We start from the raw sequence: 47310 nt of genomic DNA, 5'->3' as shown, positions 1-47310 counted from the left end.
TCCGTCAGGTCACTCGGATAGCGACGGCCGTCGTCCTTGTAGAGATCGCGATCCGCCTGCGTCCACATCGGCTCCTCCTGCCAACGACAACGCGCGACTGGCTCAATCAGTCAAACAGGCTCTGAGAGGGGCTCACTCGTCTTCGGGGCGTTCCGGCAGCGGCGTGCTGCGAGGCCTCACCCGCGCTCCAGCGGCCTCATCACCGCGTAGAGCGCGCTCTTTACCTCGAAGCCGATGCCGGGCACGTCCGGCATCGCGACCCGGCTGTCCCGCACCGGCACCGCATCGGCGAAGCCGCCGAAGGGGGCGAAGACGTCCGGGTAGCTCTCGTTGCCGCCGAGACCCAGGCCCACCGCGATGTTGAGGGCAAACTGGTGGCCGCCATGGGGCACGCAGCGGCGCGGCGACCAGCCATGGGCGCGCAAGACCTCGAGGGTGCGCAGGTACTCGACCAGCCCGTAGGACAGGGCGGGGTCGAACTGGAGGATGTCCCGGTCCGGCCTTAAGCCGCCGTGGCGGATCAGGTTGCGGGCGTCCTGATGCGAGAACAGGTTCTCGCCGGTGGCGAGCACGCCGTCATAGGTCGTGGCGAGCGCCGCATGCGCCAGGTAGTCGAGGGGATCGACCGGCTCCTCGTACCAGCGCAGGCCGAACGGGGCGACCGCCCGGCCGAAGCGGATCGCCTCCTCCAGGGTGAAGCGGCCGTTGACGTCGACGCAGAGCCGGCCGCCGTCGCCGCCCAGCACCCCCAGCACCGCCTCGATCCGCGCCACGTCCTCCGCGAGCGGCACCAGCCCGACCTTCATCTTCACGGTGCTGTAGCCGCGGTCGAGGTAGGAGCGCATCTCGTCCTTGAGCGCGTCGAGGCCCTTGCCCGGATAATAGTAGCCGCCGGCGGCATAGACCCAGGCGGTCGGGTCGGCCTCCCCGCCGCGGTAGCGGTCGGCGAGGAGCCGCCAGAGCGGCACGCCCTTGGCCTTCGCGAGCGCGTCCCAGAGCGCCATGTCGAGGACGCCGACCGCCACCGAGCGTTCGCCGTGGCCGCCGGGCTTCTCGTTGCGCATCATCGCCGCCCAGGCCCGGTGGGGGTCGATCAGGCCGTCCTCGCCCTGGAGATCGTCCGGGGCGGCGGCGAGCAGGCGCGGGATGAAGCGCTCGCGCAACAGCCCTTGCGGCGCGTAGCGGCCGTTCGAGTTGAAGCCGAAACCGACGACCGGGCGGCCGTCGACCACCTGATCGGTCACCACCGCGACCACGCTCGCCGTCATGGTCGAGAAGTCGATCCAGGCGTTGGCGATGTCCGACTTGATCGGCGCGACGATGTCGCGGATGGCGGTGATGCGCATGGAAGGATCCTGGCGAGTGCGATCGCCTCGTCTCGTAGGGGCCGGGGCCGGCGCTGACAAATGCGACGTGCGCGCGAGGTGTCGGCGCCGGGATCCCGGTGCCCCGGTCTCAGCGGGCGGTGCCGTTCTTCTGCGAGCCGGGGCCGGTGCCAGGGGCGCCGCTGCCCGTCGGGCCGTCGCGCTGCACGGTGGGGCCCGCGCCCATGTTGCCGCCGCTCGATCCCTGCGAGCCCGTCGAGCCCATGCTGCCGGGGTTGTTGCCGCCGATGCCGGTGCCTGGAGGCTGGCTCGACATGCCGGAGCCGGTATTGCCGCTCGACGGCGCGGCGACGCCCGAGCCGTTGTTGATGCCCTGGGCGGCGGCGAAGGTCGCAGTGCCGGCAACGAGCGCGAGGGCGAGGAGGGAGGTGCGGATCGGCATGGGGCGCGTCATGGGTCTGTCCGGTCGGGAATCGGACCGGGGCAACGGCAGGACCGGACCGGCGTTCCCCTCGGGCCGCTGCGGCGCGTGCGCGCGACCGTGGCGGACCGGCCGCGGACCCACGGGCGAAACCGGCCGGCGGATGAAATCCTTGGCAATCCGTCTCCTCGGCATGCAGATTGGGCGATCTGTCGTCCCGCCGGCGTCGTCCGGCTGTCATGGGACGGCGGTTATCGCCACCCGCCAGAAGGTGGCGCGGATCTTGATAGGGAGCGCGCGGGGTCCGGTCCCGGCCCGTCCTCGTGCGAAGGAGTCGTCATGCAGGTGTTCCTGGCCGCCCTCGGGCTCATCGTCGTCCTGGTCGCCGTCGGCGTGTTCGGTCACCACCCCGACCAGCGCGACCTGCCCGACACGCACCGGCGCAGCTGAGGGATCGAGGGCCGGTTTCCGGAGCGGCGCAACGGCCGCTCCCCTGCCGCGTTGGACCCTGCGCACGGCCCCGCCTCGGGCCGCGACGCTCATCCTCCTGCGACAGGAGCCCAGCATGCCCGCATCGCGTTCGCTCACCCGCGCGCTCCTCCTCGGTGCGCTCGTTTCAGCCGGCGGCCTCGCCTCGATCCGGGCCCACGCCCAGCCTCTGCCCGACCAGACCGGGACCGGCGGCGGGCCGCGCTCCACCATCACGGCGCCGAACACCAGCTCGGTCGGCCAAGTCATGCCGCGTCCGGGCCAGCCCGACGCGCGAATCGAGCGCCGCATCGACGACCGTACGCGCATGGAGCGCACCGACGACCGGATCGACAGCGGCATCTGCGTCGGTTGCGGGCGCTGAAGGATCCTCAGCCCAGCATTTCCGCCAGCCGCGCCCGGGCGCGGTTGATCCGGCTCTTGACGGTGCCGACCCGGCACTCCATCGCCATCGCGATATCCTCGTAGGAGAGGTCGTGGACGGCCGAGAGCAGCAGCGCCTCACGCTGATCCGGCACCAGGCGATCGAGGGCGGATTGCACGTCGCGCAGGTCGAGATTGCCGTCCTGGGCCGGCAGGGAGACGAGGCTCGCGGCGAACAGCCCGTCGGGGTCGCCGACCTCGCGCGCCCGCTTCTGGTACTCGGAATAGAAGCAGTTGCGCAGGATGGTGTAGAGCCAGGCCGAGAGATGCGTGCCGGGCGTGAACCGGTCCTGCGCCGCCAAGGCCTTCAGCAGGGTCTCCTGCACCAGGTCGTCGGCGCGGGCGTGGTTGTTGCACAGGGTCAGGGCCCGGCGCCGCAGCCGCGGCACCTCCGCGATGAGGCCATGGCGGAACGCTTCCGCGGGGGCGGCGTCGAGGCCGGCGAGCGCCGCGACGAGGCGGGCGACGAGATCCTCCAGCCGCCCGCAGGGCGGCGACGCCGCATCGTCGTAGGCGGCGCGCAGGCTCGCGCCGAGATGGGCCTGGATGCCGGCGGGCAGGGCCGGGGCTGAGGCCCGCTCCGGATCGTCCGCCTCCGGGTCTTTCATGATCAGCGACGGCATCGCGCGGTCTCCGGTGACCGGCGCTTAAGGCACGTCGCGGCGTACCATGACAATGATCCGGTCGTACTAGTTCTTATGAGGCCCTGGACCTGCCCGTGTCGCGATCCAGTCCTCGCCCGTCCGGTCCCGGCTCGTCCGGCTCTCGCCCGCCCAGGCCCCGCACCAGCGGCAGGGCTGCCGCGCAGGCCGCCGCCATCACCCAGAACGCCCCCGCACCGAGGCGATCGTAGAGCGGGCCCGCCGCGAGCGTCGCGAGCGTGGTGGCGAGCCCCAGGCCGAGGGTGCCGTAGAGGGTCTGGGCTGTCGCCGCGAGGCCGGGCGGCACCGTCCGCGCGAGGATCCGCATCGCCGCGAGATGCAGGAGTGCGAAGGTCAGCCCGTGCAGGGCCTGGATGGCGACGAGGGCCGGCAGGGCGACGGTGAGCGCCGCCGCCGACCAGCGCAGGATGCCGGCGCCCGCCGCCAGCGCCAGGGCGCCGCCGGGGCCGATTCGGGCGAGGAGCGGCGGACCGAGGACGAGGAAGACCAGCACCTCCGCCGCCACCGCCTCGGCCCAGAGCAGGCTCACGGTCATGGCGCCCAAGCCCGCCCCGCGCCAGCGGATCACCGCGAAGGCGTCGTGGACGGCGTGGCTGCCGATCACCAGGGCGGCGACCGCAACGAGGCGCAGGAACGGGCGCGAGCGCAGCAGCATCCCGGCCCCGGCGGTGGCCGGCGTCCCGGCATCGCCCGTCGTGGCCGTCGGCAGCCGCAGGCTCGCCCCCGCCAGCGCCGCGAAGGCGAGGGCGCCGGCCACCGGCAGGGCCGAGAGCCCGAGGAGGGCCACGGCCTGCCCGGCCGCCAGGGTGCCGGCGATGAAGGCCGCCGAGCCGGCGCCGCGCACGGTGCCGTAGGCGAAGCGGCAGGCCGCCGCGGCCGGCAGCGCCAGGGCATCGGCGAGCGGCGCCAGCGGGGCTGTGGCGGCGGCATGGGCGAGGCCCGCCAGCAGCAGCCCGGCGAAGCCGTGGCCGGCGAGATAGAGAAGGGCGCTCGAGGCCGAGAGGGCAGCGAAGACCGCGAGCACGCCCCGGCCGGCGGCGAGCCGGTCGGCGATCAGGCCCGCGAACGGACCGGCGGCGAGGCGGATGCCGGTGCCGGCGGCGAGCACCAGCCCGACCTCGGTCGGCGAGAGCCCGCGCTGGTTGAGCAGCGCGGGCAGGAACGGCGTGGTCAGGCCGTAGCCGGCATAGAGCGCGGCATAGACGAGGAGGAAGCGCGGCAGCGCGGCGGGCATGCCGCGCGCCTCGGGCGTACTGTCCTCGGGCGCGTCAGAGCAGGCCGGCCCCGTGCGGGTGGTCCCGCGGCGGCTCGACCGTGACGACGGCCCCGAGAGCCAGGATGAGGGCGCCGGCGGCGCAGAAGGCGAGGGAGAGGGCTGCGATGATCATGGGCGGGATCTTCGCGATTCCGTGCTTAACGCGAGCTTGCCGAACGGGGTGAAGAAGGGGAAAACCCCGGCATCCACAACGTGCAGGCCGGCCGGTGCGGACGCGCCGCCACGGTCACGCAAACGCCATCATCGGGACAACGGCCGTCGCCGTGGCGAGGGCCGTCATCAGGAGAGGAACGCCCGTGGAGTACCGCACGCTCGGCCGATCCGGCCTTAAGGTCTCACAACTCTGCCTCGGCACCATGATGTTCGGCGGGCCGACCCCCGACGACGAGGCCGCGCGCATCGTGGCCGATGCCCGCGATCGGGGCATCAACTTCATCGACACCGCGAACGCCTATACCGAGGGGCGCTCGGAGGAGGTGGTGGGCCGGGCCATCGCCCGCGACCGCGACGCCTGGGTGCTCGCCACCAAGGTGGCGAACGCGATGGGCCCTGGCCCGAACGACCGCGGCCTGTCGCGCGCCCACATCGTCCAGGCCTGCGAGGCCAGCCTGCGGCGGCTGAACACCGACCGGATCGACCTGTACTACCTCCATAAGGAGGACCACGAGACCCCGCTCTCCGAGACCGTGCGGGCGATGGCCGACCTGATCCGGGCCGGCAAGGTGCGGTATTTCGGGGTCTCGAACCACCGCGCCTGGCGGGTCGCCGAGATCTGCCGCCTCTGCGACGAGCACGGCATCGACCGGCCGGCGGCGAGCCAGCCCTATTACAACGCCCTCAACCGGATGCCGGAGGTCGAGCACCTGCCGGCCTGCGCCCATTACGGCCTGGGCGTCGTGCCCTACTCGCCGCTGGCCCGCGGGGTGCTGACCGCCAAGTACCGCCCCGGCGAGGCCCCGCCCGAGGGCACCCGCGCCGGGCGCGGCGACACCCGCATGATGCAGACCGAGTGGCGGCCCGAGAGCCTGCGCATCGCCGAGGCGTTCAAGCGCCATGCTGAGGCGAAGGGCGCCTCGGTGATCGACTTCGCGGTGGCCTGGGTGCTCAACAACCGCGCCGTGACGGCGGTGATCGCCGGCCCCCGCACCTTCGCGCAGTGGCAGGCTTACGCCGGGGCGCTGGCCTACCGCTTCACCCCCGAGGACGAGGCCCTGGTCGACGGCCTGGTGCCGGCGGGCCATCCCTCGACGCCGGGCTATACCGACCCGGCCTATCCGCTCGAGGGACGAACCACCTGGACGGCGGCCCGCGACTGAGCCACGCTCTCCGGCGTCAGGCTAACGGCGTTATCGATGTGGATGACGCCGGTCGGATGGCGATTTCCTCTTGGAACGCGCCGCGCACGGCTTAGTTGTTGACGCTATGTGCCCAGGCATGTCCACTGTTCGACCCTGGGAGACGGGTTGCAGACCGGAGGAGACCGATGGCGACCAAGACCACCAAGAAGGCCGAGACGAAAGCCGAGCCCGACGCCGCCCCCAAGGACGCTCCGAAGGCCAAGGCCGCCCCGAAGGCGGCGGCCAAGGACGACGGCAAGGATGAGGGCAAGGACGCCGCCAAGGGCAAGAAGGTCGCGGCGCCGAAATCCGGCGACAAGCCGAACGCCCTGCAGAAGCCGCTGCAGCCGACGCCCGAGCTCGGTGCCATCGTGGGCGACAAGCCGATCCCGCGCGGCGAGGTGGTGAGCAAGGTGTGGGACTACATCCGCAAGCACTCGCTCCAGAATCCCGAGAACAAGCGCGAGATCCTGGCCGACGAGAACCTCAAGAAGGTCTTCGGCAAGGACAAGGCGACGATGTTCGAGATGAACAAGTACCTCGCCCAGCACCTGAAGTAGGGCGACCTTCCGAAGTCGGGCGATCTGCCTCCTCCCGTCCGGATGGCCGCGCGATGCGGCCATCCGTCCCCCTGCGCGTCCGGCAGACGGGCGGGGCGCAGCCTTGGGCGACGACGCACCCGCGCGGGCGGGGCCGGCCCGCCGCCTCATCCTCGCCGCACGCATGACCCGGGGCCCTCGTGGCCGACCGGATGACCGCCGATGACCCAGCCCCGCGACCCGGACGCGGCCGGCCGCCGACGGGCGCTTGCGGCGATGCTGTTCCTTATCGTCCTGGTGGTCGGCGGCGTCTGGCTTGCCAACACCTTGCGCCGCGAGGCGGCCCGCGAGGATTGCCTGGCGAGCGGCCGGCGGGACTGCGCGGTCATACGGCCGGAGCCGTAGAGCGGCGTTAGAAGCGGAGCGTTCGCGCGAGGCGCGGACCCCGGCGGTACGAGGCGCCTGGCATCTCCGCTGTCCCCGACTTGCCGCGAACCGCCTTCCGCTGACGCTCCAGGCGCGCGGGCCCGTGCCGAGCCCTGACGGGGTTGGGGCGTCCTTGACTTGCAGCGGCGGGGCGGCGCCTGCCGATCGACCCCGTGCTCCGCCTCGCGGGTCGGGTCGCCTCGACCGAGATCCTGTCCCGATCCAGGATCCCGCTCCGGCCGAGACCTGTCAGCGCGGGACCCGCAGCCCGCTCGCCACGGAGCCGGCCAGGGCCAGGCCGCTCGCCAGCCACAGCACGGTCGTGGTCCCGTGCGCGTGCAGGGCGCCGAAGATCACCGCCACCACGGCGGCGCCGAGGGACTGGCCGAGGAGCCGGGCCGTCGATTGCATGCCGCTGGCGCCGCCGCTGCGCTCCCGCGGGGCGCTGGTGATGATCATCTTGTTGTTGGGCGACTGGAACAGCCCGAAGCCGAGGCCGCACAGGGTCAGCCGCCAGGCGATGGCCAGCGGCGAGGGGTCCGCCGGCAGGGACGCCATCAGGGCGAGGCCGGCCGACAGCGCGACGAGGCCGATGCCGCCGAGCAGCCCCGGGGGGTAGCGGTCGGCCATCCGCCCGGCGAAGGGCGCGATCACCGCGATGGCGATCGGCCAGGGCGTCATCAAGAGGCCGGTCTGGGTGCTCGTGAGGTGCAGCACGTCCTGGAAGTAGAACGGCAGCGCCACGTAGGCCATCATCTGGGCCGAGAACGAGCAGACCGAGCTCACCATCGACAGCGCGAAGACCCGGATGCGCAGGAGGTCGATCGGCAGGAGCGGGGCCGGGAGGCGGACCTGCATCCACACGAAGGCGGTGCCGACGAGCCCGGCCGCCGCCAGCAGGGCCATCGCCGTGCCCCGCCGCTCCGGCTCGCCGAGCCCGTCGACGCCGGTGATGAGCAGGCAGAACACCAGGGCGTTGAGGAGCGCGCTTAGACCGTCGAACCGGGCGCCGCTGCGATGGGTGACCGGCAGCGTCCGGGTCGCGAGGGTCAGCGCCACCAGGCCGAGCGGCACGTTGACGAGGAACAGCCACGGCCAGCTCGCCACCGACAGGACCGCCGCCGCGACGCTCGGTCCCGCCGCCGAGGCGATCGCCACGATCAGCGCCATCGTGCCGACGCCGCGCCCGATCATCCGGTGCGGGTAGATGAAGCGTACCAGCGCGATGTTGACGCTCATGATCCCGGCCGCGCCGAGCCCCTGGACGATGCGGGCCGCGACCAGCACCGGCAGGGAGCCGGCGAATGCGCAGGCGAGCGATGCGGCGGTGAACAGGGCGAGCCCGGTGCAGTAGACCCGCTTGTAGCCGAGAATGTCGCCGAGGGACGACAGCGGCAGCAGCGCGGCGGTGACCGCGAGCTGGTAGCCGTTGGTGACGAAGATCGCGGCGCCGGGGCTGACCTCGAGATCCTTGGCCATCACCGGCAGGGCGACGTTGACGATGGCGCCGTCGAGCACCGCCATCGACATGGCGATGCCGACCGCCAGCATCGCCCACAGCCTCTCCCGGCCCGGCAGGCCGTCGGCCACCTCCGCCGCCACCGGCCCCGCCGCTCCCGTCATCGCTTTTCACGCTCCTCGTCGTCGGAGCCGTAGCCCAAAGCCGCGCTCGCCACACCTGCCGCCGGCCTCATCCCGGCCCTGCGCGGGAGGCGGAGATGAGGCGGTGTTCCGGTCGCAGGCAGGCGTGTTGACAGGCGCGGCGAGAGGCGTAAGGAGCCCGCCGTGGCCCGGGGCGCAGCCTGCGCCCCGCCACGCTCATCCAGGATCCGTCAACCCCATGCCGAGCGACAGTCACAGTCGATCGCCTGCGCCGTTCGCGCCGGCCGCTTCTCGCAGGGACGCCTGACGGCGCACCCTCGGGGCCGGCCGCGCGGACGGCCCCCCCCGAGAGGTGCCCCATGACCTTCACCGTCCTGCCCTTCGCGCCGAAGGGCGCGGCCGTTCGCCCCGCCGCTTGCCCGAAGCCCGTCCTGCGCGCCACCTGGTCGCTCGACCCGGAGACCGGCCGGCCGGTCTGCCATTGGAGCGCGGGGGAGACCGACGCTCCAACCCGTTGCCCGATCCCGCGCCGGCAGGCCGCGTGAGCCGCCCCGAGCCCTCCCCCTTCTGCGGGGAGGGGGCTCGCACGGGCGCCGTAGGTCGTTCGCAAACGAAGAAAGGGCGCGGCTCGCGCCGCGCCCCCTGTCCCGCTATCGCTCAGGCTCAGAACCGGTAGGTGAAGGTCCCCTTCACCGCGTGGTCCTCGGCCCGCGAGCCCATCTGGCCGGTATACGACACGCCCAGCGTCGCCGCCGCCGACACCCGCAGGTCGATGCCCGCCGAGGCGATCAGCGCGTCCCGGGTGATCGGGATCCCCGCCGTCACGAAGCTCGGCCCCGTGCCGAAGGCCAGCAGCGCCGTCGGGATCACGTCCCCGAACGCCCGCCGGTAGCCCACCAGCCCGTGCAGCGACACCGGCGCGCCGACACCCAGATCGAGTTCGGTCTGGCCGCGGACACCCGCCGTCAGCGTCGGGATCTCGGACAGCCGCGAGGCGCCGCTCAGCGCAGCCACACCGCCCGTCTCGGCGAACCGGTGACGGTCGATGCCGATATAGGCCCCGCCGACGAACGGCTCGATGGACGCGGTGGCGACCGGCGCGGCCTTGCCGAGCACGCCCGCCCCCAGCGCGATCCGGTAGCCGATCTCGCCGAAGCCCTGCACCGTCGAGCCGCCGTAGCGCGCGCTCTCCGTCTCGGAGACCCCGGGGAAGATCACGCTGCGGCGCAGGCGCAGGCTGTTGTCGGCGTAAACCGCACCCAGCCGCAGGGCGAACGGGCCGGCCTCGGTGCCGCCATAGACGCCGCCGAACCCGCTCTCGATCGTGCCGCTCGCGGTCTGGCCCGGCGCGTCGAGGTTGGTGCGGGTGTAGCCGCCGGCGACGCCGACCTTGAACCCGCTCTCCAGCCGGACATCGGCGCCGAGCACGAAGCCGGCGGTGTCGCGGTTGAGGGTGACGGCGTTGCCGTCGCTGCGGGCCTGGCCGAAGCTGCCGAAGCCCTGGCCCCACAGGCCGAACACCCGCGGGTCGAGCACCCGCACCGGCACCGGGGCGACCGGGGCGGCCCGGCCGGGCAGGTCGGCGGTGTAGGTGGCGGGCAGTTTGCCGTAGTCGCGGGTGGCGTCGCCGGACCAGCGCAGGCGGTCGAGGATCGCCTCGCGCACGAAGAAGGCGGTCTCGTAGGCCGCCGAGACCGAGCTGGCGTGGATGTCGCCGGTGAGCGCCTGGAAGGCGGTGACGGCCTCCGGCGTGGTCAGCCCCACCGTGCGGTCGTAGATGCGGGCGCCGGCGCTGGCGCCCTGGACGGCGTTCGCCACGGCGCCCTGGTTGCGGGTCTGGGCGATGGTGGCGAAGGCGACGTCGTTGCGGGTGAGCGTGAGGTCGACCTGCGTCGGCTGATAGCGCAGCGTCGGGGTGAGGAAGGCGAGGTTCGAGGAGACGCCCCCGAAGGTGCCGGAGACGCCGTTATTTGCCGACAGGATGGTGTAGCCGGTGCGCGGGCTGTAGGTGCCGTTTTGCGCCAGCACCTGGACGGTGCCGCCCTGGAGGGTGGCGGAGCCGGTGGCGGCGAGGCGGTCGGACTGGCCGGCCGCGTTGGCCTCGACCTGGAAGGTCGAGCCGGCCGCGAAGGTGGTGTTGCCGGCGACCGTGAGGGTGCCGATCGAGTTGCCGGGAGCCACCGTGGCGCCGCCTTGCGCCACCACGCCGCCGACGGTGCCGGTACCGCCGAGGCGGGCGCCCTGGCCGACCGTGACGACCGAGCCGGCGAGGGAGCCGTCGACCGCAAGGCCGCCGCCGAGCACCGCGGTGGCACCGGTGAAGCTGCTCTGGCCGGTCAGCGTCAGGGTGCCGGCGTTGAGCTTGGTCAGGCGGCCGTTGCCCGCGATGGCGTTGGCCAGGCCGGCGTCGCTCGCCTGGTCGAGGACCAGGCTGGCATCGGTGCGGATCGCCCCGGAGCCGAAGGCCCCGGCGTGGCCCACCAGGGTGCCGCCCGAGACCGTGGTGCCGCCGGCATAGGTGTTGGCGCCGGTGAGCACCAGGGTGCCGGTGCCGGCCTTGGTGAGCGAGCCGGACCCGGCGATGTCGTTGCGCCAGGTGTCGAAGGCCGAGTACCCGCCCTGCGCGGCGTCCATCGTCACGGTGACGTTGCGGTTGAACGCGCCGTAGCCGTCATTCGCCGCGTAGAGGTTGAGCCGGCCCCAGCCGTCATAGGTGTTGCCGCTCAGGACCGGGTAGCCAGAGGGCAGGCCGGTGCTCGCCAGCACCTCGGTCCGCTGTGCGTCGGTGAGGTAGGGGAAGCGGGTGAGCAGCAGCACCTGCGCCTGGAGCGGCACGTCGGCGGCGGTCATCGGCGCCACGGTGCCGCTCGGCTGGAAGCCGTAGGTCAGGCGGGCGGTCCAGTCCGCCTTGTTCTGGGCGGCGTTGCCGAAGGAATCGGTCGTACCGGAGGCCGCGTTGAGGCAGGCGGTGACGCTCGACGCGCCGCAGGCCGACGCGAGATACGCCTGCGTCTGCCGGTAGGCCTGGTAGACCCCGTAGGCGGTCGCGTTCGCCGGGTTGGTCCAGTCGACCCGGTTGCCGCTCGCATCGTAGAGGGCGCCGTAGAGGTTTGTGGCGACGATCGCCGTCGATTCCATCCGGCCGCCCATCACGTCGAAGGGCGAGTGCATGCCGGCCAGGATGCGGTTGTTGCCGAGCTCCGAGGCGCGGGTCAGGAGCTGTTGCGCCCGCTGCGGCACCAGGAAGGCGGTGGCGAGCGCCTGCAGGTAGCCCGAATTGGTGTGGCCGCTCGGATAGGCGCCGTCGGCGTAGGGGTTGGTGCTGTTGATGACCGGCCGCAGCTGCGTCGGCACTGCGACGTCGGTCGAGATCCGGTAGGGCCGCGCCGAGGTGCCGATGCCCGGCACATAATCGCCGACCGAGAAGGTCGCCGGGGTGAATGTGCTGCCGGAGAAGGTGCCGACGTTGGGCACGGTGATCGGCCGGCCGCCATTGGCGTCGATCATCGCTTGGGTCACGGTGAAGCCGCGCACCCATCTGTCCGTCGTGCCGTAGACCGCCGGCACGGTGAAGTTCGACAGGTAGGTCGGCACCACCAGGCCCGCGGTGTCGCGGGTCGAGAGGCCGGCCTTGTTGCTGACCGCGTTATAGTTGCCGAAGCGGGCATCGAGCGGGTTGATGGCCGGGTTGTCGCCCTGGTAGCGCGCGAAGATGCGCTTGGCCGGCTCGGTCGACGAGTTGTTGCGGGCGATGGTGTTGATGAAGTCGACCGCGCCGGCGAGCGGCGTCGCCGTGCCGTTGCCGAAGGTCGTCGTGCCGGCGCTGGCGTCGTTGCCGGTGCGGATGTTGGCCGCGTAGTCGGCCAGCGTCGTGGTGACGTAGGTCGTCGGGGTCAGGCTCGTCGGGGCCGTGCCGGTGAACGAGGCGCCGGCCCCCGTGAGATAGGCCGAGGTCAGGGGTCCGAGGCCGTTGAGGATGCTGTAGGCCTGGCCGGTGCGGTCGTCATGGATCGCCGCCAGGGTCTGCGCGTCGGTCCGCGCCTGCGTCATGGTGATGACGGTCTGGTAATTCCGGGTCAGTGCCGCCGGGTCGCCGGTGAGGAGCCCGGCATAGGAATCGAGCACGCGGTTCATCACCGTGCCCGGATCGACCGAGGTGCTGTTGGCAAAGCCCACCGGCGGCGAGGTCGGCACGCCCTGCGCCCAGGCTGCCTGAACCGCGGCCTCGGCCGGAAAGAGACACGTCGCTGCGAGCAGCGCGACGTTGAGTTTCGATGACATGGCCCCTCACAGAATTCTTCGTCTGTTCGGGGGGCGCCTAGCTTGGCCGTATGACGTGCCGATGACGTTGGGTGAGCGGGGCCATCGGAGAAGCGATGCCGCCCGGGATCGGACCGATCCCGGGCGGCATGAGGTGCGGTCGCGACGGGGTCGGGCCCTACGCGGCCCGGACGGTGGCGAGGAAGCGGTGGACCTCGGCGCCGAGATGCTCGGACTGGCGCGACAGCTCGGAGGAGGCCGTGAGCACGTGGCCGGCCGAGGCGCCGGATTGCTCGGCGGCACTCGCCACCGCGGCGACGCTTTGGGTGACCTCGCCGGTACCGGCGGCGGCCTGCGTGATGTTGCGGACGATCTCCTGGGTCGCCGCGCCCTGCTGCTCGACCGCCGCGGCGATCGAGGTCGCCACACCGGAGATCTCCTCGATCCGGGCGGTGATCTTGCCGATCGCGCCGGCCGCCTGACCCGTGGAGGCCTGGATCGCCGCGATCTGGCTCGTGATCTCCTCGGTGGCGCGGGCCGTCTGGCCGGCCAGTTCCTTGACCTCGGCGGCGACCACCGCGAAGCCGCGCCCGGCGGCGCCGGCGCGGGCGGCCTCGATGGTGGCGTTGAGCGCCAGGAGGTTGGTCTGGCTGGCGATCGACGAGATCAGCCCGACCACGTCGCCGATGCGGGCAGTGGCCTCGGTCAGCGCCCGGACCTGATGGGCGGTCTCGCCGGCCTCGGCCACGGCGGCCTTGGCGAGCCGGGCCGAGCCGTCGACCTGGCGGCCGATCTCCTGGACCGAGGCGCCGAGTTCCTCGGCGGCCTCCGCCACGGTGCCGACATTGGCGGCGGCCTGGGCAGCGGCGGCGGCGACGCCCGTCGACTCGGTCGCGGTCTGGGTCGCCGTGGTGGTCATGCTCCGGGCGGTCGCCTGCAGCTCGGTGGCGGCGGACGAGACCTGGCCGACGATGCCGCCGACGGCGTGCTCGAAGGCATCGGCCATCTGGCGCATGCCGGCCTTGCGCTGCTCCTCGGCCGAGGCGCGGGCCAGCGCCGTCTCCTCCTCGAGGGCGCGAGCGCGCACCATGCTCTCCTTGAACACCTGGACGGCGCCGGCCATCGCGCCGATCTCGTCGCGCCGCTCGCGGGCGGGCACCGCCTCGTCGAGGCGGCCGGCGGCGAGCGCCCCCATGCTGCCGGCCAGCCCGATCAGCGGCTTGGCGATGCTCCGTCCGATCAGCGTCGCGGCGGCGGCGACGAGGATCGCCACAAGGGCGGCGCCGGCGAAGAGGTTCCACAGGGTGGCATGGATCTGGGTCGCGGTGTCGTCGGCGTAGATGCCGGTGCCGACGACCCAGCCCCAGGGCTTGAAGCTGCGGGCGTAGGACACCTTCTCGACCGGCACATCGGTGCCGGGCTTGGGCCAGAAATAGCTCTCGAAGGCGGTGCCGTCCGCCTCGACCTTGCGCATCATCTCGGCGAAGAACTTGCGGCCCGACGGTTCGGCGAGGCCGCTGACGTCCCGCCCGACCAGCCTGGAATCGGCATGCGCGATCAGCCGCGACTGCATGTCGTTGATCCAGAAGAACTCGTCCTTGCCGTAGCGGAGATTCGAGACGGCGGCGGCGGCGGTCTTCTGAGCGGCCTCGCGGGTCATCCGCCCGGCGCGCTCCTCGGCCTCGAAATGGGCGAGGACGCCGTGGACGGCATCCACCAGGTCCTTGGTCTTGAGGGCCCGGGCGTTGGTGATCGCCCCGGCGAGATCGTAGGCGGCGAGGCCGAGGATGAGGACGAGCCCGACGAGCGCCACGCCCGTTAGGGCCTGGATCCGGGCGGCGATCTTGAGCGACATGGAAGGCCTTGTGTGCGGGGTACACGCCCCGCGGCCCGATCGTCGGGGTGCGGGACGGTGCGGCGAGCGAGGATCGGCTTCCGGCAGGCGCCCGGTGCCGCACGGCCGTCCGGGGTGAATCTGCCGCAACTCGATTGGGTCCTATCGGATCATCGAGCCCAAGAGTTACAAGGACGATAACGCCGGGTCAGTTTCCGGATCGTTCAGTCGTCCTGCGGCCGGGGCGCGCAACCCGCGGCGGTGCCGGGCCGGCGAACGCGGCGCCCGTCGCCGCCTCGATTCCGATGGGTGAAAAGTCCTATTTTGTCGTCTCTCGGCCGCGCCGACGGGCCCGCCGTAAGCATTTGTTCGGGAGTGGAACTGTATTTGGGGAGGGAGGCTGGGGCAGTGCGGCGACCGGGAGGGACAGGATGCCCGACGTGAGGACCTTCGTCCTCGTCACCGACAGGCCGGACCGCAGCGCCGCGATCGTGACCGCCCTTCGGGAGATCGGGATCTGCGACGTCGTCGGCCCCGAGGAGACGTGGCGGGACCGGCAGGAGCTCGCCGGCGTGGTCTCCGACCTGACGCTGTCGCGGCCGGAGGCCGACCACTGCCTGCGCAGTCTCAAGCGTCATCTCGCCGGTCGGAACCTGCCGGTGATCTGCCTCCTGCGCAGGGCCTCCCAAGATGCCTTGCGCCACGCCAAGAGCCTCGGGGCGACGGTCTGCATGCCGGCCTACGTGCCGCCCGAGACCGTCGCGGCGGCGCTCGCCAACCAGGTCGGGATCATCGCTGGGGGCGCCGAGAGAGCCGTGGTCCAGGGCGTGGCCAGGGCCGGCGAGGCGCTGAACGGCCTCCTGGCCGAGGCCCGGGCCGGCCAGCCGGTCCGGATGGGCGCCGTCGAGGCCGGCCTCGGCCCGATCCTCACCGCGGTGCAGGAGGGCGGCCTCGCCCGCTGGCTCGACACCGTCTGGACCCACGACGACGCCACCTACCAGCACTGCCTGCTGGTGGCGGGGCTCTCGGCGCAATTCGCCCTGCATCTCGGTTTCCGCCACGACGATCAGTTCCGCTTCGTGCGCGCCGCGCTCATCCACGACGTCGGCAAGGCCCGCATCCCGCTCGAGATCCTCAACAAGCCGGGTCGCCTCGATGCCGGCGAGATGGCGGTGATGCGCACCCATGCCGCCATCGGCCACGCGGTGTTGCTGGCCGGCGGCGAGACCGACGCGATGACCCTCTCGGTGGTCCGCCACCACCACGAGATGCTCGACGGCTCCGGCTATCCCGACGGGCTCTCCGGCGACGCGATCGGCGACATGGTGCGGCTGCTCACCATCTGCGACATCTATGCCGCCCTCACCGAGCGCCGGCCCTACAAGAAGCCGATGCCGATGGCCGACGCGATGGCGATCCTGGCCGGCATGGACGGCAAGCTGGAGGCCCGCCTGGTGCAGTCCTTCGGCGAGGCGATGGCGGCGACGGGATAGGGAAGGGGCAGGACAGGTTCCCCACCCTGGAGCGTTGCCGGACGGCGATGCGTGGTCGAACCCCGGATCCGCCTCCGCTGATGCGACACTCGTCCGGGAAAGGGGGCTACGATGGAGCGTCCGCCCGCCGGCACGTCGATCCGCCCGTGTCCTGCATCGTGCCGCATCGCACAACCGGGCCGGGCTCCGGAGCATCGCCCGATCCTGGTGTCGTCGGACGACGCCCTGCCTTTCCGACTTCGCCGCGTCGTCTGCGACGAACCGGGATCGACGTCGTCGGAAAACGGCTTCACGTGCCCGGTCACGGTATCACGCCGCCTTGAGGGCGGCCGCGAGGCGACGGATGCCGGTCCGGATCGTGTCGGGCGCGCTGCTGGCGAATCCGAGGACCAGCCCGGCCCGGTCCGGCCGTGTGTCCGCCCCGTGGTAGAGCGGCCCGACCGGGTAGATGCCGATGCCCGCCGCCCGGGCCGCCGAGGCCATCGCAGCCTCGCGCTCCGCCGGCACCCCCTCGAACCAGGCGACGAGGTGCAGCCCCGCCGCGGCGCCCTCCACCCGTACCCGGGCCCCGAAGCTCTCCGCGAGCGCCGCCAGCAGGGCGGCGCGCCGCTCGCCGTTGCGGCGCCGGGCCTGGCGCAGGTGGCGCTCGTAGCCGCCCTCCGTCAGGAGCCGGGCCAAGGCCGCCTGCTCGAGCCCCGGCGCCTGCCGGTCGGCGAGGCGCTTGGCCTCCGCGAAGGCCTCGCCCAAGGCCTGCGGCACCACGAGGTAGCCGAGGCGCAGCTGCGGCGAGAGAGTCTTGGAGACCGTGCCGACATAGATGACGCGGCCTGCCCGGTCGAGGCTGAGGAGCGCCTCCACGGGCTTCATGTCGAAGCGGTACTCGCCGTCGTAATCGTCCTCCACGATCGTCGCGCCGCATGCCTCGGCCCAGGCAAGCAGGGCCTGCCGGCGGGCGACGGGCAGCACGCCGCCGAGGGGGAACTGGTGCGAGGGCGTGACGTAGGCGAGCCGCGCGTGCCCGGCCGACGCGAGGTCCCCGGTCCGCAGCCCCTCGGCGTCGACCCGGACCGGCACGATCGCCGCACCGGCCGCGGCGAAGGCCCGCCGCGCGGCGCCGTAGCCCGGCTCCTCCATCACCACCCGGTCGCCGGGATCGACGAGGAGCCGGGCGCAGAGGTCGATGCCCTGCTGCGAACCGTTGACGACGATGATCTGGTCGAGGCCGCAGCGCAGGCCCCGGGCGCGCCAGAGATAGGCCTGCAACGCCGTCCGCAGCTCCGGCAGCCCGCGCGGATCGCCGTAGCCGAGCCGCGCCGGCCGGCGCATGAGGACGGCGTTGAGGGCCCGCCGCCAGGCCAGCGCCGGGAAATCGTCGCCCGACAGGTCGCCGGTGCGGAAGTCGATCGCCGGCTTGGCCGGTTCCCGGCTCGCGGGCATCGCGAGGATCCGCTGCCCGAAGGCGGACAGGCGCTGCGGCGGGACGGGGGACGCGGCCGGCGCCGGCTCGGGCCGGAGGCCGGCGGCGACCCGCGTGCGGCTGCCCGGCCGGGTCTCGAGATAGCCCTCGGCGATCAGCTGGTCGTAGGCCGCCGTGACGGTGGTGCGCGACACGCCGAGCTCGGCGGCGAGCGCCCGCGTCGAGGGCAGGGCGGATCCCGGCGGATAGGTGCCGTCGGCGATCTGCGCCTTCAGGTCGGCGCCGATCCGGGCGCTGACCGACAGGAGGCGGGGCGAGGGAGCGTCCAGACTGGTCCACCTTTTTCATCGTAAACTGGACGTTCAGCATGGGCCGGTTTCGGGCGAAGGACCAGGGCGCATCGCCGTGATGCGCCGCGAGGACGGCCCGAAGGCGACCCCCACGGTCATCCCGCCCGCCTTCCGAGAGACCGATGGGGCCGCGATTCACGCGACGATGCGCGCCGCGCCGCTGGCGAGCCTCGTCACGGCGTCGGCCGCCGGGCTTGCCGCGGGCGATGCCGCGGAGCGCCGCGTCGCCGGGCTGATCCCGTCGGTGGATTGATCCCCTCGGCGGTATGATCGCCCCGGACGGCGCCTCGCGCGCGGATTCGCGCCCGGTACGAACCTTGCTCCAGGATCCTCGGCGCGCGAGGATCGCCCGTTGCGCGAGCCGGGACGGGGCATGGCCGAACTGCGAAGCCTGGAGATCTTCTACTGGACCGCCTCGCTGTGCAGCTTCCGCAAGGCGGCGGAGCGGATGAACACCTCGCAGCCGGCCGTGTCGCAGCGCATCGCCGCCCTGGAGCAGGAATTCGGCGTGCCCCTGTTCGAGCGGCGCGCCCGCTCGGTCGTGCTGACCGCCAAGGGGCGCGACCTGCTGACCTTCGCCGAGCGCTTCCTGCGCCTGCGCACCGAGATGATGCAGGCGGTGGCCGGGCCCAGCGCGGTGCGGGGCGTGCTGCGGCTCGGCGTCTCCGAGACCATCGTGCATACCTGGCTGATGCGCTTTATCGCGCGCATGAACGAGGCGTATCCGGGGGTCACCGTCGACATCGCGGTCGACATCTCGCCCAACATGCGCGACGCGCTCCTGAACCGCGACCTCGACCTCGCCTTCCTGGTCGGGCCGATCACTATGCCGAGCCTGGTCAATTTGCCGCTCTGCAGCGTGTCGCTGGCCTGGATCGCCGCCCCGCAACTCGATCTCGGCCCCGGCGAGGTGAGCCTGGCGCGCCTCCTGCGCCATCCCCTGATCACCTACCCGAAGAACACCAACCCCTACGTGTCGTTGCGCGAGATGCTGGCGCAATCGAACCTGCCGCCGCCGCGCCTGCACAGCAACGCCTCGCTCTCCACCATCGTCCGCATGGCGCGGGAGGGCATCGGCATCGGGGTGATCCCGCCGGAGGTGGTGCGCCAGGACCTCGAGGCGGGCTCGCTGCGGGTCATCGCGCCGGCACCGGCGCTTCCCGACATCAGCTTCACCGCCACCTATGCCAGCGCGCCCGATAGCGGGCTGGCCGCCACGGCGGCGCGGCTCGCCGCCGAGGTCGCGGCCTCGCCCGAGTGGCGCCAGTGAGCGAGCCGGCCGGCGCCCCCGGGCGTAGGGCGGGCTTCGATAAGCAGAGCTTATCGAAGCCGATGCGAAATGACGATTGGCGCTTACCTGCCTACGATGTGATCATGGCGTATCCTTGAGCAGAGGCGCGGTGATGACCCTTCCCTTCGATCGGGCGCGGATGAGCGGCGAGGCGGCCCGGCTCGCCTGCCGCAGCGGCGCCATCACAGGCTGCACCGCTGGCATCGCCGACGGCTACGTCCAGGGCAACCTCGCGGTGCTGCCGGCCGACCTCGCCGCCGAATTCCTGCTGTTTGCCCAGCGCAACCCGAAATCCTGCCCGATCATCGGCGTCTCGGCCAAGGGCGAGCGCAGCATCCCCGAGCTCGGCCTCGATCTCGACATCGCCACCGACATTCCCGGCTACCGGGTCTGGCGCGACGGTGAGGTGGTGGCGGAGTGCCAGTCCGCCGCGGAGTTCTGGCGCGACGACCTCGTGGCCTTCGTGATCGGCTGCTCCTATTCCTTCGAGGCGGCTCTGGCCGAGGATGGGCTCCCCTTGCGCCACGTCGAGATGGGGGTGCGGGTGCCGATGTACCGCACCAGCATTCCCTGCGCGCCGGCCGGCCGCTTCTCGGGGCCGATGGTGGCGTCGATGCGTCCGCTCACCCCGGCCCAGGCCATCCGGGCGGTGCAGATCACCTCGCGCTTCCCGTCCGTGCACGGCGCGCCGGTCCATCTCGGCCGACCGGACCTGATCGGCATTGCCGACATCGGCGCCCCCGATTACGGCGACCCGGTCACGATCGGCGACGACGAGATCCCGGTCTTCTGGGCCTGCGGGGTGACCCCGCAATCGGTGATCGCCGCGGTGCGTCCGAGCTTCGCCATCACCCACGCGCCGGGCTGCATGCTGATCACCGATCGTCGCAACACCGAATACGCGGTGCTCTGAAAGATGTCCCCGATCCTTTCGTCTTAAGCTCTTGTTCAAGCGTCATTTCCACCGTCGGGTCGGCACCGGCCTCGACACAGGCTTTTCAAAGCCTGCGGAATGAGGCTTAGAAGAAGTCCCCATCGCCCGGAGGCCAGCGCATGATCCGTCGTCGAGAACTCTTGGTGGGGGCCGGCGCCCTCTCGCTCACCGGCTTGCGGGGTGCACCCGCCCGCGCGGCGGCGCCGGAGGTGGTGATCGGCGTGCTCTACGCCATGTCGGGACCGAGCGCGCAGGTGGGCGTCGATGCCCGCCACGCCATCGAGACGGCGCTCGACCTCATCAACAACGACCATGACCTCGACCTGCCGGGCGCAAAGGGCGCCGGGCTCGCCGGGATGGGCGGCGCCAAGATCCGCCTCGTCTTCGCCGACCACCAGGCCGACCCGCAGAAAGGCCGGGCCGAGGCCGAGCGCCTGATCACCCAGGACAAGGTCGCGGCGCTCGTCGGCTGCTACCAGTCGGCGGTCTCGGCGACCGTCAGCGCCACCGCCGAGCGCTACGGCGTGCCGTTCGTCTGCGCCGATTCCTCGTCGCCGAGCCTGCACCGCAAGGGCCTGAAGTACTTCTTCCGCCCGGCCGCCCACGACGAGATGTTCTCGACCGCGATGTTCGACTTCCTGGATTCCCAGCGCAAGCAGGGCCAGAAGATCGACACGGTCGCCCTGTTCTTCGAGGACACGATCTACGGCGTCGATTCGTCCACGGTGCAGCGCAAGCTGGCGGCCGAGCGCGGCTACAAGCTCGTCGCCGACGTGAAGTACAAGAGCAACTCGCCCTCGCTGACCGCCGAGGTGCAGCAGCTCAAGACCGCCAACGCCGACGTGCTGCTGCCGACGAGCTACACCACCGACGCGATCCTGCTGACGAAGACGATGGCCGAGCTCGGCTACAAGCCGAAGAGCATCATCGCGCAGGCCGCCGGCTTCTCCGAGAAGGTCACCTACGACGCGGTCGGCGACAAGCTCCAGGGCCTGATCTCCCGCGGCAGCTTCTCCCTCGACCTCGCCGCCAAGCGCCCGATGGTCGCGACCGTCAACGCCATGTACAAGGCCCGCGCCGGGCGCGACCTCAACGACAATTCCTCGCGCCAGTTCATGGCCTTGATCGTGCTTGCCGACGCCCTCGACCGCGCCGGCTCGACCGACGGCCAGAAGATCCGCGCCGCGCTCGCCGCCACCGACATCCCGGGCACCCGCACGGTGATGCCCTGGACCAAGGTGGCGTTCGGTCCCGACGGCCAGAACACCTTCGCCGACCCGGTGCTGCTGCAATGGATCGGCGACAAGTTCGTCACGATCTTCCCGGACGCCGCCGCGGTGGCCCCGGCGAAGTGGCCGATGAACGCGTGACGCACCTTCCCCTCCCCCTTGCGGGGAGGGGCGAGGGGTGGGGGTGGTGCCGAACGAACCTCGCGCTCGACGCGGCACCACCCCACCCCGACCCCTCCCCGCAAGGGGGAGGGGAGGCGCCTTCCCCGGCGGCCGCATTCCCGGAAGCCCCCACCGGAGCCCTTGACCCCATGACGACGCAAGCCCTGGTGCAGGTGCTGGCGAGCGGCCTCCTGATGGGCTTGATCTACGCCCTGATCGCGGTCGGCCTCTCGCTGATCTTCGGCCTGATGGACGTGGTGAACTTCGCCCATGGCGAGTTCCTGATGCTGGCCATGTACGCGACCTTCGGTCTGGTGCTGGTGACCCATCTCGACCCGGTGGTGCTGATGCCGCTGGTCGCGGCCCTGCTTTTCATGCTGGGGGCCGCTGCCTATCTGGGCGTGGTGCGGTTCGCCATGCGGGCCAAGGCCAACCAGGGCATGGTGCAGATCTTCGCGACCTTCGGGCTCGCCATCCTGCTCCAGGGCGCCGCGCAGTACCTGTTCACCCCCGACTACCGCAACGTCCAGAACACCTGGCTCGGCGGGCGCACCCTCGACCTCGGCGGCATCTTCCTGCCCTGGCCGCAGATCTTCGGCGCCGTCGTCTCGCTCGCCGCGTTCGGCGGCCTGCACCTGCTGATGAGCCGCACCGATTTCGGCCGCGCGCTGGAGGCGACGCGCGAGGACCAGGGCGCGGTGGCGCTCGTCGGCATCGACCGCAACCGGGTCTTCGCCCTCGGCTGGGGCCTCGGGGCCGCCCTCGTCGGCCTCGCCGGGGCGGTGCTGGCGATCTTCTACTACATCCACCCCCAGGTCGGGGCGAGCTTCGCGCTCATCGCCTACGTCACGGTGGCGCTCGGGGGCTTCGGCAGCGTGGCCGGCGCGCTCGTCGCCGGAATCATCGTCGGCCTCGTCGAGGCGTTCACGGCGGTGATCCTGCCGCCGGCGCTCAAGTCCGTCGGCGTCTACGCCCTCTACCTCGCGGTGGTGTTCGTGCGGCCGCAAGGCCTGTTCGGGAGGCTCTGATGACCACGCTGACCACCGCCCTCGCGCCGGGCGCCGGCCTCGTCCGGGCCGAGGCGAGCTACGCGGCCAAGCGCCGGCGCAAGCTGATCGTCGCCGCACTGGTCTTCGCCGCGCTCGCCGCGCTTCCCTACGGCATCCGCGACGTCTACCTCCAGAACGTCCTGATCCTGACCCTGATGTACGCCGCGCTCTCGCAGAGCTGGAACATCTTGGGCGGCTATTGCGGCCAGGTTTCCCTCGGCCACGCGCTGTATTTCGGCTTCGGCGCCTACGCGACCACGGTGCTGTTCGTGAATTACGGCGTGCTGCCGTGGTTCGGCATGCTGGCGGGCGGCGTCCTCTCGGCGGCGGTGGCGCTCCTCCTCGGCTATCCGTGCTTTCGCCTCGCCGGCCACTACTTCTCGATCGCCACCATCGTGATCGCGGAGATCGGCCTGCTGCTCGTCCACAACTGGGATTTCGTCGGCGGCGCGATGGGCATCCAGTGGCCGTTCAACCCGGATTCCTGGTGGACGCTCCAGTTCGCCCGCGACAAGATTCCGTACGTCCATTTCGCGATCGGCTTCCTGGCGGCGGTCTGGTTCGTGACCTGGCTGATCGAGGGCTCACGCTGGGGCTATTGGTGGCGCGCCGTGAAGGACGACGCCCAGGCCGCCGAGAGCCTCGGCGTCGAGGTCTTCCGCTCCAAGATGGCCGCCGCGGCCGTCTCGGCCTTCTTCACCGCGATCGGCGGCGGCTTCTACGCCGCCTACGTGTCCTACATCGATCCCGAGAGCGTGATGAGCTTCCGCTTCTCGCTGCTCTTCGCCCTGCCGGCGGTGCTCGGCGGCATCGGCACCCTGTGGGGGCCGCTGGTGGGGGCCGCGATCCTGATCCCGCTCACCGAGATCAGCCGCTCGTATCTCGGCGGCAGCGGCAACGGCCTCGACCTGATGCTCTACGGCATCCTCGTGATGGTGGTGGCTTTGGCCCGGCCCGAGGGCGTGCTCAGCCTGTTCCGCCGCACCCGCAAGGCCCGCAACGAGGAGGCGACGCCGTGAGCACCGTGCCCGTGAGTTCCCCTCCCGTGAGCGCTCCCCTGCTGCACATCGACCACGTCACGCTCCGCTTCGGCGGCCTCGTCGCCAATGCCGATGTCAGCCTCGACGTGCCGGAGGGCCAGATCCTTGGGCTGCTCGGGCCGAACGGCGCCGGCAAGTCGACCCTGTTCAACCTGATCTCCGGCACCTACCGGCCGAGCGAGGGGCGGATCTTTTTCCGGGGCGAGGACATCACCGACCTGCCGGCACCGGAGCGCTGCCGGCGCGGCATCGCCCGCACCTTCCAGGTGCCGCGCTCGTTCGATTCGATGAACGTGGTCGAGAACGTCATCGTCGGCGGTTTCGCCCGCCACGCCAGCGCCGCCGCGGCCCGCCGCGTCGCCCTCGAGACCCTGGACTTCGCCGGGCTCGCCCACCGGGCCGAGGCGGTGGCCGGGGAACTGACGCCGCCCGAGAAGCGCCGTCTCGAAGTCGCCCGTGCGCTCGCCACCGAGCCGAAGCTTCTCCTCCTCGACGAGGTGCTGACGGGCTTGACCCCGAGCGAGGCCAAGGCCGGCGTCGAGCTGATCCGCAAGGTCGCGGCGAGCGGCGTCACCGTCATCATGGTCGAGCACGTGATGGAGGTGGTGATGCCGCTGGTCGACCGCGCCGTGGTGCTGCATCTCGGCCGCGTGCTGGCCGAGGGCCACCCGACCGAGGTGGTGCGCCACGAGGGCGTGATCACCGCCTATCTGGGGGAGCGCCACCGTGCTGCTTGAGGTCCGCGCGCTCTCCACCGCCTATCAGGGCCTCTTGGCCATCCAGGGCATCTCGATCGAGGTCGAGACCGGCGAGATCGTCGTCGTGGCGGGCGCCAACGGCGCCGGCAAGTCGACGCTGCTGAAATCCATCGCCGGGATGGAGCGGCCCCGCTCCGGCGAGGTGGTGTTCGACGGCGCCCGCATCGACGGCCTGCCCGGCCACGCCATCACGGCGAAGGGCATCGCCTACGTGCCGGAGAACAAGCGGCTCTTCCCGCGCCTCTCCGTCTCCGACAACCTGCGGCTCGGCAGTTACCTCCACCGCAAGGCCGCCGACCGCGAGGCGCCGCTGGAGCGGGTCTTCTCCCTGTTCCCACGCCTGAAGGAGCGCCTGCCGCAGCGCGCCGGCACGCTGTCGGGCGGCGAGCAGCAGATGCTCGCGATCGGCCGCGCCCTGATGACCCGGCCGCGCCTCCTGATGCTCGACGAGCCCTCGCAGGGCATCATGCCCAAGCTCGTCGACGAGATCTTTTCCGCCGTCGAGGCGATCCGCGCCTCGGGCACGACGATCCTCCTGGTCGAGCAGCGCCTCGCGGAATCGCTCAGCATCGCCGACCGGGCCTACGTGCTCCAGACCGGTCGCCTGATGCTCGCCGGACCGGCGGCGACCCTGCGGGACGATCCGGAGGTGCGCCGGGTTTACCTGGGGATTTGATCCCGGCATTGAGGGGGACCAAGCGTCGATGCTTGCGGCCACGGCATCGATCGTCGCCCGGAGAGGGACGCGGTCCTCGCCTCTCCCTGCGGGCGGGGAGAGGCGCAAAGGCCCTCGGCGCGAGACTCCCGCCCGCTCACCCGATGCTCTACAGAGGTCGCCGCACGGAGACCCATCGATGACCAGCCGCACCACCGAGATCACGCTTGAGCGCATCGCCCTGATCCGGCGGCTGGTCGTGGCCTGGGATCCGGCGGGGCAGGGCGCCCCGGTGATCCATCCGGATGCCCCCTACGGCAGCCTCGACCGCGACGGCGACATCGCCAACGTCACCGGCGACGACGAGGGCGCGGCCGAGGAGCACCGGGCGGTGGGCGAGGCGCTGGTCGCCTTCCTGCGCCACGCCGAGCTCAAGCCCGGCCGCTACAGCTACCACAACCCGCTGACCAAGCTCGACCTGTCCCACGTCTCCGACGTCTTTCGCGAGGAGAGCACGGGGACGTCGCCCGAGCAGATCGTGTTCGAGGTTGGGCCGGAGCATGTCGCCCTGATCCGCCATCTCGCCATGGGCTGGGACGAGGCGCGGGGCGTGCCGGCGGTCGATGCGGCCGCGCCCTACGGCGCCGGCGGCCTGGAGGAGGCGATGACCCGGGCGCTCGGCGGCGCACGGGAAGACCTCGCCCACCTGCACCGGTCGATGCAGCCGGCGTTGCAGATCTTCCTGCGCAGCGCGGATATCGCCCCGGGGGATTTCAAGGTGTGAGACCGCCGCGTCGTCGAACGGATCCGTTCGACGGCGCAAGGATATGATTCACTTTGCCGGCGAAGGATGAGGGCGGAAGGAGCCCCCACCTTCCCGCTTCACCGTGGCATCCCGGGGCTCGCCAAAGGCGAGAACCCGGGGTCGGTTCGGCATCGTCCTGCACTGTCGGCGGTTCTGGATCCCGGCTCCGCTTTCGCGGCCCCGGGATGACCCTGAAAGGTGTCGTCGAGATCGGTGGTCGGTGTACCGCCTCACGCCACCTCGACCACGCGCCCCTCCGCCACCGTTCCGTGCCCGCCATGCTGCTTCAACGGCCGGTTGCCGCTGAGCCGTCGCAGCAGCACGTAGAAGACCGGGGTCAGGAACAACCCGAACGCCGTCACCCCGATCATGCCGGAGAACACCGCCACGCCCATCGCGCGGCGCATCTCCGAGCCGGCCCCCGTCGCCGTGACGAGGGGCAGCACGCCCATGATGAAGGCCATCGAGGTCATCAGGATCGGGCGCAAGCGCAGCCGGCTCGCCTCGATCGCCGCCTGGACCGGGGTGCGGCCGGCGAATTCCAGCTCGCGGGCGAATTCGACGATCAGGATCGCGTTCTTGGCCGACAGGCCGACGAGGACGATCAGGCCGATCTGGGTGAACACGTTGTTGTCGCCCGACGACAGCCAGACGCCGGTCATCGCCGCGAGCAAGCCCATCGGCACGATCAGCAGGATCGCCAGCGGCAGGGCGAGGCTCTCGTACTGCGCCGCCAGCACCAGGAAGACCAAGAGAAGCGCCAGCGGGAACACCCAGACCCCCGAATTGCCGGCGATGAATTCCTGGTAGGTGAGGTCGGTCCATTCGAAGGCGAAGCCCCGCGGCAGGGTCTCGGCGGCGATGCGGGAGGCCGCCTCCTGCGCCTGGCCGGACGAGAAGCCGGGGGCGGCGCCGGCATTGATGTCGGCGGTGAGGAAGCCGTTGTAGCGCATCGCCCGCTCGGGGCCGGCGGTCTGGCGCACGCGCAGCAAGGTCGAGAGCGGCACCATCTCGCCGGAGCCCGCCCGCACCTTGAGCAAGCCCACATCGTCCGAGCGGGCGCGGAACGGCGCATCGGCCTGGACCCGGACCGAGTAGGTGCGCCCGAACTTGTTGAAGTCGTTGACGTAGAGCGATCCGAGATAGATCTGCAACGTGTCGAACACGTCGGTGACCGGGATCTTGAGCTGGCGCGCCTTGGTGCGGTCGATGTCGGCGAAGAGCTGCGGCACGTTCATCTGGAAGCTCGAGAACAGGCCGGCGAGTTCCGGCGCCTGGGCGGCCTTGGCGAGGAAGGCCTTCGTCGCCTCGTTCAGGGCGTCGTAGCCGAGGCCGGCCCGGTCTTCGATCTGCAGCTTGAACCCGCCGATCGTGCCGAGGCCGTTGACCGGCGGCGGCGGGAACATGGCGATGAACGCCTCGGGAATCGCCGCATATTTCTTGTTCAGCGCCATCGCGATGGCGGCGCCGCTCAAGGCCGGCCCCTTTCGCTCCTCGAACGGCTTGAGGGTCGAGAACACGATCCCCGAATTCGACGAGTTGGTGAAGCCGTTGATCGACAGGCCCGGGAAGGCTACCGCGCTCTCGACGCCGGGCTCCTTCAGGGCGATCTCGCTCATCGTGCGGATCACCTCCTCGGTCCGGTCGAGGGTGGCGCCGTCGGGGAGCTGCGCGAAGCCGACGAGGTACTGCTTGTCCTGGCCCGGCACGAACCCGCCGGGGATCTGGCGGAACAGCAGCACCGTCACGCCGACGAGGACGAGGTAGATCACCATCATCGCCCCTTTACGCGAGATGACGCCGCCGACGCCGCGGCCGTAGCCGTCCGAGGCGCGCCCGAAGGCGCGGTTGAAGCGGCGGAAGAACCAGCCGAGCAGGGCGTCGAGAGCCTTGGTCAGCCGGTCCTTCGGCGCGTGGTGGTCCTGGAGCAGCAGGGCCGACAGGGCCGGCGACAGGGTCAGCGAGTTGATCGCCGAGATCACGGTCGAGATCGCGATGGTGAGCGCGAACTGCTTGTAGAACTGGCCGGTCAACCCGCTGATGAAGGCGAGCGGCACGAACACGGCCACGAGCACCAGGGCGATGGCGATGATCGGCCCCGAGACTTCGCGCATCGCCTGGTAGCTGGCATCGCGCGGTGACAGCCCGGCCTCGATGTTGCGCTCGACGTTCTCCACCACCACGATCGCGTCGTCGACGACGATGCCGATGGCGAGAACGAGGCCGAACAGGCTGAGCGCGTTGATCGAGAAGCCGAAGGCGTGCATCACCGCGAAGGTGCCGACGATCGAGACCGGCACGGCGAGCAGCGGGATGATCGAGGCCCGCCAGGTCTGCAGGAAAAGGATCACCACCAGCACCACGAGGGCGACCGCCTCGAGCAGGGTGTGGATCACCGCCTCGATCGAGGCGCGCACGAACTGGGTCGGGTCGTAGACGATCTGGTAATCGACCCCCTCGGGCATCGTCTGCTTGATCTCCGCCATGGTGCGGCGGACCGCGTCGGAGATCTGGATCGCGTTCGAGCCGGGCGATTGCGAGATCGGCAGCGCCACCGCCGACTTGTTGTCGAGGAGCGAGCGCAGCGCGTAGTCGGCGGCGCCGAGCTCGATCCGGGCGATGTCGCGCAGCCGGGTGATCTCGCCGTTCTCGCCGGTCTTGACCACGATGTCGCCGAACTGCTCCTCGCTGGTGAGCCGCCCTTCCGCGTTGAGCGACAGCTGGAGGTCGAGGCCGGGAACCGCCGGCGAGGCGCCGATGGTGCCGGCCGCCGCCTCGACGTTCTGGGCCTGGATCTCCCGCACCACGTCACCGGCCGACAGGCCGTGCTCGGCGACCCGCTGCGGGTCGAGCCAGATCCGCATCGCGTAGTCGCCGGAGCCGAACAGCTGCACCTGGCCGACGCCGTCGAGGCGGGCGAGCCGGTCCTTGATGTTGAGCACCGCGTAGTTGCGCAGGTACGTCATGTCGTACCGGCCGTTCGGCGAGACGAGGTGGACCACCATCGTCAGGTCGGGCGACGACTTCACCGTGACGATGCCGAGCTGTCGCACGATCGCCGGCAGGCGCGGCTCGGCCTGCGAGACCCGGTTCTGGACCAGCTGCTGCGCCTTGTCGGGGTCGGTGCCGAGCCGGAACGTCACGGTCAGCGTCATGATGCCGTCCGTCGTCGCCTGGCTCGACATGTAGAGCATGCCCTCGACGCCGTTGATCTGCTCCTCGATCGGCGTCGCCACGGTCTCGGCGATGACCTTCGGGTTGGCCCCCGGGAAGGTCGCCCGCACTACCACCGAGGGCGGGACCACGTCCGGGTATTCGGAGATCGGCATCGCGAACAGCGACAGCAGCCCGCCGATGAAGATGAGCACCGAGAGCACGCCCGCGAAGATCGGGCGGTCGATGAAGAACTTGGAGAGGTTCATGCCGCCCTCCGGGGGCGAGAGGGATCCTGGAGGCGGCTGCCGCCTCATATCTCAGGACAAGACGAAATCGCGGGATCCCCTCTCCCGCGTGGGCGAGGGGTAGGGGTGAGGGTGGAGACGGTGCCGGATCGCGCACTGATCGGGGTGCCGAAGACGGAACATTCCGAACTCTCTTCGGACGCGCAGCACCCTCACCCCTGGCCCCTCTCCCACACGGGAGAGGGGAACTGAGATTGGTTCTGGGAGGTCGGTATCGGAGGCGGCGCTCGATGCGGCGGGGGCTTCGATCCCCTCGACGGACCTGAAACCCTCCGCGTCATCCCGAAATCCGCTGCGCGGCCCCGGGATGACGAGGGGAGGTGAGGGACGGACGCAGCGTTCTCGTCCGCCGCCCTTTACCGCTGCGCCAGCTTCCCCGTCCCCGGCTCCTGCATCGGCCGCGCCCCCATCGTCACCGGCGACGGGCTGACGAGGCTCCCCGGCCGCACCCGCTGCAAGCCGTTGACGACGATCCGCTCGCCCCCCGACAGCCCGGAGGTGACGATCCGCAGGCCCTCGACCGCCCGGCCGAGGGTGACCGCCCGGAACGCGGCCCGGTTGTCGGCACCCACCACCAGCACGAAGCGCTTGTCCTGATCGGTGCCGACCGCCCGCTCGTCGACGAGGAGCAGCCGCTCGGGCGCCGCCTGGCCGAGGCGCATGCGGGCGAACTGGCCGGGGATCAGGTGCCCGTCGGCATTGGCGAAGGTGGCGCGCACCCGCACGGTGCCGCTGCGGGCATCGACCTTGTTGTCGATGAACTGGAGGTGCCCGGTCGCCCGCTCGCCGTCGGCGGTCGCCATCTCGACCGGGATGCGGTCGAGCTTGCCACGCCGGCCCGAGGGCTCGGCGATGCTGGACAGCGCCTTCAGCACCACCGTCTCGTCGGCGTCGAAGCTCGCATAGATCGGATCGACCGAGACGAGGGTCGTCAGCACCGCCGCCCCCGCCCCGGTCGCCACGAGGTTGCCCGGCGTGATCTCGCGACGGCCGACCCGGCCGCCCACCGCGGCCCGCACCTGCGTGTAGTCGAGGTTGAGGCGGGCCGAGGCCAGCGTCGCATTCGCGGCATCGAGATTGGCCTTCGCCTCCTTGAAGGCGTTCGCCCGCACGTCGAGGTCGCGCGCCGTGACGATGCGCTGGTCCGACAGGCGCTGGCCGCGCTCGTAGTCGCTCGCCGTCAGCGCCAGGCGCGCCTCGGCACCCGCCACCTGGGCCTCCAGGCGCTGGACTTCCGCCGCATAGGGAGCGGGATCGATCGTGACCAGCAGGTCGCCGGCCCGGACGAGGTCGCCCTCCGAGAAATGCGTCGCCTGGACCGCGCCGCCGACCCGGGCCCGCACGTCGATTCGCTCGACCGCCTCGAGCCGGCCCGAGAATTCGTCGAACAGCACCACGTCGCGCGGCTCGACCGCGGCGACCGGCACCGGCACCGCCGGCTCGGCGGCCGGGGTCGCGGCGACGGCCTGACCCGGGGACAGGCGCGGCAGCGGCAGGTAAGGGTACGAGATCCCCGCCACCAGCGCGAGGGCGAGGCCGGACGCGGCGAGGCGGGGGAGGCGGGACGGGACGACAGCAGGATCGGGATTCACGGCCGGCTCCGGCATCTGTAAGGTGCGTTACACATGTCGGCGTGGACGCTGGCCGTCAAGTGACTTATCTACCACTCGTTACAAAAGTTGGAGCCAGCGGACAATGGCAATGGGGCGGCCCCGGGCCTTCTGCACGGACAAGGCCCTCGACGAGGCGATGGAGGTGTTCTGGCGCCACGGCTACGACGGGGCGACGCTCGCGATGCTGACCAAGGCGATGGGCATCAAGCCGCCGAGCCTCTACGCCGCCTTCGGCAGCAAGGAGGGCCTCCTCAAGGCCGCCCTCGACCGCTACGCGGAGCGCCGCTCGGCGCATATGCGCTACGTGCTCGACGGCGCGACGGCCCGCGACGTCGCCGAGCGTTTCCTGTCGAGCATCGCCGAGAGCCACACCGACCCGGCGAACCCACCGGGCTGCCTGCTCGTCCAGGGCGGGCTCGCCTGCGGCGCCGGCTCGGAGAACATCCCGTTCGAGCTCGCCGCCCGGCGCGCCCAGACCGAGACCGAGCTACGCGAGCGCTTCGTGCGAGCGCGTGACGAGGGCGACCTGCCGATGGAAGGCGACCCTGCCGCGCTCGCCCGCTTCCTGTCGACGGTCGCCTCCGGCATGGGGGTCCTGGCCTCGTCCGGCGCCGACCGGGAGGCGCTGCGCGAGGTGGCGCGGGTGTCGCTCGGGGCGTTTCCGTCGGGGTGCGGGCCGGTCGGCGCGCCGGCCTGACGCAGGAGCACGCGCCTGGTGGCGATATCGCAGGCCGCCAGAGGCTGCGGATTGCCCTTGCCGGTCAGCGTGTTCGCGGCTCGGCCGCCGGCTTTTGCTGTTTCGAAGCCCGGACTTTTGGGTAACTGTTACGGCATGACCCAAGGGCGGGCGAAAATCGAGCGTTTCACCGAAAATTATCGTGAATCCGGCAATCTCCACGGCAGCGGGGCATCTGTCCCGAATCCCGAGCCTTGAACGGCTAGCTGCCCATCGTGAGCTGGATTACCGTATGCTGTCCCTCTCCAAGCTGGCCGTCAGGCTGCCCGCCACGATCGTCGGGCTCGCGCTCGTGAGCGCGAGCGTGATGGGCGGCTTGAGCTGGTATTCCGCGAGGAGCAGCCTCGTCTCCTCCGTCCAGGACACGCTGCGGCTCGCCGCGACCGCGACCGGGCAGGGCATCGCCCAGGTCGCCGAGCGGGCGCAGGCGGAATTCGTCGCCGCGGCCGGTCACCCGCAGGTGGCCTCGAACTTCACCGACCTGATCGAGAACCTCGAGCCGGGCAAGCCCGATTATGCCACGATCCTGACGGCGTTCCGGGCCCCGGTCGGGATCGAGGCGCGGCTCGCCTTCGACGGGACGACGACCAACACGATGTATGGCCGCCGTCACGTCAAGGTGCAGGAGGTTGCCCGCAAGCTCCTGGTCCATCCGGGCTATGCCGACCTCCTGTTCCTCGATCCCAACGGGCGGATCGTCTACACGGCGACCAAGGGCGACGACTTCGCCGCCTCGGTCACCGATCCGGCTCTGCGCGAGACCGGCCTCGCCCGGCTGTTCGAGCAGATGAAGGCAGCCGGGCCCGACGTGGTGTCGGTCGCGGATTTCGCCCCCTATCCGGTCGGCAGCGGTCCCGCGGCCTTCGTCGGCAAGGCGATGAACCGGCGCGCCAACGTCGCCATGGGCACCGGCCAGGCGGTGGAGCGCGCCGGCTACATCGTGATGCGGCTCGCGCCCTCCGTGTTCGACCAGACCCTGTCGCAGCGCGCCGGCCTCGGCGAGACCGGCGAGACGCTCGCGGTCGGCCCCGACGGGCGGCTGCGCGGAAAGCCGCCGCTGTCGCAGGACGTCGCGGCCGGCGCGCCGTCGAGCGATCTTGGCATCACCCCCGAGCAGATCGCCGCGCAGGCGCCGTTCAGCTACGACACGCCGCATGGCCGCCGCATGGCGGTGAGCACCGCCATGCCGGTGCTCGGCGCCACCTGGACCATGGTGGCGGAGCAGTCCGAGGCCGAGGCGCTCCGGGCGGTGGATTCCCTGTCGCGGCTCCTGGTGGTGATCGGCCTCGCCGTGCTCGCCGGCACCGCGCTCCTCGGCCTCGTGATGGCGCGGGCGATCGTGCGCCCGCTCGCCGCGCTGACCGGGGCGCTGAAGGCGCTCGCCGCCCGCCAGACCCTCGACGAGGTGCCTGGCTTCCGCCGCCGCGACGAGATCGGCGACATCGCCCGGGCGGTGGTGATGATCCGCGACGTCTCCCTCGAGGAGGCGGCCCAGCAGCTGCAGACCACCGAGGCGGCGCGCCTGCGCGAGGAACAGGCGCGGCGCACCCTGCTGCGCGACCTCGCCGACCGGTTCGAGGTCTCGGTCGGTGCCATCGTCGCCCGCGTGTCGGGAGCGGCCGAGGGGCTGACGGGGGCCTCCGACGCCGTCAGCCAGGCGGTCGAGGGCACCGCGTCCCGCTCGGTCAGCGTCGCGGCGGTGGCCCGGCAGACCAGCGGCAATGTCGGCGCCGTCGCGGCGGCGGCCGAGGAGCTGGGGGCGACCGTGGCCGAGATCGGCCGCCAGGTCACGCAGGCCGCCGGAATGTCGGCCGAGGCGGTGGCGCAGGCGCGGGATGCCGGCGGCACGATGGCGGAGCTGTCCGCCGCCGCCGCCCGCATCGGCGACGTCGTCGGCCTGGTGTCGCAGATCGCCAGCCAGACCAACCTGCTGGCGCTGAACGCCACGATCGAGGCCGCGCGGGCCGGCGCGGCGGGGCGGGGCTTCGCGGTGGTGGCCGCCGAGGTCAAGGAGCTCGCCGGCCAGACCGCCAAGGCCACCGAGGAGATCGGCCGCCACGTCGCGGCGATCCAGTCGACCAGCCAGGGGGCCGGCGAGGCGATCACCGGCGTGACCGCGCAGATCGAGGCCATGAGCCAGGTCTCGACCGGGATCGCCTCGGCGATCGAGGAGCAGGGCGCGATGACCCACGAGATCGTGCGCCAGATGGCCGAGGCGACGGACGGTACCGCCGCGATGACGAGCGACATCGGTGCGGTGGCCGAGGCGGCCGGCACGGCGGGCCGCGCCGCCGCCGAGGTGGCGCGCGCCTCCGACGACATGTCGGATCAGTGCGCCCGCCTGCGCCAGGAGGTCGAGGGCTTCCTCGCCAGCGTCCGGGCCGCCTGAAACACGACGAGCCCGCTCCGGAGCCCGCCCGCCGCGGCCAGGGAGCCGGCCCGGATTCTGCGCGTCGGGACCGACGGCCGCTGCGGCCGTCGGTCGTCTCATGCCGCAGCGCCGTCGACCGGATCCGTTCGACGGCGCTGGCTAAGCCCGAACGGGCGTCGGCGCCGATGCGCCGGACGCCTTGGCATCGGCGTGTCGATGCCGAGGCGCGAGGGCATCACGTCATCGGGCGAGATGCCGGTCGAAGAAGCCGGCGATCTCCATGAACACCGCCTTCGTCTCCGGCGCGGTGTCGTCGCGGATGTAGTGGGCGTGCGACTGCCCCTCGCCGACCTGGAGGAAGGCCTCGACGCCGGCCTCCCGCAGCTTGCGGTGCACCCGCACGGTGTTGGACAGGAGCAGGTCGCGGGTGCCGGTGGTCAGGATCGTCGGCGGGAAGCCGCTCAGGTCGCCGTAGACTGGCGACAGCATCGGGTCCTTCAGGTCGTGGCCGTTGGCGTAGACCTTGGCCCCGGCGTCGCAGAAGCCGTCGGGCGAGACCAGCACGTTGTCGAGCATCGCGTTGGTGACGAAGCTGTCGCCGACCTTGGTGGTGTCGGACATCGGCGTGCCGGGGGCGATCGCGGCCGGCAGCGGCAGCCCCTCCTGCTTGGCCCGCAGCACTATGGCGAGGGTCAGCGCGCCGCCCGCCGAGGTGCCGAAGATCGCCGTCCGCCTCGGGTCGGTCGTCCGGGTCACCGCCTTCCAGACGGTCATCGCGTCGTCGTGGGCGGCCGGGTAGGTCGCCTCCGGCGGCATCCGGTAATCGACCGAGATCACCTTGAACCGGCCGAACCCGGCCATGAAGATCGCTTCGGGCAGCCCGGCCTCGCCGGGATTGAGCACGTAGCAGCCGCCATGGACGTGGACGAGCAGCCGGTCGCGATTCTCCGGCGGGATGTCGTCCGGAGTGAGGATGAAGGCGCGCACGCCATCGATCGTGGTGCGCTCGACCGTGACCTTCAGGCGCGCGAGCATCCCGGGCACTTGGCGCGCGAGCGCCGCCGCGCCGGCCTCGGCGACCGGCTTCCACTCCTCGCCGGTTCTCGGCTGGATGGCCCAGTTCGCGCGGAGCGGCGCACCGATCACCTTGGCCATCTGCGGGCTGACGTCGCCCGGCACCGGCACGCTCTTGGCCGGCACCTGCAGCGGCGTGGCGTCCTGGGCCGCCACCGACGTGGCGACGACGAGACCCGCCAGGATTCCCCAGCCCCAGGCTGTCGCGTTGCGGGTCTGGGCGGCCTTGGGCTTGGCCGCCGGGGCATGCGAGCGGGTGGCGCGACGCGGTTGGGTGATCATGAGCCCTGTTCCTCCCGTGGGACCGCCCGCGCCGTCTCGCGCGGCGCTCGGCAGGCGCGGGAAGTGTAGGGCGCGCGGAGACGGTTGGACACCGGACCAGCGATGCCACCGGCGCATGGGCGCGACCCCGCGCCGCCGTCGCGCGGCCCCGCCCGCGCCTCGCCGGTCCTTCGTCGCGCTTGACGATCCCGGCCGGGTGTCGCCTTGTGAACGAACAACAAGTGTGAAACGGGAGGATGGATGATGTTCGTCAAGCGGTTGCTGTTGTCCGCCGGTTGCCTCGCGCTCTCGGCGCTGCCCGCCCTGGCACAGATCAAGCTCAAGGTCGGCGTCCTGAACGACATGTCGGGCGTCTATTCGGATATCGGCGGCAAGGGCTCGGTCGCCGCGGCGCAACTGGCGGTGGAGGATTTCGCCGCGGCCAACAAGGACGTGACGGTCGAGATCGTGGCGGCCGATCACCAGAACAAGCCGGATGTCGGCGCCGGCATCGCACGGCAATGGTACGACCGGGACGGCGTCGACGCCATCTTCGACGTGCCGACCTCCTCCGTCGCGCTCGCGGTGAGCCAGATCACGCGCGAGAAGAACAAGATCTTCGTCGATTCCGGCGCCGGCAGCACCGATCTGACCGGTCCGCAATGCTCGCCCAATACCGTCCACTGGACCTACGACACCTACGCGCTGGCGAACGGCACCGGCGGCGCCATGGTCAAGCGCGGCGGCGATACCTGGTTCTTCCTGACCGCCGATTACGCCTTCGGGCAATCGCTGCAGACCGAGACCGCCGCCGTCGTCCTCCGCAACGGCGGCAAGGTCCTCGGCTCGGCCAAGGTGCCGTTCCCGGCGAGCGACTTCTCGTCCTTCCTGCTCCAGGCCCAAGGATCGGGCGCCAAGGTGATCGGTCTCGCCAATGCCGGCGGCGACACGATCAACGCGGTCAAGCAGGCGCATGAATTCGGCATCACCCAGGGCGGGCAGAAGCTCGCCGCGCTCCTGTTCTACGCCCAGGACGCCAAGGCGCTCGGACTCGAGGTCGCCCAGGGGCTGGTGCTGACCGAAGCCTTCTACTGGGACCTGAACGACGGGACCCGGGCATTCTCGGAGCGCTTCGCCAAGCGGGCCAACGGCACCATGCCGAGCATGAACCAGGCCGGCGTCTATGGCGGGCTGATGCACTACCTGAAGGCGGTCGCGGCGACGAAATCGAAGGACGCGAAGGTCGTGATGGACTGGATGAAGGCCAACCCGGCCGAGGATCCGCTGTTCGGCAAGAGCACGATCCGGCCCGACGGCCGTACGATCCACGACATGTACCTGTTCGAAGTCAAGAAGCCATCCGAGTCGAAGGGGCCCTGGGACGTCTACAACAAGCTCGCGACCATTCCCGGCGACCAGGCGTTCAAGCCGATGAACCAGGGCGGCTGCCCGCTGGTCGGCAAGAACTGACGGTAAGAACTGACATTCAAGGAAACAACGAAGGCGAGGGCCGCGCGGAGCGGGCCGAGCCTCGCCGGACGCGGCGCGCCGCTCGCGCGCCGTCTCTCCCTGCGGTGGCGGCGCTCGGGGTGATCGTGGTGGCTCACCCGGTTGGCCGCACGCCGGTTCGACCGGCGTGAGCAGGCGGGCGTGCCGACTTTCGGCTCGCCTCCCGGACACGCCCCGAGCAGGATGGCAAACAGCAAAACGCCGCCGTCACGGCCGGAGCGTCCGGCGATGACGGCGCGAGGCGGGTCAGGGGCGCCCGGTGGGAGGATCCGGCGGAGGCGGACGGCGTGTCCCGGGGTGGCGTTGCTCGTCTAAATGCAATAGATGACTGGCCGATCCCGAAGATATTATCTATCCAGTCCGTGGCATTGTTCCATTGTCTCGAATCGGCATCTTCGTAGTGCAGCTGCATGGATTGTCTGGGATGGGCTTGGCAGTGCGCCGAACGCCTGACCAGGCAAACGCCATGGCAATCGTATCCCGGCACGAGAGACCGCGGTCGCGCAAAAGCGGCCCGCACTCCTGATAGCGGCGGGCATCAAGCTCGATCGTCGGTTGCGCCTCTGGCCAAAGCCTTCAGGGGGCCGCACATGCGGTTCGTCATCCCGGTGAGCGGGGGCTCGGCCCGGTGGGGGCCGCCGCGGCCCGGGATGACGCGGAGGAGGGCGGAACGCTTGCGAGCGCCGAAGGCCGCTCACACCCCGCGGAACACGGCGTACCCGAAGCGGGTGAACTTCAGCGGCAGGTGGTAATGTTCGCCTGCGTCCGCGATGGTGAAGCGGAACGGCACCTGGTCGAGGAAATGCGGGCCCGGCCGTCCCTGCGCGGTGAAATAGGCACCGAGATGGAACACGGCTTCGTAGGTGCCGGCCGCGATGCCGACACCCCGCACCACCGGATGATCGAAACTGCCGGTCGGCCCGATCACGCCCTCGGCGACGGGGTGAGCCCCCGCGTCGCGGAGGGCGGAGATCGTGACCCGCAGGCCGAGGGCCGGGCAGCCCTCCGCCACGTCGACGGCGTGGACCGAGATGCCGCCGGCACTCATCGCGCCGCCTCCACGAACCGGGCCGGATCCGGCAGGACCGGCCAGCGGTCGGCGAAGGGGCGGCGTGCCTCCATCGCCGCGGCGAGGTCGAGGAGCCGGTCGTCCTGCCCGAACCCGGCGACGAGGTGCAGGCCGATCGGCATGCCGTCCGGCGCCGGATCGACCGGCAGGCTCACGGCCGGCAGGGCGGCGGCGTTGACCCAGCCCGAATAGACCGCGTGGCCGCGCGGGCCGACCGGCTGCCCGTCGATCACCTCCGGATAGACTGCATCCGCGGCCCAGGGCATCGCCGCGGCCGACGGCGTGACGATCAGGTCGAGGTCGGCGAAGGCCGCATTCGCGGCGTTGCGCAGGGCCTGCACCCGCTCGACCATCTCGGCGAGCACCGTGGCCGGGGCGCGGGCGCCCTCGTCCGCCATCGCCCGGTACGACGCGCTCGCCCGCGCGCCCAGGGCCGGATCGGCCGCGAACAGGCGGGCGAGGCCGATCTTGCCGATCTCCGGCCATAGGGCATTCAGCCCGGCGATGTCGAAGGGCAGCGGGCCTTCCTTGACCGCGACGCCCAGTGCCTCCAGATCCGACAGGGCCCGCCTGCACGCATGCGCGATGGCCGGATCGAGGGGGGCGTCGCCGATGCGCTCGACGTAACGGGCGCGCAAGCGGCGGTCGGGCCGGATGGGGGCGGCAAAGGTCGACCACAGCACCCGGGGGTCGGCGCCCTGCATCAGGTGGAGCACCGCGCGGCTGTCCGCGACGGAGCGGGTGAGCGCGCCCGCCACCTCGAAATCGAGCAGCGGCGAGGGCAGGCCGCCGTGGCGCGGCACCCGGCCGAGGCTGCTCTTCAGCCCGACGAGGCCGGTATGGCCGGCGGGCCGGCGCAGGGAGCCGCCGCCATCGGTGCCGAGGGCGATCGGCGCGTAGCCGGCCGCGGTCGCGGCCGCGCCGCCGCCGGTCGAGCCGCCGGGGGTGAGCGCGACGTTCCACGGGTTGCGGGTGACGCCGAAACGGGCAGATGCCGTGTAACCTTGCACGGCGAATTCCGGCATCGTCGTCTTGGCGAGCGTCACCAGGCCGGCGCCGCGTGCCCGTGCGACAGGCAGCTCGTCCTGTGCGGACGCCGGTGCCGCCCCGGGCTCGGCATAGGTCGAGGGCATCCCCCCGGTGACCAGGAACTCCTTCACGGTCATCGGCACGCCGTCGAGGGCCGAGAGCGGCGCACCCGCGCGCCAGCGCGCGGCGCTTGCCTCGGCCTCGTCCCGCGCCCGCGGGTTCTCCCGCGCGATGGCGTTGAGGTGCGGTTCCCACGCGGCCGCGCGGGCTTGCGCCGCCTCCAGGGCGTCGACCGGGGAGGCGTGCCCGGCGGCGAAGAGCCGGCCGAGTTCGATCGCCGACAGGCGCCAGAGTTCCGTGCTCATGCAAGGCATCCAGCGGTCAAGTCATGGTCGGCCATGAGATTTCTCCAAATTGGCATACGATTTGCGATCATCGTGGGCAGCAAGATCGATGCCGCAGGAACCACCACCGTGACACCATCCGGAGCCCGCAACCAGGCCCAGGCGGAGGGGCGCTCCGTCGTGCTCGACGGCATCACCCATCGGTATGGCGGCGCGACCGCGGTCGAGGCCGTCAACCTCGACATCCGCGGCGGCGAGCTGGTGTCGCTGCTCGGGCCGTCGGGCTGCGGCAAGACCACGTTGCTGCGCATCGTCGCCGGCTTCCTGCGCCAGACCGAGGGGCGGGTGATCGTCGGCGACCAGGTCATCGACGCCCTGCCGCCGAGCCGGCGCGCCGTCGGCATCGTGTTTCAGAACTACGCCCTGTTCCCGCATCTCACGGTGGCCGAGAACGTCGCCTACGGCCTCGCCGCCCGCGGCGCCCCCCGGGCCGAGCAGGCGGCTGAGGCCAAGCGCCTGCTCGAGCTCGTCCAGCTGGGCCATGCCGGCGGGCGCTATCCCCGCCAGCTCTCGGGCGGGCAGCAGCAGCGCGTGGCGCTGGCGCGGGCGCTGGCCATCCGTCCAGCGGTGCTGCTCCTCGACGAGCCCTTCGCGGCCCTCGACAAGAACCTGCGCCTCGACATGCAGATCGAGGTGAAACGGCTCCAGCGCGTCGCCGGCGTGACGACCCTGCTGGTCACCCATGACCAGGAAGAGGCCCTGTCGCTCTCGGACCGGGTGGCGGTGCTCTCGAACGGGCGGCTGGAGCAGTTCGCGGCGCCGACCACCGTGTACGACGCGCCGGAATCGCTGTTCGTCAATACCTTCGTCGGCTCGGCCAATGCCGTGCCGGGGGTGATGGTCGGCCAGGACGGCAACGGTCCGCGCATCGCGCTCGATGCCGGCGGCGAGGTCGTCGCCCGACCGCTGGCCCGGCCGATCGCGCCGGGTTCCCGGGTCACCCTGTGCCTGCGGCCCGAGCACCTGCGTCTCACCGACGGGCAGGACGGCATCGCCGGAATCGTCGAGATGGCGCTGCCGCTCGGTCCCACCGTCGTCCACGAGGTCCGGGTCGGCGCCGGCCGGCCGCTCAAGATCGCCGAGCCGCGCCAAGGCGGGGGGGCTCTACGCCCGCCCGGCACCCCCGTGCGCATCGCCGTCGCCCCCGGCCTCGCCTCCGCCTTCCCGGCCGCCGCCTGATCGTCCCCAAGGAGCTTTCCTCGATGCTCGACCGCCGTACCCTCCTGACCACCGCGCTGTCGCTCGGCGCGATGGAGCTGTTTCCCGGCCTGTCCTTCGCGCAGGCCCGGCCCCTCGTCTTCGCGACCTTCACGGGAAGCTGGGAGGAGGCGCACAAGGCCGTGCTGGTGCCGGCCTTCCGCAAGGAGACCAACAACGCGCCGATCGTCCTCGACCCGATGCTGTCGGTCGACCAGATCGCCAAGGTCTCGGCCGCCAAGGCCAACCCGCCGATCGACGTGATGCTGCACGATCCCGGCCCGGCCCTGACGGCGCTCGCCCAGGATCTCGTCGAACCCTTCCCGGTCGAGCGCAGCGCCGCGTTCAAGGACCTGATCCCCGACGCGCAGGACCCCAACGGCCCGGCCGCCTTCTTCCAGGTCGTCGGCCTGACCTACAACCCCGACACGGTGAAGACCCCGCCGACCTCCTGGGCCGACCTGTGGCGGCCCGAGTTCAAGGGCCGGGTCGGCATCACCAACATGAACTCGACCCTCGGCACCGGCTTCATGGTCGAGGTCGCCAAGATGCATGGCGGCTCGGAATCGAACATCGACCCCGCCTTCAAGGCGATGGAGAAGCTCAAGCCCAACCTCTCGGCGGTGGCGGCCAATCCCGGCGCGCTCGCCACCCTGTTCCAGCAGGGCCAGGTCGACATCTCGCCCGGCAACTTCAACGCGATCCAGATCCTCAAGGCCAAGGGCGTGCCGGTGGAGTTCGTGGCGCCCAAGGAAGGCGCCATCGCCTTCAAGACGCTGATCCAGATCGTCAAGAACTCGCAGAACCGCGAACTCGCCTTCAAGCTGATCGAGGCGGCGATCTCCGAGCCGGTCCAGACCCGGCTGATGCAGGCGCCCTACCTCGTCGTCCCCACCAACACCAAGGTGAAGATGACCGGCGAGATCGCCCGGGTGCTCGCGCGTGACACCGACGACCTAAAGAAGAAGTTCGTGTTCCAGGACTGGAAGACGATCAACGCGCAGCGCCCGGCCTGGATCGAGCGGTTCAACCGCGAGATCAAGCTGTAAGGAAGCATCCCCGTGGCTCTGCCGGACGTCACCACCTACCCGTTGCGGCTGGCGAGCCCGCTCGCGGTCTTCTTCGCGGCGTTCTTCGCCGCGCCCCTCGTCGCGCTCGTCGGCCTGTCGCTCCGTGGCGCGGATGGCGGATTCGGCCTGTCGCAATACGCGGCGTTCCTCGGCGACGGCTTCAGCCTCGGCGTGCTCCTCGGCACGCTCTGGCTCGGGCTGAAGGTCACCGCGGCCTGCCTCGTCCTCGGGCTGCCGCTGGCTCTGGTCGCGACCCGGGCCGGGGGCTGGGTGCGCGGACTAATCATCCTGGCGGTGCTGACGCCGCTCCTCACCAGCGTCGTCATCCGCACCTTCGCGTGGATCGTGATCCTCGGGCGGCAGGGGGTGATCAACTCCCTGCTCTCCTCCCTCGGGCTGATCGAGACGCCGCTCAGGATGCTCTATGCCGAGGGCGGCCTCGTCGCGGCGCTCGCCCAGGTGCAGATGCCCCTGATGGTGCTGCCGCTGATGACGGCGCTCGCCCGCATCGATCCGAGCCTGTGGGACGCCTCCGAAGCGCTCGGCGCCGGGCGCTGGCGCACCTTCGTCCGGGTGACCCTGCCGCTCTGCCTGCCGGGCCTGATCGCCGGCTCCGTCCTGACCTTCGCGGCGGCGATCTCGGGCTTCATCACCCAGTCGCTGATCGGCGGCGGGCAGATGCTGTTCATGCCGGGCTACATCTACCAGCAGGCGATCGCGCTGCAGAACTGGCCGTTCGCGGCGGCGATGTCGGTGATCTTCCTCGTCGCGGTGCTCGCCGTGGTGCTCGGCTTCAACGCGCTCGGCCGCCTCGCCCGCGGCTACGCGCAGACGTGAGAGTGACGATGTCCCGTACTCCCGGCGCTTTGGACCGGCTCTCGTTCGAGGGCCTGTTGCATCTCCTGGCACTTCTCGCCGTGGTGCTGCTGCTCGCCCCCACGTTGATCGTGCTGGTGGTGTCGTTCACCGACGGGCTGTCCCTCCGCTTCCCGCCGCCGGGCTATTCCTTCCGCTGGTACGGCGAATTGCTGGAGGCCTGGCAGCTGCACTTCGCGCTGAGGAACAGCCTCACGGTCGCGGTGCTGGCCACCCTCCTCGCCGTCGGGCTCGGCGTGCTGGCGGCCCTCGCGGTGGCGCGCTCGCCGCGCCTGTCGGCGCGCCTCCTCGACAGCTTCTTCCTGTCGCCGCTGATCCTGCCGGCCCTGGCCTTCGGCCTGTCGAGCCTGATGTTCTTCTCGCTGCTGGGCTGGCCGGTCTCGGTCTTCACGCTGGTCCTCGGCCACACCGTGGTCTGCGTGCCCTACGTGGTGCGCAACACGGTCGCGGCGCTGACCCAGCTCCAGCCCTCCCTGCTCGAAGGCTCGGCGAGCCTCGGCGCCTCGCGGCTCTACACCTTCCGGCGCATCACCCTGCCGCTGATCCGGCCGGGCATCCTGTCCGGCGGCTTTCTCGCGTTCATGGCCTCGTTCGACAACATCCCGGTCTCGCTGTTCCTGCGCGACGCCGCCACCGACATGCTGCCGATCCGGATGTGGCAGGACCTCGAAGGCCGCCTCGACGTCACCATCGCGGCCCTCTCCGGAATCCTGATCGTCGCGACGATCGGCGGGATTGCCGTCATGGAAAGAATGACGGGGTTGTCGCGGCGGCTGGTGTGAGAAGCTGATGCCCCAACTCCCGCATACGAGGCTATCCAATGGAGAATAGCGCTGGCCCTCTCCTCTCCCCGCCCGCGGGGAGAGGGGTCACCCCGCGCTGTTCTTGATACGTCGCGCCCGTCGGGCAGGAACTCGACATCCTGAAACCTACCACCCTTCGATATGTCGGTTTTGCGTCTGGTATCGATGATCTAGGACCCCTTGCCCCTCACTTCCCCGGCTCCCGCCGATGCCCCACCCCGTCCCCCGCCCTCCCTGACCGAGCAGGCCGCCGCTTCCCTGCGCCGGCTGATCCTGCTCAACCTGCTCTCCCCCGGCGAGGTGCTGAACGAGCCCGACCTGGTGACCCGCCTCGGGATGTCGCGCACGCCGGTGCGGGAGGCGCTGAAGCTCCTCGCCGGCGAGGGCTTGGTGACGCTGCGGCGCAACCGCGCCGCCCTGGTCACCCGTCTCGATCCCGCCGACCTCATACCGCTCTTCGAGCTGAGGGCGGCCCTCGAGAGCGCCTGCGCCGGCCTCGCCGCCGAGCGGATGACGGCAGGCGAGCTTGACCGGCTCGACCGGCTCCAGGCGACCCTCGAGGCAACGCGGGACGACCGCGATGCCTATACCCGCCTCAACCGCCAGGCCCACCGGCTGATCGTAACCGCCGCCCGCAGCCCGGCCATCGCCGAGGCGCATGGCCGCGCCTTCGCCCGGCTGGAGCGGGCGCACAACTTCGCCCTGGCGGCCGACGGACGGGTGGCGGAATCCCTCGCCGAGCACCGGGCGATCCTCGACGCCCTGCGGGATCGCGCGCCGGAGCGGGCCCGGACCCTGATGCACGCCCACATCGCCCGCACCCAGGCCCTGCTGGTGGCCCGGCTCGCACAAGGACCCAGCCGATGACCGCACCCGCCCTCGGGGTGATCCTGCCTTCCTCGAACCGCGTGGTGGAACGGGCGACCGAAGCCCGGCTCACGGGGCTGGCCGAGGCCTGCTACGCCCGGGTGCCCTACGGCGCGATGCTGCTGGGCGAGACTTACGATGAATCCGTCTTCCTCGCCGCCGCCGACCTCCTGACCGATGCCGGCGTCGCCGCCCTGTGCTGGAACGCCACCCGCGGCGCCGCCCTCGGCTTCACGCCCGACGAGCGCCTGTGCGCGGCCGTGACCCGCCGCACCGGCCTGCCGATGGTGACGACCGCGCTCGCGGCGCGGGCGCGGCTCCGCGACCTTGGCGTGCGCCGCCTCGGCCTCGTGGTGCAGGGCGGCATGGACGAGGCCGCCCTGGTCACCGCCCGCTTCGCCGAGGCCGGCATCGTCATCGGCGCCTCCGCCACGCTCGGCATCGCCGAGAACCGGCTGGCCGCCCACGTGCTCCCGCCGCGCCTCGCCGCCGCGGCGCGGGAGGCGGCCGCCGGCTGCGAGGCGGTGCTGATCTGGAGCACCAACCTGCCCGGCTGGCGCCTGCCGGCGGAGATCGACGGGGTGCCGCTCCTCGACGCCACGACCCTCGGCACGGAGGCGCTGCTGGCCGCCGCCGGGCTGGCGTGACGCCGACTGCATGCCGCTCCTGCAATGCTCATCCGGGAGGGCCTGTGTTAGGCTGACGCAGGCCCGGGACGGGGCGTGAGGGAGGAGCGGGACTCGAGCGCTGCGGCGCTCGCCGGCGCCCTCGCGCGCCCGTGCCGGGCACCGGTCCCATCAGGCAGCGTTCCCATGAGCCTCATCACCTATCTCACCAGGATCCAGTTCGAGCGCGGCGCCGTCCGGCTGGTCGGCGAGGAACTGGCGCTCCTCGGCGTCCGCCGGCCGCTGATCGTCACCGATCGCGGCGTCGTGGCGGCCGGCCTGATCGCCCGCGTCCTCGAGGCCGGCGGCCTGCCCGCCGCCACCCCGGTCTATGACGGCACGCCCGAGAACCCGACCGAGGAGGCGACGATCGAGGCCCGCGACCGCTTCCGGGCGGAGGGGTGCGATGCGGTGATCGCGGTCGGCGGTGGCTCGCCCCTCGACCTTGCCAAGGGCGTGGCGCTCCTTGCCACCCACGACGAGCCGCTGGCGACCTACGCCGCCATCCTCGGCGGCATCCCGCGCATCCGCGCCGACCAGCCCCCGGTGATCGCGGTGCCGACCACCGCCGGCACCGGCAGCGAGGTCGGCCGCGCGGCGCTGATCACGCTCGCCGACGGGCGCAAGCTCGGCTTCATCTCGCCCTACCTGATCCCCAACGTGGCGATCTGCGATCCCGCGCTGACGCTCGGCCTGCCTCCCGGCCTCACCGCCGCCACCGGCATGGACGCGCTGACCCACTGCATCGAGACCTACCTGAGCCCCCGCCACAACCCGCCGGCAGAGGCGATCGCCCTCGACGGCCTCGCCCGCGCCACCCGCTCGCTCCTCCGCGCGGTCCGCGACGGCAGCGACCTCGACGCCCGCGAGGACATGATGATGGCGGCGCTCGAAGGCGGCATGACCTTCCAGAAGGGGTTGGGGGCCGTCCATTCGATGTCGCATGCCCTCGGCGGCCTGAAGGCGAAGCGGCTGCACCACGGCACCCTCAACGCCGTGATCCTGCCGCACCTGCTGCGCTTCAACGCGCCGTCCTGCGAGGCCAAGTACGTGGCTCTGCGCCAGGCGATGGGCCTGCCTGAGGGCGCCGACCTCGCCGCCGCGGTCGAGTCCCTGAACCGCGACCTCGGCCTGCCGACCGACCTCGCCGCCATGGGGGTGACCGAGGCGGATTGCGAGGCGCTGGTGCCCCGGGCCGTCGAGGACCACTCGACGGCGACCAACGGCCGGCCGGTCGGGGCGGAGGAGTTCCGGCAGCTGTTCCGGGTGTCGCTGCACGGGCGGGCGGCCTGATCGGCTGAGAAGGCGGGCAGAGGGCAAGACCCGGATCCCCGGGTTTCAGCCCCCTCCTGCCATCCCTGGCCGTTCCGGGCCGCGCTCCGGGATTCTCCTGGTTCGGCGTCACCATGATCCCGTCCCGGGATGGGGCTTGCGTCCGTCGTTATCTCGCTCGTCGGTAAGCGTTTCCAGTCACGCTCGCTGAATTGCCTGGTCCACTGCTCGATGCCTCCGGCCTCGCCGTTTGCGAGGAGGCCCTGCTGGCCGCCCTCCGGGCTGGAGGACGTCCCGCCCACCGGGCCGACGCCCGAAGCGGGGGACGGATAGTGACCTCCCGCGTTTCCCGGTGCCGCGCCGCATGACCGAGAAGGCGCTCACGGCGGTGATCCAGGAGGCCTCCATGCAAGGCCTCTCGGCCCAGGCCGTCGATGGCTTGGTCCAGGCGATGGGCAGGGGCGGTCATCTCCAAGAGCCAAGGAGCCGCTCGTGCCGGGTGTCCGTCATGCGCGACGCCCTGGCCCATGCCTGCCGCTCGGGCCGGCGCGTCGTCAGGCGTTGGCTCCAACTGCGGCCGCGCTGGCGTTGCCCCTTTATGGGCAAAGACGCGAGCAGGACGCGGCGAGTGCTGCCGTCGGCCATGCGGTAGGTGCCTGCGCGGTGAATGTTCGGATCTCCCTCATGGCCAGGTGCGTCACGCCATTCGTCGAAGGCTGCTCATACCGCCGCGCCTTCGAACGGATCGGTTCGACGGCGCAAGGCAAGCCCGAACGGGCGTCGGCGCTGATGCGCCGGACGCCGTGGCATCGCCGTGTCGATGCCACGGCGCGAGGGTATAAAAGCCTGTTCCATAAAGTCCGCGCGAGACGCCTGACGAGGATCATGGCAGCGGCGAGGACGAAGAAGGCGAGCGCGGAGGAGACGGTCGCCTCGTGATCGCGGGTCAGTCTGCGGCCGCGGCCGATCCAGCCCAGGGTGCGCTCGATTATCCGCAGACGACCGTCCGTGCCGATCGATGCATGGCGCTGACGGCCGACGACGCACTTGGCGGGATCGTCGCCGCGCCCGCCCGCGACGCCTGCCGCTCACCCAACGCTTAAGCTTGCACGACCGGTCTGAAACGGGGTCTTAGAGCGCCTAACAGAACCGCCTGATCTGGCGGAGGGTGATGAGGCTTGCCTGCAGGAACGTGAAGGCCTCGTAGATGTCGGCGCGGCGTTCGTAGCGGACGGGCAAGCGGCGGGCGCGGTTGA

General features: G+C 71.4%; 39 protein-coding genes and 2 pseudogenes. 26 read left to right on the top strand and 15 right to left on the bottom strand.

Annotation, left to right across the window (positions count from 1 at the left end; translation table 11 throughout):
* Positions 1 to 176 precede the first annotated feature (176 nt).
* Positions 177 to 1346 carry an enolase C-terminal domain-like protein gene (locus FF100_RS32305; RefSeq protein WP_139040132.1) on the bottom strand — a complete coding sequence of 390 codons (1170 nt, stop codon included), beginning with the start codon at positions 1344 to 1346 and terminating at the stop codon, positions 177 to 179.
* Positions 1347 to 1455: 109 nt separating this feature from the next.
* Complete coding sequence (locus FF100_RS32300; protein WP_139040131.1) at positions 1456 to 1779, bottom strand: hypothetical protein; 324 nt, start codon at positions 1777 to 1779, stop codon at positions 1456 to 1458.
* A gap of 532 nt (positions 1780 to 2311) precedes the next feature.
* On the opposite strand from FF100_RS32300, the gene FF100_RS32295 reads away from it, so the two are divergent.
* Positions 2312 to 2599, top strand: coding sequence for a hypothetical protein (locus tag FF100_RS32295; protein ID WP_246102628.1), 288 nt, complete (start codon positions 2312 to 2314; stop codon positions 2597 to 2599).
* Positions 2600 to 2606: 7 nt separating this feature from the next.
* Here FF100_RS32295 and FF100_RS32290 read toward each other — a convergent pair whose 3' ends face one another.
* A complete protein-coding gene (locus tag FF100_RS32290; RefSeq protein WP_246102626.1) occupies positions 2607 to 3281 on the bottom strand; it encodes a sigma-70 family RNA polymerase sigma factor in 675 nt (224 codons plus the stop codon).
* A gap of 73 nt (positions 3282 to 3354) precedes the next feature.
* Complete coding sequence (locus FF100_RS32285; RefSeq protein WP_139040130.1) at positions 3355 to 4554, bottom strand: MFS transporter; 1200 nt, start codon at positions 4552 to 4554, stop codon at positions 3355 to 3357.
* A 338-nt stretch (positions 4555 to 4892) separates the two neighbouring features.
* Here FF100_RS32285 and FF100_RS32280 point away from each other — a divergent pair, with 338 nt between their 5' ends.
* From FF100_RS32280 to FF100_RS32270, 3 genes are all read left to right on the top strand, one after another.
* Positions 4893 to 5912: an aldo/keto reductase gene (locus FF100_RS32280; protein WP_139040129.1), complete on the top strand. Its 1020-nt coding sequence runs from the start codon at positions 4893 to 4895 to the stop codon at positions 5910 to 5912.
* 167 nt (positions 5913 to 6079) lie between these two features.
* The gene (locus FF100_RS32275) at positions 6080 to 6493 is read left to right on the top strand and encodes an SWIB/MDM2 domain-containing protein (RefSeq protein ID WP_139040128.1); all 414 of its coding nucleotides are present in this window, start codon (positions 6080 to 6082) and stop codon (positions 6491 to 6493) included.
* 201 nt (positions 6494 to 6694) lie between these two features.
* Complete coding sequence (locus FF100_RS32270) at positions 6695 to 6877, top strand: hypothetical protein (RefSeq protein WP_139040127.1); 183 nt, start codon at positions 6695 to 6697, stop codon at positions 6875 to 6877.
* 270 nt (positions 6878 to 7147) lie between these two features.
* On the opposite strand, the gene FF100_RS32265 is transcribed toward FF100_RS32270, so the two are convergent.
* The gene (locus FF100_RS32265) at positions 7148 to 8521 is read right to left on the bottom strand and encodes an MFS transporter (protein WP_139040126.1); all 1374 of its coding nucleotides are present in this window, start codon (positions 8519 to 8521) and stop codon (positions 7148 to 7150) included.
* A gap of 338 nt (positions 8522 to 8859) precedes the next feature.
* Here FF100_RS32265 and FF100_RS32260 point away from each other — a divergent pair, with 338 nt between their 5' ends.
* Positions 8860 to 9045, top strand: coding sequence for a hypothetical protein (locus FF100_RS32260; RefSeq protein ID WP_139040125.1), 186 nt, complete (start codon positions 8860 to 8862; stop codon positions 9043 to 9045).
* Between the two features lie 118 nt (positions 9046 to 9163).
* Here FF100_RS32260 and FF100_RS32255 read toward each other — a convergent pair whose 3' ends face one another.
* Positions 9164 to 12781, bottom strand: coding sequence for an autotransporter family protein (locus FF100_RS32255; protein ID WP_246102623.1), 3618 nt, complete (start codon positions 12779 to 12781; stop codon positions 9164 to 9166).
* A 157-nt stretch (positions 12782 to 12938) separates the two neighbouring features.
* Entirely contained in the window at positions 12939 to 14615 is a 1677-nt protein-coding gene (locus FF100_RS32250) for a methyl-accepting chemotaxis protein (protein WP_139040124.1), read from the bottom strand.
* Between the two features lie 410 nt (positions 14616 to 15025).
* Between FF100_RS32250 and FF100_RS32245 the strand changes: the two genes are divergently transcribed.
* Positions 15026 to 16087, top strand: coding sequence for an HD-GYP domain-containing protein (locus FF100_RS32245; RefSeq protein ID WP_139040123.1), 1062 nt, complete (start codon positions 15026 to 15028; stop codon positions 16085 to 16087).
* A 309-nt stretch (positions 16088 to 16396) separates the two neighbouring features.
* Here the strand turns inward: FF100_RS32245 and pdxR are convergent, their stop codons facing one another.
* Positions 16397 to 17767 carry a MocR-like pyridoxine biosynthesis transcription factor PdxR gene (gene pdxR, locus FF100_RS32240; protein ID WP_246102632.1) on the bottom strand — a complete coding sequence of 457 codons (1371 nt, stop codon included), beginning with the start codon at positions 17765 to 17767 and terminating at the stop codon, positions 16397 to 16399.
* On the opposite strand from pdxR, the gene FF100_RS37640 reads away from it, so the two are divergent.
* The 9 genes from FF100_RS37640 (at position 17754) to FF100_RS32190 (ending at position 25756) form a co-directional block, all read left to right on the top strand.
* Positions 17754 to 18107 carry a hypothetical protein gene (locus tag FF100_RS37640; RefSeq protein WP_205825113.1) on the top strand — a complete coding sequence of 118 codons (354 nt, stop codon included), beginning with the start codon at positions 17754 to 17756 and terminating at the stop codon, positions 18105 to 18107. The genes pdxR and FF100_RS37640 overlap by 14 nt on opposite strands.
* A 120-nt stretch (positions 18108 to 18227) precedes the next feature.
* A complete protein-coding gene (locus tag FF100_RS32230) occupies positions 18228 to 19124 on the top strand; it encodes a LysR family transcriptional regulator (protein ID WP_139040120.1) in 897 nt (298 codons plus the stop codon).
* A gap of 133 nt (positions 19125 to 19257) precedes the next feature.
* A complete protein-coding gene (locus tag FF100_RS32225; RefSeq protein ID WP_139040119.1) occupies positions 19258 to 20058 on the top strand; it encodes a putative hydro-lyase in 801 nt (266 codons plus the stop codon).
* Between the two features lie 140 nt (positions 20059 to 20198).
* Entirely contained in the window at positions 20199 to 21449 is a 1251-nt protein-coding gene (locus FF100_RS32220) for an ABC transporter substrate-binding protein (protein ID WP_139040118.1), read from the top strand.
* A gap of 170 nt (positions 21450 to 21619) precedes the next feature.
* A complete protein-coding gene (locus FF100_RS32210; protein WP_139040116.1) occupies positions 21620 to 22498 on the top strand; it encodes a branched-chain amino acid ABC transporter permease in 879 nt (292 codons plus the stop codon).
* Positions 22498 to 23538, top strand: a complete 1041-nt coding sequence (locus tag FF100_RS32205; RefSeq protein ID WP_139040115.1) for a branched-chain amino acid ABC transporter permease — start codon at positions 22498 to 22500, stop codon at positions 23536 to 23538. Before FF100_RS32210 ends, FF100_RS32205 begins: the two co-directional genes overlap by 1 nt.
* The gene (locus FF100_RS32200; RefSeq protein ID WP_425463376.1) at positions 23535 to 24296 is read left to right on the top strand and encodes an ABC transporter ATP-binding protein; all 762 of its coding nucleotides are present in this window, start codon (positions 23535 to 23537) and stop codon (positions 24294 to 24296) included. The genes FF100_RS32205 and FF100_RS32200 overlap by 4 nt, the downstream gene beginning before the upstream one ends.
* Complete coding sequence (locus tag FF100_RS32195) at positions 24289 to 24993, top strand: ABC transporter ATP-binding protein (protein ID WP_171070419.1); 705 nt, start codon at positions 24289 to 24291, stop codon at positions 24991 to 24993. The genes FF100_RS32200 and FF100_RS32195 overlap by 8 nt, the downstream gene beginning before the upstream one ends.
* A 178-nt stretch (positions 24994 to 25171) precedes the next feature.
* The gene (locus FF100_RS32190) at positions 25172 to 25756 is read left to right on the top strand and encodes a hypothetical protein (protein WP_139040113.1); all 585 of its coding nucleotides are present in this window, start codon (positions 25172 to 25174) and stop codon (positions 25754 to 25756) included.
* A gap of 251 nt (positions 25757 to 26007) precedes the next feature.
* Here the strand turns inward: FF100_RS32190 and FF100_RS32185 are convergent, their stop codons facing one another.
* Entirely contained in the window at positions 26008 to 29199 is a 3192-nt protein-coding gene (locus tag FF100_RS32185; protein WP_139040112.1) for an efflux RND transporter permease subunit, read from the bottom strand.
* Between the two features lie 395 nt (positions 29200 to 29594).
* Positions 29595 to 30845: an efflux RND transporter periplasmic adaptor subunit gene (locus FF100_RS32180; protein WP_139040111.1), complete on the bottom strand. Its 1251-nt coding sequence runs from the start codon at positions 30843 to 30845 to the stop codon at positions 29595 to 29597.
* Positions 30846 to 30933: 88 nt separating this feature from the next.
* On the opposite strand from FF100_RS32180, the gene FF100_RS32175 reads away from it, so the two are divergent.
* The gene (locus tag FF100_RS32175) at positions 30934 to 31548 is read left to right on the top strand and encodes a TetR/AcrR family transcriptional regulator (protein ID WP_139040110.1); all 615 of its coding nucleotides are present in this window, start codon (positions 30934 to 30936) and stop codon (positions 31546 to 31548) included.
* Between the two features lie 271 nt (positions 31549 to 31819).
* Positions 31820 to 33976 (top strand): methyl-accepting chemotaxis protein, encoded by a 2157-nt coding sequence (locus FF100_RS32170; RefSeq protein ID WP_139040109.1) that lies wholly within the window; start codon positions 31820 to 31822, stop codon positions 33974 to 33976.
* 222 nt (positions 33977 to 34198) lie between these two features.
* On the opposite strand, the gene FF100_RS32165 is transcribed toward FF100_RS32170, so the two are convergent.
* The gene (locus FF100_RS32165; protein WP_425463377.1) at positions 34199 to 35311 is read right to left on the bottom strand and encodes an alpha/beta hydrolase; all 1113 of its coding nucleotides are present in this window, start codon (positions 35309 to 35311) and stop codon (positions 34199 to 34201) included.
* Positions 35312 to 35557: 246 nt separating this feature from the next.
* On the opposite strand from FF100_RS32165, the gene FF100_RS32160 reads away from it, so the two are divergent.
* Entirely contained in the window at positions 35558 to 36763 is a 1206-nt protein-coding gene (locus tag FF100_RS32160; protein ID WP_139040133.1) for an ABC transporter substrate-binding protein, read from the top strand.
* A 733-nt stretch (positions 36764 to 37496) separates the two neighbouring features.
* On the opposite strand, the gene FF100_RS32155 is transcribed toward FF100_RS32160, so the two are convergent.
* Both FF100_RS32155 and FF100_RS32150 read right to left on the bottom strand, forming a co-directional pair.
* Positions 37497 to 37850, bottom strand: coding sequence for a hydroxyisourate hydrolase (locus FF100_RS32155; RefSeq protein ID WP_139040107.1), 354 nt, complete (start codon positions 37848 to 37850; stop codon positions 37497 to 37499).
* Positions 37847 to 39265: an amidase gene (locus tag FF100_RS32150; protein WP_246102621.1), complete on the bottom strand. Its 1419-nt coding sequence runs from the start codon at positions 39263 to 39265 to the stop codon at positions 37847 to 37849. Before FF100_RS32150 ends, FF100_RS32155 begins: the two co-directional genes overlap by 4 nt.
* Positions 39266 to 39373: 108 nt before the next feature.
* On the opposite strand from FF100_RS32150, the gene FF100_RS32145 reads away from it, so the two are divergent.
* From FF100_RS32145 to FF100_RS32105, 8 genes are all read left to right on the top strand, one after another.
* On the top strand, positions 39374 to 40483 hold the full coding sequence (locus FF100_RS32145) for an ABC transporter ATP-binding protein (RefSeq protein ID WP_246102619.1): 1110 nt from the start codon (positions 39374 to 39376) through the stop codon (positions 40481 to 40483).
* Between the two features lie 23 nt (positions 40484 to 40506).
* Positions 40507 to 41550, top strand: a complete 1044-nt coding sequence (locus FF100_RS32140; protein ID WP_139040104.1) for an ABC transporter substrate-binding protein — start codon at positions 40507 to 40509, stop codon at positions 41548 to 41550.
* 12 nt (positions 41551 to 41562) lie between these two features.
* Positions 41563 to 42408, top strand: a complete 846-nt coding sequence (locus FF100_RS32135; RefSeq protein WP_425463375.1) for an ABC transporter permease — start codon at positions 41563 to 41565, stop codon at positions 42406 to 42408.
* A gap of 8 nt (positions 42409 to 42416) precedes the next feature.
* Positions 42417 to 43229: an ABC transporter permease gene (locus tag FF100_RS32130; RefSeq protein ID WP_171070417.1), complete on the top strand. Its 813-nt coding sequence runs from the start codon at positions 42417 to 42419 to the stop codon at positions 43227 to 43229.
* A gap of 201 nt (positions 43230 to 43430) precedes the next feature.
* Positions 43431 to 44117, top strand: a complete 687-nt coding sequence (locus FF100_RS32125; RefSeq protein ID WP_139040101.1) for a GntR family transcriptional regulator — start codon at positions 43431 to 43433, stop codon at positions 44115 to 44117.
* On the top strand, positions 44114 to 44764 hold the full coding sequence (locus FF100_RS32120; RefSeq protein ID WP_139040100.1) for an Asp/Glu/hydantoin racemase: 651 nt from the start codon (positions 44114 to 44116) through the stop codon (positions 44762 to 44764). The genes FF100_RS32125 and FF100_RS32120 overlap by 4 nt, the downstream gene beginning before the upstream one ends.
* A 165-nt stretch (positions 44765 to 44929) precedes the next feature.
* Positions 44930 to 46075, top strand: coding sequence for an iron-containing alcohol dehydrogenase (locus FF100_RS32115; protein ID WP_139040099.1), 1146 nt, complete (start codon positions 44930 to 44932; stop codon positions 46073 to 46075).
* Positions 46076 to 46738: 663 nt separating this feature from the next.
* A complete protein-coding gene (locus FF100_RS32105; protein WP_139040097.1) occupies positions 46739 to 46993 on the top strand; it encodes a hypothetical protein in 255 nt (84 codons plus the stop codon).
* Here the strand turns inward: FF100_RS32105 and FF100_RS32100 are convergent.
* Positions 46909 to 47136, bottom strand: a pseudogene (locus FF100_RS32100) (IS5/IS1182 family transposase); the annotation flags it as partial. The gene FF100_RS32105 and the pseudogene FF100_RS32100 overlap by 85 nt on opposite strands.
* A gap of 58 nt (positions 47137 to 47194) precedes the next feature.
* Positions 47195 to 47310: pseudogene (locus FF100_RS32095) on the bottom strand (IS5/IS1182 family transposase); the annotation flags it as partial.

The sequence above is a fragment of the Methylobacterium terricola genome (genome assembly GCF_006151805.1).
Classification (GTDB): domain Bacteria; phylum Pseudomonadota; class Alphaproteobacteria; order Rhizobiales; family Beijerinckiaceae; genus Methylobacterium; species Methylobacterium terricola.
Note: the sequence above shows the minus strand (reverse complement) of the source record. Positions and strands in the feature narration are given on the sequence as shown.

Bases quoted from the DNA above. Each gene is read 5' to 3' on its own strand.
- FF100_RS32305 (WP_139040132.1), bottom strand. From the start codon at position 1,346: ATGCGCATCACCGCCATCCGCGACATCGTCGCGCCGATCAAGTCGGAC.
- FF100_RS32300 (WP_139040131.1), bottom strand. From the start codon at position 1,779: ATGACGCGCCCCATGCCGATCCGCACCTCCCTCCTCGCCCTCGCGCTC.
- FF100_RS32295 (WP_246102628.1), top strand. From the start codon at position 2,312: ATGCCCGCATCGCGTTCGCTCACCCGCGCGCTCCTCCTCGGTGCGCTC.
- FF100_RS32290 (WP_246102626.1), bottom strand. From the start codon at position 3,281: ATGCCGTCGCTGATCATGAAAGACCCGGAGGCGGACGATCCGGAGCGG.
- FF100_RS32285 (WP_139040130.1), bottom strand. From the start codon at position 4,554: ATGCCCGCCGCGCTGCCGCGCTTCCTCCTCGTCTATGCCGCGCTCTAT.
- FF100_RS32275 (WP_139040128.1), top strand. From the start codon at position 6,080: ATGGCGACCAAGACCACCAAGAAGGCCGAGACGAAAGCCGAGCCCGAC.
- FF100_RS32270 (WP_139040127.1), top strand. From the start codon at position 6,695: ATGACCCAGCCCCGCGACCCGGACGCGGCCGGCCGCCGACGGGCGCTT.
- FF100_RS32265 (WP_139040126.1), bottom strand. From the start codon at position 8,521: ATGACGGGAGCGGCGGGGCCGGTGGCGGCGGAGGTGGCCGACGGCCTG.
- FF100_RS32260 (WP_139040125.1), top strand. From the start codon at position 8,860: ATGACCTTCACCGTCCTGCCCTTCGCGCCGAAGGGCGCGGCCGTTCGC.
- FF100_RS32255 (WP_246102623.1), bottom strand. From the start codon at position 12,781: ATGTCATCGAAACTCAACGTCGCGCTGCTCGCAGCGACGTGTCTCTTT.
- FF100_RS32250 (WP_139040124.1), bottom strand. From the start codon at position 14,615: ATGTCGCTCAAGATCGCCGCCCGGATCCAGGCCCTAACGGGCGTGGCG.
- FF100_RS32245 (WP_139040123.1), top strand. From the start codon at position 15,026: ATGCCCGACGTGAGGACCTTCGTCCTCGTCACCGACAGGCCGGACCGC.
- FF100_RS32230 (WP_139040120.1), top strand. From the start codon at position 18,228: ATGGCCGAACTGCGAAGCCTGGAGATCTTCTACTGGACCGCCTCGCTG.
- FF100_RS32225 (WP_139040119.1), top strand. From the start codon at position 19,258: ATGACCCTTCCCTTCGATCGGGCGCGGATGAGCGGCGAGGCGGCCCGG.
- FF100_RS32220 (WP_139040118.1), top strand. From the start codon at position 20,199: ATGATCCGTCGTCGAGAACTCTTGGTGGGGGCCGGCGCCCTCTCGCTC.
- FF100_RS32210 (WP_139040116.1), top strand. From the start codon at position 21,620: ATGACGACGCAAGCCCTGGTGCAGGTGCTGGCGAGCGGCCTCCTGATG.
- FF100_RS32205 (WP_139040115.1), top strand. From the start codon at position 22,498: ATGACCACGCTGACCACCGCCCTCGCGCCGGGCGCCGGCCTCGTCCGG.
- FF100_RS32190 (WP_139040113.1), top strand. From the start codon at position 25,172: ATGACCAGCCGCACCACCGAGATCACGCTTGAGCGCATCGCCCTGATC.
- FF100_RS32185 (WP_139040112.1), bottom strand. From the start codon at position 29,199: ATGAACCTCTCCAAGTTCTTCATCGACCGCCCGATCTTCGCGGGCGTG.
- FF100_RS32180 (WP_139040111.1), bottom strand. From the start codon at position 30,845: ATGCCGGAGCCGGCCGTGAATCCCGATCCTGCTGTCGTCCCGTCCCGC.
- FF100_RS32175 (WP_139040110.1), top strand. From the start codon at position 30,934: ATGGCAATGGGGCGGCCCCGGGCCTTCTGCACGGACAAGGCCCTCGAC.
- FF100_RS32170 (WP_139040109.1), top strand. From the start codon at position 31,820: ATGCTGTCCCTCTCCAAGCTGGCCGTCAGGCTGCCCGCCACGATCGTC.
- FF100_RS32160 (WP_139040133.1), top strand. From the start codon at position 35,558: ATGTTCGTCAAGCGGTTGCTGTTGTCCGCCGGTTGCCTCGCGCTCTCG.
- FF100_RS32155 (WP_139040107.1), bottom strand. From the start codon at position 37,850: ATGAGTGCCGGCGGCATCTCGGTCCACGCCGTCGACGTGGCGGAGGGC.
- FF100_RS32150 (WP_246102621.1), bottom strand. From the start codon at position 39,265: ATGAGCACGGAACTCTGGCGCCTGTCGGCGATCGAACTCGGCCGGCTC.
- FF100_RS32140 (WP_139040104.1), top strand. From the start codon at position 40,507: ATGCTCGACCGCCGTACCCTCCTGACCACCGCGCTGTCGCTCGGCGCG.
- FF100_RS32130 (WP_171070417.1), top strand. From the start codon at position 42,417: ATGTCCCGTACTCCCGGCGCTTTGGACCGGCTCTCGTTCGAGGGCCTG.
- FF100_RS32120 (WP_139040100.1), top strand. From the start codon at position 44,114: ATGACCGCACCCGCCCTCGGGGTGATCCTGCCTTCCTCGAACCGCGTG.
- FF100_RS32115 (WP_139040099.1), top strand. From the start codon at position 44,930: ATGAGCCTCATCACCTATCTCACCAGGATCCAGTTCGAGCGCGGCGCC.
- FF100_RS32105 (WP_139040097.1), top strand. From the start codon at position 46,739: ATGGCCAGGTGCGTCACGCCATTCGTCGAAGGCTGCTCATACCGCCGC.